This window comes from candidate division KSB1 bacterium, assembly GCA_034506335.1.
Taxonomy (GTDB): domain Bacteria; phylum Zhuqueibacterota; class Zhuqueibacteria; order JANLFK01; family Oleimicrobiaceae; genus Oleimicrobium.
The window spans coordinates 1-43,599 of sequence record JAPDPR010000028.1; the positions used below are offsets into that span (position 1 = coordinate 1).

The 43,599-nt window shown below is 59.1% G+C and carries 37 protein-coding genes; 4 read left to right on the forward strand and 33 right to left on the reverse strand.

The features are described 5' to 3' along the window. From ONB25_09260 to ONB25_09330, 15 genes are all read right to left on the reverse strand, one after another. Window positions 1-1,132 (reverse strand): M14 family zinc carboxypeptidase (locus ONB25_09260; GenBank protein MDZ7393064.1); only part of this gene is annotated, 1,132 nt, incomplete at its 3' end. Window positions 1,133-1,169: 37 nt separating this feature from the next. Further along, entirely contained in the window at window positions 1,170-4,190 is a 3,021-nt protein-coding gene (locus tag ONB25_09265) for a M20/M25/M40 family metallo-hydrolase (protein ID MDZ7393065.1), read from the reverse strand. Between the two features lie 181 nt (window positions 4,191-4,371). Further along, on the reverse strand, window positions 4,372-5,613 hold the full coding sequence (alr, locus tag ONB25_09270) for an alanine racemase (protein ID MDZ7393066.1): 1,242 nt from the start codon (window positions 5,611-5,613) through the stop codon (window positions 4,372-4,374). Between the two features lie 316 nt (window positions 5,614-5,929). Beyond that, entirely contained in the window at window positions 5,930-6,463 is a 534-nt protein-coding gene (locus tag ONB25_09275) for a Spy/CpxP family protein refolding chaperone (protein MDZ7393067.1), read from the reverse strand. A gap of 29 nt (window positions 6,464-6,492) precedes the next feature. Next, complete coding sequence (locus ONB25_09280; protein MDZ7393068.1) at window positions 6,493-7,041, reverse strand: periplasmic heavy metal sensor; 549 nt, start codon at window positions 7,039-7,041, stop codon at window positions 6,493-6,495. Between the two features lie 4 nt (window positions 7,042-7,045). After that, window positions 7,046-7,516, reverse strand: a complete 471-nt coding sequence (locus ONB25_09285; GenBank protein ID MDZ7393069.1) for a zf-HC2 domain-containing protein — start codon at window positions 7,514-7,516, stop codon at window positions 7,046-7,048. A 48-nt stretch (window positions 7,517-7,564) separates the two neighbouring features. Continuing rightward, window positions 7,565-8,140, reverse strand: coding sequence for a sigma-70 family RNA polymerase sigma factor (locus ONB25_09290; protein ID MDZ7393070.1), 576 nt, complete (start codon window positions 8,138-8,140; stop codon window positions 7,565-7,567). Between the two features lie 102 nt (window positions 8,141-8,242). Next, on the reverse strand, window positions 8,243-10,006 hold the full coding sequence (ptsP, locus tag ONB25_09295) for a phosphoenolpyruvate--protein phosphotransferase (protein MDZ7393071.1): 1,764 nt from the start codon (window positions 10,004-10,006) through the stop codon (window positions 8,243-8,245). Between the two features lie 39 nt (window positions 10,007-10,045). After that, window positions 10,046-11,248: a glycine C-acetyltransferase gene (gene kbl / locus ONB25_09300; GenBank protein MDZ7393072.1), complete on the reverse strand. Its 1,203-nt coding sequence runs from the start codon at window positions 11,246-11,248 to the stop codon at window positions 10,046-10,048. A gap of 53 nt (window positions 11,249-11,301) precedes the next feature. Beyond that, entirely contained in the window at window positions 11,302-12,546 is a 1,245-nt protein-coding gene (kbl, locus tag ONB25_09305; protein MDZ7393073.1) for a glycine C-acetyltransferase, read from the reverse strand. 223 nt (window positions 12,547-12,769) lie between these two features. Next, on the reverse strand, window positions 12,770-13,015 hold the full coding sequence (locus ONB25_09310; protein MDZ7393074.1) for an acyl carrier protein: 246 nt from the start codon (window positions 13,013-13,015) through the stop codon (window positions 12,770-12,772). A gap of 124 nt (window positions 13,016-13,139) precedes the next feature. Next, the gene (gene acpS / locus ONB25_09315) at window positions 13,140-13,520 is read right to left on the reverse strand and encodes a holo-ACP synthase (GenBank protein ID MDZ7393075.1); all 381 of its coding nucleotides are present in this window, start codon (window positions 13,518-13,520) and stop codon (window positions 13,140-13,142) included. A 27-nt stretch (window positions 13,521-13,547) separates the two neighbouring features. After that, window positions 13,548-14,588: an L-threonine 3-dehydrogenase gene (gene tdh, locus ONB25_09320; GenBank protein MDZ7393076.1), complete on the reverse strand. Its 1,041-nt coding sequence runs from the start codon at window positions 14,586-14,588 to the stop codon at window positions 13,548-13,550. Between the two features lie 51 nt (window positions 14,589-14,639). Continuing rightward, entirely contained in the window at window positions 14,640-18,182 is a 3,543-nt protein-coding gene (locus ONB25_09325; protein MDZ7393077.1) for a C25 family cysteine peptidase, read from the reverse strand. A gap of 37 nt (window positions 18,183-18,219) precedes the next feature. After that, a complete protein-coding gene (locus tag ONB25_09330; GenBank protein MDZ7393078.1) occupies window positions 18,220-20,637 on the reverse strand; it encodes a phospholipase D-like domain-containing protein in 2,418 nt (805 codons plus the stop codon). Window positions 20,638-21,284: 647 nt separating this feature from the next. On the opposite strand from ONB25_09330, the gene ONB25_09335 reads away from it, so the two are divergent. From ONB25_09335 to ONB25_09345, 3 genes are read left to right on the forward strand one after another with little or no spacing between them, the layout of a single operon-like run. Beyond that, window positions 21,285-22,301 (forward strand): phosphotransferase, encoded by a 1,017-nt coding sequence (locus ONB25_09335; protein ID MDZ7393079.1) that lies wholly within the window; start codon window positions 21,285-21,287, stop codon window positions 22,299-22,301. A gap of 1 nt (window position 22,302) precedes the next feature. After that, on the forward strand, window positions 22,303-22,710 hold the full coding sequence (locus ONB25_09340; GenBank protein MDZ7393080.1) for a hypothetical protein: 408 nt from the start codon (window positions 22,303-22,305) through the stop codon (window positions 22,708-22,710). Continuing rightward, window positions 22,707-23,432: a nucleotidyltransferase family protein gene (locus ONB25_09345; GenBank protein MDZ7393081.1), complete on the forward strand. Its 726-nt coding sequence runs from the start codon at window positions 22,707-22,709 to the stop codon at window positions 23,430-23,432. The genes ONB25_09340 and ONB25_09345 overlap by 4 nt, the downstream gene beginning before the upstream one ends. A gap of 93 nt (window positions 23,433-23,525) precedes the next feature. Here ONB25_09345 and ONB25_09350 read toward each other — a convergent pair whose 3' ends face one another. The 13 genes from ONB25_09350 to ONB25_09410 all read right to left on the reverse strand — a co-directional run bounded on the left by ONB25_09350 (window position 23,526) and on the right by ONB25_09410 (window position 36,234). Further along, a complete protein-coding gene (locus ONB25_09350; protein MDZ7393082.1) occupies window positions 23,526-23,726 on the reverse strand; it encodes a cold-shock protein in 201 nt (66 codons plus the stop codon). 129 nt (window positions 23,727-23,855) lie between these two features. Continuing rightward, complete coding sequence (locus tag ONB25_09355) at window positions 23,856-24,443, reverse strand: septal ring lytic transglycosylase RlpA family protein (protein MDZ7393083.1); 588 nt, start codon at window positions 24,441-24,443, stop codon at window positions 23,856-23,858. 369 nt (window positions 24,444-24,812) lie between these two features. Then, entirely contained in the window at window positions 24,813-25,367 is a 555-nt protein-coding gene (locus ONB25_09360; GenBank protein ID MDZ7393084.1) for a phosphatase PAP2 family protein, read from the reverse strand. Window positions 25,368-25,373: 6 nt separating this feature from the next. Next, on the reverse strand, window positions 25,374-26,663 hold the full coding sequence (thiC, locus tag ONB25_09365) for a phosphomethylpyrimidine synthase ThiC (protein MDZ7393085.1): 1,290 nt from the start codon (window positions 26,661-26,663) through the stop codon (window positions 25,374-25,376). A 37-nt stretch (window positions 26,664-26,700) separates the two neighbouring features. After that, window positions 26,701-28,293 carry a transglutaminase gene (locus ONB25_09370; GenBank protein ID MDZ7393086.1) on the reverse strand — a complete coding sequence of 531 codons (1,593 nt, stop codon included), beginning with the start codon at window positions 28,291-28,293 and terminating at the stop codon, window positions 26,701-26,703. After that, window positions 28,290-29,042, reverse strand: a complete 753-nt coding sequence (locus ONB25_09375) for an HAD family hydrolase (protein MDZ7393087.1) — start codon at window positions 29,040-29,042, stop codon at window positions 28,290-28,292. Before ONB25_09375 ends, ONB25_09370 begins: the two co-directional genes overlap by 4 nt. Before the next feature lie 380 nt (window positions 29,043-29,422). Next, window positions 29,423-29,623 carry a zinc ribbon domain-containing protein gene (locus ONB25_09380; GenBank protein MDZ7393088.1) on the reverse strand — a complete coding sequence of 67 codons (201 nt, stop codon included), beginning with the start codon at window positions 29,621-29,623 and terminating at the stop codon, window positions 29,423-29,425. 644 nt (window positions 29,624-30,267) lie between these two features. Further along, on the reverse strand, window positions 30,268-30,885 hold the full coding sequence (locus tag ONB25_09385; protein MDZ7393089.1) for an NUDIX domain-containing protein: 618 nt from the start codon (window positions 30,883-30,885) through the stop codon (window positions 30,268-30,270). Between the two features lie 25 nt (window positions 30,886-30,910). Beyond that, complete coding sequence (locus ONB25_09390) at window positions 30,911-31,606, reverse strand: hypothetical protein (GenBank protein ID MDZ7393090.1); 696 nt, start codon at window positions 31,604-31,606, stop codon at window positions 30,911-30,913. Window positions 31,607-31,662: 56 nt separating this feature from the next. After that, complete coding sequence (locus ONB25_09395; protein ID MDZ7393091.1) at window positions 31,663-33,150, reverse strand: MATE family efflux transporter; 1,488 nt, start codon at window positions 33,148-33,150, stop codon at window positions 31,663-31,665. Between the two features lie 40 nt (window positions 33,151-33,190). After that, complete coding sequence (locus ONB25_09400; GenBank protein MDZ7393092.1) at window positions 33,191-34,498, reverse strand: aminotransferase class V-fold PLP-dependent enzyme; 1,308 nt, start codon at window positions 34,496-34,498, stop codon at window positions 33,191-33,193. 36 nt (window positions 34,499-34,534) lie between these two features. Next, a complete protein-coding gene (locus ONB25_09405) occupies window positions 34,535-35,203 on the reverse strand; it encodes a hypothetical protein (protein MDZ7393093.1) in 669 nt (222 codons plus the stop codon). A gap of 59 nt (window positions 35,204-35,262) precedes the next feature. Next, on the reverse strand, window positions 35,263-36,234 hold the full coding sequence (locus ONB25_09410) for a carbohydrate kinase (protein ID MDZ7393094.1): 972 nt from the start codon (window positions 36,232-36,234) through the stop codon (window positions 35,263-35,265). Between the two features lie 653 nt (window positions 36,235-36,887). Between ONB25_09410 and ONB25_09415 the strand changes: the two genes are divergently transcribed. Beyond that, on the forward strand, window positions 36,888-38,579 hold the full coding sequence (locus tag ONB25_09415; GenBank protein ID MDZ7393095.1) for an amidohydrolase: 1,692 nt from the start codon (window positions 36,888-36,890) through the stop codon (window positions 38,577-38,579). Window positions 38,580-38,600: 21 nt separating this feature from the next. Here the strand turns inward: ONB25_09415 and ONB25_09420 are convergent, their stop codons facing one another. The 5 genes from ONB25_09420 to ONB25_09440 all read right to left on the reverse strand — a co-directional run bounded on the left by ONB25_09420 (window position 38,601) and on the right by ONB25_09440 (window position 43,333). Continuing rightward, window positions 38,601-39,497, reverse strand: coding sequence for a site-2 protease family protein (locus tag ONB25_09420; protein MDZ7393096.1), 897 nt, complete (start codon window positions 39,495-39,497; stop codon window positions 38,601-38,603). Between the two features lie 8 nt (window positions 39,498-39,505). After that, window positions 39,506-40,312 carry an SAM-dependent chlorinase/fluorinase gene (locus ONB25_09425; protein MDZ7393097.1) on the reverse strand — a complete coding sequence of 269 codons (807 nt, stop codon included), beginning with the start codon at window positions 40,310-40,312 and terminating at the stop codon, window positions 39,506-39,508. Window positions 40,313-40,317: 5 nt separating this feature from the next. After that, window positions 40,318-41,049, reverse strand: coding sequence for an MBL fold metallo-hydrolase (locus ONB25_09430; GenBank protein ID MDZ7393098.1), 732 nt, complete (start codon window positions 41,047-41,049; stop codon window positions 40,318-40,320). 21 nt (window positions 41,050-41,070) lie between these two features. Further along, window positions 41,071-41,694: a deoxynucleoside kinase gene (locus ONB25_09435; GenBank protein ID MDZ7393099.1), complete on the reverse strand. Its 624-nt coding sequence runs from the start codon at window positions 41,692-41,694 to the stop codon at window positions 41,071-41,073. Between the two features lie 118 nt (window positions 41,695-41,812). Next, on the reverse strand, window positions 41,813-43,333 hold the full coding sequence (locus ONB25_09440) for a hypothetical protein (GenBank protein ID MDZ7393100.1): 1,521 nt from the start codon (window positions 43,331-43,333) through the stop codon (window positions 41,813-41,815). Between the last annotated feature and the right edge of the window lie 266 nt (window positions 43,334-43,599).

Here is a 43,599-nt window from a genome sequence, read left to right on the forward strand (position 1 = left end):
GGTAGGCCGCCGGGGGAGGCACCGCACGCAGCACCTCCGGGGCATTGCGGTAGTCGGGTAGCACTATGGTCGTGTCGCGCAAAGTCCGCGTGCTTCGTATCGTCACCTGGAGCGAACACGACGAGGCCGACGTATAGTCAGCCTGGATGGGGACCTGGGCAGGCAGCTGGGCACGCCTCTCTGCTCTCGCGTGCCCAACCACGCGGACAATATCCGCATGGGCGCTGTCGCAGACCGCAAGAAACCGCTCGATGAATGCAAGTTGGTACTTAGCTCTTTCCCAAATCCGGTCCTCTGGCGAGAGCCCATTCGGCCCCTCCAGGATAAACGAGAGCGTACAATCGATGCCAAAGCCGTTGCGTCCATCATCGATATCGGTGGTGCTGTGCCGTACGGATTGACGCGGGTCATCCTGCGCCACGAGGTATCGATTCGCCTTCAACCCGCAGGCACGCGCGTTTTGGATGGTGGGCCACAGCAGTCTCTCCTGCGCAAAATCCAGAAGCAATGGGGGGATTGCGGGATTGCTGATGCAGTCAAACTGCTCCCCAAGGTCCTTGATGAGCCCGTGTGCAAGCCACGACCGGATGCTGTACTCATGCACGTCCAAAGTGACATGTGGTGCATACCGATTGAAAAGGGAGCGAAGGATCCGCGTCTCCGGTTCGGTCAGGATCGCGTGGTTGCGATTGAGGTCCACGTGCCGGCTGTTGCGACGAGTGTGCACCTCGTTCCCATCCGGGTTCACCATGGGCACTAGGATCAGATTGAGGTGGGCGTAGGCACGGGGAGAAGCGACCGTACACAACTCGTGCACCAGCATCAGCAATGCTTCCTTGCCAGAGGGCTCATCGCCGTGTTGCTGGGCAAAAACCATCACCGTGGCGCCTTCTGGACACCAGTTTTCCCTTGGAGGCATGTAGACCGCCGGCACCTCCCTCCCCTCCACGCTGCGCCCCACCACCTCCAGCTCAAGCCATGGACATGACTCGGCCAGGGCGGTGAGGAACGCCATCATCTCCGGGTGGGAGGTGCCCCTCGGCGGAGTCTGGGTCGCGAGCGGCAGGCGCGGCTGCGCATAGGCACCAACCCCTGCGAGAAGAACAAGCACCAACGCAATCCTGCGCACCATCAGTCAGCCTCACTTACCCCTATGCGCTCAACGTCCCTCATCTCACCAACGCGCACTTACGCGTGAGACATACATCCTCCGAGACCAGCTGATACAGATAGATGCCGCCGGCTACAGCGACACCCGTGTCGTCCTTGCCGTCCCAGCTCAACTGGTGGCTGCCCTGGTTCAACGGACCGCGAAACATAGTCCTCACCACCTGCCCCGCAGTGTTGAGCACGCGTACTTCAACTCGTGCACTCCTTGGGAGGGCGAATCGAATAAGGGTATGAGGATTGAAAGGATTCGGATAGTTCTGCTCGAGCACAAAAGCGCCCGGCACATTGCCCGAAGCAGGCTTCTGGTCAGTGCCGCTCACACCACCTTGCAACCAGTCCAAGACCCGCTGGAGGGCCAGCTGTCTCAGCTCCCCATCGGCGATCCCTTCCCACCCAAAGCCAAAGAAGACCGCACGGTAGGTTCCCCCATCGACGGCCACGGCGCCCGCGCCGCTGGAGCGAATAACCCCCGGCCCTTCGGGCGTCGCGCGATCGTAGTAGAGTATCGCCTGACCCGGGGATAGGGGATCAACCTCGTTGGGAAGCGACTGGCGATTATCTCCCTCCCGAGACAACCAGAACTGCATGCTTCCCAACACTGGATTGCTCCCCTGCGTGGTAAGACGGTGAAGCTGAGTGTTATGGTTCACGTAAGCAACGCGGAGCCAATCACGCAAAAATGCACTGTTCCGCAACGACAGCGTTAACATCGATCCATTGATAAAGAGGCTTCCTCCACCGCCTAAGTAAGATTCCAAGGCAGCAGTCCCGCTACTGTAAAGCGAATGCCCAAAGTAATGACCGGTATACCAGATTACTCGCCTGTATTGTTGAAGCGTGTCCAAAGGCACCGGCCCTTCGAGACCTGTGTCCCAATGACGGAAGCATAGTCCCAGCCGGTTCATGGTGGATCGATACAAATCGCTCACGGCAAAGTCCCCGTCGTCTTCCACCACCAGCACTCTCCCCTGCCCGATTGCCACATAGATCGGAAGGACGGTTCGGCAGAAACCTTTCCCCTCACGTAGCTCAAGTTGGAAGGGGACGATCGTCGAAGGGGCTTCTGGTAAGACGTGAACGACAAATTCGTCGCCCCGATTGCTTCCGGCCCGTCCCACTGCCACTGCCGGGTAGACAGCTGTGCTATCCGTCACTACCGCATATGGGGAGGTGCTGCGCAACACTGCCTCCACGTCCATTGCATGGCGCAAACCGTCGTTCTTCACCGTCACGGCAAGCGAAAAGTTTTCTCCTGGATCGATCTTGCCGTCACCGTTGCCTTCTTTTTCTTGCGCATTCTGCGCAAGATACGCGAACACAGGCATCGTCACAGTCAGCTTCACCAAGTCCGACCACACACTGCCCGCGTCATCGCGAATGTCCACCTGCAGTTGTATCTTGCGTCCCGAAGGCAGAAGTGGCGACAGGGCGATTACCGCACTCTCCTGGCTCGCGACCACCGCACCGGGCGGCACTTCTCCCACGTAAACGCTGTCCTTCACCACTTGCACCTGTGGGTCACCGGACCTCACGCGGCAGAACACCCCATGTCCTGAGCGATTGCCAAAATTCTTCACGTTCAGCCTGATTTCCAGGCGTTCGCCCGCATCCACAAAGCCGTTCCCATTGCCGTAGCTCTGGCCTGTGGCGTCGTCGTCGAGCGTGAAAGTGGACACCTTCACGTAGGGAACATCACCAAAGTTGTCCGCCGGCCCAGCCAGGGCCGCGATGGCCGCAATGCTGGCCTGGACTACCTCCCGCATGTAAAGGAAATCCATGTTAGTTGTCACATCGGTCACTTTGTGCCAATGGGGGCTGAAGTCTCCTTCCTGGACGTAGATAGCGCGCTGCCCCCAGACCTGGAAAGAGCGATGGTCGCTGCCTCCGCTGTTGCCCGGGATGGACGGGACGAGGGTTGTATAGGTCCGGCACATGTCCGCCACCAACTCAGCATAAGGCGCTGACGGTGCGTCGGTGAAAATCGTCACATCCCGAGGAGGAGCTGCCGGGTTGTAGTTACCGATCATGTCCCCATTGAGGTAAAAGCCCACCGGTCGCCTGGATAGGTAGAGCTTTCGTGCATAGGCTTCACTTCCCACCAGGCCGATCTCTTCGGCGTCCCATGCGGCAAAGGCTACCGTAGCTTCGAAGTTGTGCTCCGCCAGAACTCGCGCCGCCTCCAGGGCCATCACCGCGCCCGAGGCATTGTCGTCTGCACCTGGCGCCCACACAAACGGATTGGTGCCGGAGCCCAGCACAATAGAATCGTAATGACCGCCGATCATGATGACGCTATCCGGGTAGACTAATCCCCGCTTTGTGGCGATCACGTTGAGATGGGGCACGGTGGACCCGGAGACGAAAAAGGTGTCGAACTCCACCTCGGTGCAGCCCAATGCCACGTAGCGGTCAAAAATCCATTGGGCCGCTTTCCTGATTGAGTCCGAGTAGGTATATCTTGTGCGGAAATCCTGGAGTCGCTGCACCCAGCGATGTAATGTGTCCGCACTAACCTTTTCAATGATTCGGGCGATGGTAGTGTCATAGCCCGCCCGTGTTTCCAAATGCACTGGAGCAGGAGGAGGTGTTGGTTTCGCCAGGCGGCTGATCCACTGCAAGGAAAAGCCTGAGCGGGCCAGCTCCAGCGCCTCATCGGGTGTTGCCTGCACCAAAGTGCGTCCCTGCAACCTGCAGAGTGCCCTACCCTTGGGCACATCGACGAGCTGAGGGGCTCCTGGCGGTGCAGAAACTACATAGTAGTCCCCATGCCAACCGGCCTCGCTCACGACGTGATACGCGATGCCTGAGACGCGCAGGGCCTCTAATGCATAGGAATCCACTTTGCCGAACACTATCGCGTCATCATAGTAGTAGGGAACAAACCCGACGGCATCGCTTAAGCGGGGATAGTCAGCTGAGGATAGCACCACCAGCACCGGTTGCGCACTCTTTGGGCTACGGAAGCTAGGCCCTAAGACAAGACCCCCGGCCACGAGCGCAACGAGCAACTGCCTCTTCATGTCCGGCTCCTCCCTGCTCCTTCCTCAAGTCTTTGATCCCGGGATGGTGCACTATGCTGCAACGTCATCTCCGGGAAGTAGGTTTGCAGTAGCTTGGTTGATAAGCCGCCCTCCCCTTTTGCACCTCGTGTGTACCTTCAGTAAGTCTGTCAAGTCCAAATGGCGCACGAGGCCACCACCGTTACCTGCGACGGCTCTTAGGGGGTGCAGCCTGGGAGTGGTCGCCCGCCTCCACCACGGCCTCTTCGTTGAAATCGGTTGCCAGCGACTTGACGCTGACTGGCCGACCGTCTTTCACGTAGACACGAGGCAGTCTTGCACCATAACGGGACATCACTTCGTAGGAAACCGAGCCGATGGTATCGGCGATGTCATGCGGTGAAATTTCCGCCTCTCCGTCTCGCCCCATGAGAGTCACCACCTCGCCTGGTTCGGCACCTCCCAGTTCCTCCACCCGGACGAAGCACGCATCCATGCAAATACCCCCCACGATCGGAGCGCGTTGCCCCCTCAGCAGCGCCGTGCCCACATTGCGGAGGCCACGGTCGTACCCATCGGCATACCCGATCTGTAGCACGGCAATGCGCTCCGGTTTCTCGGCCATGTAGCGGCGTCCGTAGCCTACAGTGTCGCCGCGGCGAAGCTGATTGACTTGCATCACTCGTGCCCTCACGGCCATTGCCGGGAGCAAGTCAAGCGGGCGCTGCACGTCCGGCGAGGGGTAGTAACCGTAGAGCAGCAACCCGCAGCGCACCATGTCGAAGTGGGCTTGGGGCAAGTCCAGGATGGCCCCGCTGTTAGCCATGTGCCAGATGGGCACCTGCACTCCGAGCTCAGCAACCTGCTGTCGGACCATCTGAAACCGAGAAAGCTGGAGCTCTGAAAAGGACTTGTCCAGGGCATCGGACATCGCAAAATGAGAATAGACGCCTTCCACGTGCAGACCCGGCAACTGCGCCATGGCGGCGATCCATGTGGCCGCCTGGTCAAATCGCACCCCCCATCGGCTCATGCCGGTATCGACCTTGAAATGGACTACTGCCTTTTTCCCCAGGGATTGCGCCGCGCGCGACAGAGCCTGTGCCACCTCCGTGGTATTCACCGTCTGGGCAATGTCATGCGCCACGGCGATGGAGGCGTGCTCGGGCAGTATGCCCCCCAGATTCAGGATCGGAGCTCGTAGGCCTGCGCGACGCAACTGAACTGCTTCGTCCAACAGCACCACGCCTAACATGTCCGCACCGTTGGCCAACATCACCCGCGCCACCTGTACGGCTCCACACCCATAGCCGTCTGCTTTCACAACTGCAAGGAGCTTGCGAGGTGCGACATGGCGCTTTACGCCACTGGTGTTGTGGGCAATCGCGTTAAGGTCAACCTCAACCCATGCGGGACGCAACATCGCCAATCCGCCACCACCCATGAACCGTACTCCGCTTTTCGCCTACCCTCGTTTCTTCACAGGCATCGTCAAAAGCAGGGCCGACCAGGGCACGTCGGGCGCCAGCGTGCCCTATGCCCGTGCCCCCACAAGCCGCGCTGGACATTCGAAAAGTAGCTCACGACCACGATTGAAGCGCTACGAGGCCCCTGATCGCGGGGCCAAGAGGAGCTCGCTACGAGGACGAAATATAGCACTTTTCCGGTGGATTGCCAACCGTTTTCGTGGGTGCGCCAAAAACAACAGGGGAAGGCATTGTGGCCTTCCCCTGTAGGGGTTCCCGCATCGTGGGATGGATTCACTCTTCCGGTTCATTCATCGGACATTCGCCTGGAGGCATGCAATGGCCTTTCCAGCCCGAGCGCCTCATCGGCCGGAAGAAACCCCTGGGGTGCGCCGGCCTGTCGTCGAGCCATCGTGCCCCAAAGCCTGGGCGAGCATCGAAAGCCGCCTTCTGTTCGTCCGTCAGCAAGTTGCGCACCTGCATCCGATGGGCTACCGCCTTCTTCTCGATCTCCGCGCGCAGCTTGGCCAGCGCGTCGATCTTGGCGTTGATGGCCTTCTGATCTGGCTTGTCTGACGCCAGGAGCGACAGCAAAGCAAAGCGCTCAGAACGAAGCTGGTTGCGCATCGGTTGCACTTCCTTCAAGAAGCCTGTACGCAGTTCTTCGATCTTCTGCTTCTGCTCTTCTGTCAACTTGGGAATGTGGGCCCAGGCGCACTCTCTCTTTGCCTCAGGACCTTGCTTTCCCTGGGCCAAAATGGGCCGCCATGCCAACACCGTCACCACGGCGAGCACCGCGATTGCGGTGATTACCAGAGCTCGTCTCATACCTATGTACCTCCTTTTCGCTGGTCAATTCATCTGTGGTGGTGAAACGGAGCCACGCGCTCTTGACCTCTGGGAGCTCCCGGGGTTTCTCCCTCGAGGGGTGGAGGACCAGGCTCCATTGGCCCTCGCATCATAACCCTGTGTTCCATAGCACGCTGTTCGAACATGCGGATCAGAAAGTCAAGCCTTTCACGTCCAATACGCGGCTTGAGGCCCAAGAGATGGCGGACGGTGATTCTCTCCAACTCCGCTTGGTGACGCGCCAACTCATCGATGGTCGCCATAATCTTGACGGTATCCGGCACCTCCTGGCGCAGGAGTTCCACCAGCTTCAACCGGGTGGCCCTTAAGGCTGCCTTCTCCCTCTGTGCACGCGCGAAATAGTCCTGCACCATCTTGCCGACTACCTCATCCGTCTCCGGGTGGAAACGGACACGCGTCTCGCTACTCCAGCGCGGCGGTCGCCATGGCTTCTCCTTCGGTCTTGTGAGCCAGAAGACAGCCAACGTGACTATCGCTACCACGTTGACGGTGAGGGAAAAGACAAGGGCCAAGAACATCCACTTGTTGCGCATCATGCACCTACTTGCTATTGTTCGAAGCTGCCAGGGCTACATACACCTCGCTCAAGGAACCTGGCGGCAAGTCAGCAAAGTTGTCGAACTCGGCACTCACCTGCGTAATGGAGGCGTCCTGGTGGCTGCGCAAACTGCTCACCAGACTGCCCAACCGGCTCCCCATAAGCACCCCGGCCAGGATGCCCGCAGACACTGCGATGGGTACCAGGGGCCGCGCAAGGAAGAGCTCCGCTAACCGTCGCACGGCGCCACGCGGCCGTGACACGATTCGCGCCATAACACGCGCGGCAAAAAACGGTGGTGCCTGCACCGGTGGAAGGTCACCCAGAAGTGCCCACACCCGCTGCAGTCGCATAAGCTCGGCTGCGCATTCGCCACACGCCTCCAGGTGCTCGGCTACCTCGCGTGCAAGCCCCGCGTCTAATTGGCCGTCCATAAAGGCGGACAGCCGACATTGTACCTGTTTGCACGTCATGATTCGTTCTCCACGCCTTTCAACACTTCGCAGCCGATAAACTTGCGCTCAAGCTTTTTCCTCAAGCATATGGGAAAGTTGCCGGTACAGGCGTCGCTTGGCCCTGTGCAGAATGGACTCCACAGCCGACACGCTGGTCTCCATGACCTCGGCGATCTCTGCGTAAGAAAGATTGCCAAAGCGCGCGAGCACCGTTGCCACTTTCTGGCTTTCCGGCAGTGAGTCGATGGCCTTCCACAAGGCGCGCCCCCTCTCTTCGCGTTCCAGATCCCCATCAGGCCCTGGGGCAGGGTCGCGTTGGGCAGACCCAAAATACCCGTCAGGTTCAAGGGCGCTGCGCTCAAGGGAAAGCAACCGTCGGACCCTCCTTGCCCGCAACACGTTCAAGCAGTGATTGGTGGCGACACGATAGAGCCAGGTGGAAAACTTGGCGCGCGGGTCGAACCGGGGCAGGGCATCGAAAGCTTTGACGAATACCTCTTGCGCCGCATCTTCGGCGTCCTCCCTGTTGCCCAGCATGCGCACACAGGTAGCCATCACCTTGTCCTCATAGCGGCGGACCAGTTCACCGAAAGCCTCGGTGTCGCCCCTCTGGAACTTGTCTACCAGTGCCTCGTCATCCATGCTCTTGACGTCCGTGACCAGCTTGTTGCGCACACCTTTTAAACACGCGCCCAGCCGTAGAATTGCGCTACCCTGGAAGAAGGCAAGGTGGAGAAATGCATTTCAGTGGAGCAACACACCAGGAAGCTTCTTGGCACGTAGAGAACGCATAAGGAGCCGACGGATTTCGGCAGAGGTGGCTCGCGACAAAGCACAAGCTGCTAGGTCTTGCGCTTCGCCAAGTACCACCGAGCGCACGACGCGCTTGACTTCCGGTATGAAGTGCGGGCTCATACTCAGCTTGCGAAACCCGAGACCAACGAGGAGCTCTGTATAGAGAAGGTCACCAGCCATCTCGCCACAGATGCTAACCTCTTTTCCTGCGGCCGCCGCCGCCTCGGCAACGCGCTTCAGCAACTGCAGAACGGCTGGGTGTAGGGGATCGTAAAGGTTGGTCACCCGCTCATTGCTGCGGTCCACCGCCAGCGTGTACTGAATCAGGTCATTGGTGCCCACGCTAATAAAGTCTGCCTCGCGGAGGAGTGCCTCGACCATCAGGGCCGCTGAAGGAATTTCGATCATTATGCCCAGAGGCACAGTGGGGACGGGTATCAGGCCTCCAGCTTCGAGCTCATCCCTCGCCTGGCGTAAAAATGCCTTTACTCGGCGGACCTCTTCTACCGTGGAAATCATTGGCACCAAGATCGCGACGTGTCCGTAGCGTGCGGCGCGAAGGATGGCTCTCAGCTGCGCCCGAAACAGATCCGGGTGTTCCAAAGAAAACCGTACAGCGCGCAGACCAAGGTAGGGATTAGCTTCGCGGTGCAGCCCTGGAAGCGCGCGTGCAAATTTGTCGCCGCCCACGTCGATAGTACGGATCACCACCGGCGATGGCGCAACGCCCTCGACGAGCCGGCGATACACGGCGAATTGCTCTTCCTCGGGCGGAAACGAGTCACGGTCAATGAAAAGCATCTCTGTGCGGAAGAGGCCGACCCCTTCGGCGCCGCGTTGGAGTGCCCATTCCAGGTCGGCCAGCGTGCCCACATTCGCCATGAGGCTGATAGGAACCCCATCCCTGGTCAGGGAGGGCAGCTTAACAAGCTCTACCAGTTCTCGCGCGGTACCTTCGAGGAGAGCGCGACGTTCCTCGTAAGCCTTTTCGTCCTCGGGCGAGGGGTTTACGATGACCGATCCACGGGTGCCATCTACAATTATCCGATCCCCTAATGCGACCCGACGATGTACCTCCCTTACCCCGGAGACCAGTGGTACGCCCATGCTCCTGGCCAGAATGGCGGCGTGCGACGTTGCCCCTCCCCGCGCAGTGACAAAGGCTTTGATCTTGCCGCGGTCAAGACCCACCGTCTGCGACGGAGTCAACTCCTCCGCTACCACCACCACATCCTCATGCGCAGCAAGAAAAGCTTCCTGGCGGCGCCCCATGAGGTGTCTCAGCAGCCTACTCCCCACATCGCGCATGTCCACTGCCCGCTCCCGCAGGTAGGGGTCTTCCACGGCACTGAGAAGGCGCTCGGATTCCTCCATCACCTCTGCAAGAGCCTGTTCCAACCCTTTGCGCTCGACGAAAAGTTTGCGCTCTACCTCACTCTTTAGGTAGGGGTCATCGAGGAAAAGCAGGTGGGCCTCAAAGATCTCGGCTTCGCGCGCGCCGATCTCCTTCCTCACACCATCCCTGAGCTCGGTCAACTCGCGACGCGTCTGCGCGACAGCGTGCTCCAGACGCTCCAGTTCTTCGGCAGCCTCTCCGGGGCGAAGGCTTCGCTGGGGCACCGCCAGGTGCTCCCCGAACAGACACGCCTGGCCCATGGCAAGGCCAGGCGACAGCGGCACCCCTCTGAAACGCGTGGGACGTGTCAATCCCATACGACGTCCAAAAAGCGTCTGGATTCCTACTCCCCGCCTTTAGCCGATGACCCCGTGCTTGCGCCCAACCTTGGCAAAAGCGCTCAATGCTCGGTCGAGGTGTTCCTGTTCATGTGCTGCCGAAATCTGCACCCGGATGCGCGCCTGCCCCTTCGGCACCACGGGATAGCTAAAGCCGACCACGTAGATCCCCTCGTCCAACAAGTCGCGGGCCATCATCTGCGCCAGCTGAGCGTCGTTAGGGAAGCGACTGAGCATGATGGGCACAATGGGATGGTCTCCGGGCTTCACCTCGAAGCCGAGGCCGGCAATTTCACGGCGGAAGTAGGCGGTGTTACGCCACAGCTTGGCGCGCAGCTCATCCACCTCAGAAAGGAGCTCGAGCACCGCCAGCGAGGTACCCACTACCACTGGCGACAACGTGTTAGAAAAGAGGTAGGGACGCGAGTGCTGCCGCAACCACTCGATGATTTCCTTCCGCCCAGAAGTAAAGCCGCCCGATGCGCCCCCCAACGCCTTGCCCAGCGTGCTGGTGATCACATCCACCCGCCCTTGCACGCCATGGTACTCGGGCGTGCCTCGTCCATGCGGTCCCAGGAAGCCAGTGGCATGTGAATCGTCTACCATCACCACGGCGTTGTACCGTTCGGCCAAATCGCAAATGGCCGGCAGGTTAGCGATTGCCCCATCCATGCTAAAAACCCCGTCGGTGGCTATCATCTTGACGCGTGCATTCTTGGCGTTGACCAGCGCCTCCTCCAACGCCGCCATGTCATTGTGCTGGTAACGATAGCGCTCCGCTTTGCACAAGCGAATACCATCGATGATCGAGGCGTGGTTCAGAGCATCGGAAATCACCGCGTCCTCAGGGCCAAGCAGGGCCTCAAACAATCCCCCGTTCGCATCGAAACAGGAAGAGTAAAGAATGGTGTCTTCAGTTCCAAGAAAATCGCTGAGCCGCTCTTCCAGCTCGCGGTGAATGTCCTGGGTGCCGCAGATAAAGCGCACCGACGACATCCCGTAGCCGCGCTCGTTCAGCGCGCGATGCGCCGCCTCAATCACCTTGGGGTGACTGGACAAGCCCAAGTAGTTGTTAGCGCAAAAATTCAGCACTTCCTTCCCCGGCCGCACGCGGATTGACGGCCCCTGGGGAGTTTCTATCAACCGCTCCTCTTTGTAAAGCCCGGCCTGCCTTACTTCGGCTAAACGCTCGTGGAGCACAGAACGCAGTTGTTCGTACATTGCGTACCCTCCTCGCTCAGCCCTTGCGCGAGCTCGCTCTGGAAAGTCAAGCCTCACATGCCATACATGTCGATAATCTCTTTCTTGCCCTTGCCCAGAATGTCGTACTTCTTCCCCACCTTGACGAAGGCTTCGATCGCGCGGTCCAAATGCTCGCGTTCGTGGTCGGCGGAAATCTGCACGCGAATGCGCGCCTGACCCTGGGGCACCACCGGGAAAGAGAAGCCAACCACGTAGATCCCTTCGTCGTACAGATCCCGCGCCATGTCCTGCGCGAGTTTTGCATTGTACAACATGATGGGCACGATGGGATGTACACCGTCACGGATGTCAAAACCCACTTCCTTCATGCGCGTGCGGAAGTAGAGGGTGTTCCTTTCCAACTTGTCCCTTCGCTCCGTCGTCTGGGACAGGAGGTCCAGGACCTTAAGTCCCGCCGACACGATCACCGGCGGCACGGTGTTAGAAAAGAGGTACGGCCGGCCTCGCTGGCGGAGCATTTCCACCAGCTCCTTACGACCACTGGCACACCCGCCCGAGGCCCCTCCCAACGCCTTGCCCAGCGTGGTGGTGATGATGTCAATCCGCCCTACCACACCGCAGTGCTCGTGCGTCCCCCGCCCGTTCTTGCCCATGAAGCCCGTGGCGTGCGAGTCATCCACCATGACCATGGCGTCGTATTTGTCGGCAAGGTCGCAAATCTTGTCGAGTGGAGCGACGTCACCGTCCATGGAAAAAACGCCGTCGGTGACAATCAAGCGAAAACGACACGACTGGGACTCCTGCAGCTTCTCCTCAAGGTGCTCCATGTTCATGTGCTTGTACACGAACTGCTGGGCGCTGCACAGGCGGATTCCGTCGACGATGGAGGCGTGGACCAACTTGTCGGCAATGACTGCGTCCTCTCGGCCCAGGAGGGCCTCGAAAATCGCGGCGTTGGCGTCCAGACAGGACGCAAACAGGATGGTGTCTTCGGTGCCGAGGAACTGGGTGAGCTTCTCCTCAAGCTGGCGGTGGATGTCCTGGGTGCCGCAAATAAAGCGAACTGAGGACATGCCGTAGCCGCGCTCCTCCAGCCCTTCCCTCGCTGCTTCAAGTATGGCCGGGTGGCTCGATAGCCCCAAGTAGTTGTTGGCGCAGAGGTTGATAACCTCACGCCGCGGCGCGCCGCGCGGGTATTCTACCGCAATCTCGGCCGCCTGGGGCGAACAGATGTACCGCTCCTCCTTGTAAAGTCCAGCTTCGCGGATCTTCGCCAGCTCCTGCCGGTAATACTCCCTTGCCCTTCCGTATGCCACTTTCACCTCCTGCACCGAACGCTGGTGCGGTCACAATCACTTTACCCCTGGACACCGTTGCACCCTTCTTTCTCCAGCCTTACCCGATGGCCCTCGTATGGTGGCGTTGCCCCCCTTGCCGCGGAGAAATCCATCCAACAGTAGCTTGCGTTCCCGCCAACTATCCCTGGCCTTGCCGAGCCACATCCCACTGGGCAATGCCCATGGGCGGCCCACGCGGTACTCACCCCCGCAACTCCTTCACCAGCGCGGCAATGCTGTTCACCGTGTCGAAGGTCTCGGGCGAAACCTTGGCATCCGGTATCTGGACGCCGAACTTCTTCTCCAGAAAAGCCTTCAGCGACACCATCGAAAACGAGTCCACAATGCCCCCTGAAACCAGGGGCGTTGACTCGGTAATTTCTGTTTCATCGTCCTCCACGTATTCCTTCTTGATGTAGTCGATGACGACCTTCTTCACGTCTTCCATAGCAGTCCCTCTGGCTTCTACTTACCCTGACGACGCACCTTGCTCGCGGAATCCGACGCCGCGGAGCGCGTCGGCCCACATTCCCGGCAACACCATTGCTTTTTCTCTGAGCCAGTCAAGCGCCTCATTCCGACTCCAAGACTACCACCGCAGCAGCATACGTCCGGCAATGCGAGACCGACACATGAGCTCGGGCCACTCCTTTTTGCTCAGCCAGCTCTCTTGCCCTCCCGCCGAGAGCGAGAGCCGGTTTACCATGCGCGTCATTGCGCAAGACTACATCCTGCCACGACAGCCCGTCCTGCCATCCGGTGCCGAGCGCCTTGAACGTCGCCTCCTTCGCGGCGAACCTCACCGCATAGTGTTGGGCCCGGTAGCTCTTTTCTTCGCAGTAGGCGACTTCCTCCGGCGCATACACCCGTTTCAAGAAACGTTCCCCATGGCGCTGTATCTCTTCCGCCACGCGCTCAATCTCGATGATGTCAACACCCACGCCCAGGACCATCAAGGTACTCGCCTATTGAGCACCATTCTACGGCACAAGCACGACCTTGCCACAGTTCCCTGCGGCCATGAGCTTCATCCCCTTTTCGAAATCCGCCAAAGGAAACGTATGAGTGATGATGGTCTTCAGGTCGATCAACCCGCTTTTGATGAAGCCGGCACTCTTGTACCACGTCTGGAACATCGTCCTCCCGGTGACGCCGTAGATGCGCAGCGCCTTGAACACGACGTCGTCGTTAATGTCTAGGGTTACATGCCCGTTGTACAAGCCGAGGATGGAAACCCGCCCTCCAGGGGTGGTGACTTTGAGGGCCTGGCGCAGGGCATCGGGGCTTCCCGACATCTCCACCGCTACGTCTACCCCGTTTCCATCTGTCGCTTCAATGATCTCCCCCACTACGTCGGTGGTCCGAGGATTAAACGTCTTAGTCGCTCCGAGTGCTTTGGCGAGCCCCAATCGGTACTCATTGATGTCAGTCACATAAATGGCTGAGGCACCGGAGGCGCGGGCCACCGCAACGCCAAACAGCCCCACCGGCCCTGCACCCATGACCGCCACTGTTTTTCCAGCAACGTCCTCAGCCAGGATCGTGTCCACTGCGTTGCCCAAAGGTTCCTGCACCGAAGCATACTCGTAGGGCACCCCAGGGTCGTTCTTGACCACGTCCACCTCCGGCACGACAGCGTATTCGGCGAACACACCGTCGCGGTCCACACCGAAGATCTTCATGTTGCGGCAGATGGCCATACGCCCGGTGCGGCACTGATAGCAGTGACCGCAAGGGATGTGAGTTTCGGCGGAGACCTTGTCTCCCACTTTCACCCACTTGACCCGCTCGCCGACTTCCACTACCTCCCCTGCCAGCTCGTGCCCCATGATTTGCGGCGTCTTGATGCGCCCGGCGGCCCATTGGTTCCATTCGTAAATGTGCAGGTCGGTCCCACAAATAGAGGTGGCGCCCACCTTCACCAGAACCTCATCCGGGCCACACGTGGGGATGTCCACCTCTATGTATTCTGCACCAGGACCAGGTTTTGTCTTCACTACCGCTTTCATCTTCTCCGCCATGTGCCCTCCGATCTCCGACTGCCTACCGCGCCATGCAAGGCAACCTCTTGTTTAGCGCACCACCGTCAACTTGCGGACCGCCCGACTCATAGTCGTGGTCATGACGCAAAAGTAAAGGCCACTGGGAACCGCACGCCCCTGTTCGTCGTCACCTTGCCACCGCACCCTGTGCGCCCCTGCCTCCAGCTCGCCATTAAGGAGAGTTCGCACCTGCCGCCCCTCCAGGTCATAGATGCGCACCACCACCCTCTCCGGACGAGGCATTTTGCATACCACCTCTACCCATGGATTACCAGGGTTAGGATAGCCATTTGTTACCTCAAAGTCCTCGGAACAAACCGCACCCATCGGTTCCGCCACAAGCGTCGTGAGATTTCCTGGTGCCACAGCAATATCATCGATATACACGCCCTCGTGTTCCTCAGCCGGGTCGCTCTCAAAGAGCAAACGTACGGCACTCACAGCGCCAGGTCGGAGAAAAGAGATGTCATAGGAATATGGCAACCAGTCATTCCCCATGAGGGTGGAGTCCAGCGCCCCGCCCGTGCCGATAAAATCCAGTGTGACCCAGTCCTGGCCCCGGCGCACCTGCACATAGAGGCCATCACCCCGGTACCCTCCCTGCGAATACACCGCCACATCGTACCAGGCCCAGAAGCTCAGCTTTGCGTCCGGCGGCACCCGAAACTGTGGTGTGATGAGCGCTGTGTAGGTACTTGGGAGATAGAGGCCAGAGGCCTCCTCCCCACAGTACCAGGAACTGCACCCGGAATGCGCACGCCGGGTGGTGACATGCCACAAATCATGCGCACCTCCATGGACGTAGCCGGCAACCGGCTGTTCCATATCGTCGAAAAACCCTGTGGCGCCGACGATGAGAGTAGTGGAGGCGGAGAAAGCTTTGCCCCCCTGTTCAGCCAAAACCATGGTGAGTCTGGGAAAATACGGCTCCGGCACATCATGGTGGATGCCGACCGCGATCTCCACCGTACCGCTATCGCTGGACCCGATGGTCCCGACCTCAACGCGCGGGGTGAGGACCGCTATTCCCTCTTCCTCGGTCACTGTCTCCAGCACTACTGCAATTGCCGGTCTGGAACCTTGGTTTGCAAGGGTCACCGCAAGGTCCACCGTCTCCCCTGGCTCCAAGAGCCCGTCGCCGTCTCCTGTGCGTTCATCCGAAGCAGTCACCCGCGCCACGCAAAGGTAAGGGGCGGCTACCGGCACACTGAACATACTCCGCCACGACTGCCCCCAACGATCGGTGGCCGTGAGCGAGAAAGCCACAACATCGCCGTACCCGGCCTGGGCGGCGACCTTCAAAACGAAAGATTCGTCGGGTGACACCGGAGTGGCCGAGCAATCCGGCCCGATATTCCCATAGACCGCAGTGCTATCGAGAATGGTGGCAAGGGCGCTTTCGCATCTAAGTACTGCTCGTACCTGCTCAGCGGTGGTGGCCCCGTGATTGCGCAACGTAATCTGAAGCGCTACTTCCGATGCAGGCTCAAGGGCATCCGGCGTTCTCCCCGGATCAAGCGGGCGCCATGCCGCGAAAACGACATGAGGCGTCAAAGACTGCAGCGGCACCTTCACTATGCGCGGCAGGTAGTTGTGGGCAGTAACGGTCACAACGAGCGAGTCGGCACCAGAGGCGGGCGCGACGGAGAGAGCACATATCCCTGATGCATCTGTAGTGCCCCGTTCGTACACCTCCTGCCCACAGATGACGCACACCGAGGCACGACTCACCGGTACCCCGCCATCAAGCACGCGCACCGTGAAGAGTTGTTCGCCCGGAGCGACAGAAGGCGGACATTCGACGGCGAGCTCCCGCGGCTCATCGGTCCAAATGGGCATCTCGGGGTCCCCGAGCAAGGTAATCTCATACTGACACCAGCGGTACACGTTTTCCTGACGGGAAAAGGGCACGTAGTAGGCTTTTGCCATAGCCAAGGTTTGACCTACGTGGACCACGTTTTCCTGCATTAGAAACCGATAGAATTGCTGGTCAAACCGGTCTGAATAACCATACTTTGGATTGCCCGGCGACCCCCACCCGTACCGCGAATTGCCGATAAAGACGACGCCCCCGCCGCGCGGGTTGCGGACAAAGTGCTCCGCAATGCAGTCCTCTTCAAAGTTGGCCGGATAACAGCCGATGGAGTAGAGCACCGAATAGCGTGGACCGTTCGCAAGCCTATCCATGTCGGCCAATTGGAGGTAACCGTTGCCCACACCCATCACGGTGGTGAATGCATGCCCGTCGTGGTTGACCAAGTTCATTCCTTGATTCAGGGCAGCAACCACTGACTGAACGCTCTCGTTGCCGCGCGAACGGTAAAGCTTGGTTATGGAAAACCGCGCCGGCACGTAAAGCTCGTCGATCAAGTCTTTGCCAAGGCCAGAGTCTGTGTAGGGATTTTCCCACAAAACGTCCGCAGCAAAGAGGGCACGTGTCAGATAGTCGCGCGGCGGCGCTTGCTCGTACGTGAGCACCTTGCGCACGAAGGTTTCCACCTGGGCCACGTTGTTAACAGGGGCTCGCCCCACGAACACGTCGGGATACAGGTCCACGCTGTCAGCAACTTCACCATAGATCCGCGAGCCGTTCTCATCCCAGGTGCGATCAAGGTCAGAAAAGTAGAGGTCACACGGGATGGCGTTGGCCTTTTCGCCTTGTAGACAATCCATGGCGTAGGCGGTGCGGTAAGGGACGGCATCGACGTCTCCGCCGAGGAGCACCCAGCGGAGGTTCCACGCCTGCCGGGCCGCTTTCAAGAATTCACGCACCCTCACGGCATTGTCTTTTGCGGGATAGGTCCGGTAGATTTCCTCAGTGGTGACGATGACCGCCCCCAGTCCCTTTTGCCGTTTCCACTCTGCCAGCGGCTGAAAGGCCTCTTTGAAGGCCGCCGGAGTGATGATCACGTACTCATGGCATTCAGCGGGTGCACTTCCTCCTTTGTTCAACCCTTCGGCGGCGAAGAGGCGCAGCTCGCTTTTGTTCTCCACCAAAGCCTCGACCATAGACAGAAGTCCCGCGTCTACGCTGCCACGCGGAAACGCGCGGTCGTACCGCACGCGCAGGAGCACCTCTTCGCGAAGGAGCACCTCGCCCCGTGCAGGTGCGAAAGCTATGGGATAAACGGCCAGCTCTGCAATAGTCAGCCCGGCACATTGACCCTGCCCGAGGAGCTCGACCACAGCCCTAGGGTATGGCTCCTCCCGCTCATACACCTCTGCCTTGGGAGGTACAAACCCGACGGTGCGCGACAGGGAATATGGCTCGGGTGGCTGAGCGGGTATCACTTTCACCCCAAAGGCAATGGGATGCGCTGCCGATCCATCCGTTTCGATACCCGTGACCCGCGCGCCTGGTGGTAAGGCCAAGCGCACAATTCTCACCGGAACCTGCGGCTCGCCCACCACCTCCGTCAGTTCGCACCCATCCATGGTCACGCGCGTAAAGCCCACCGCTGGCTCCAGATGCATGTCCGCGAGAGAAAACCGCACCACCCATGGGAATTCCTCTGGGTAAACAGCACCCGCCACCACGCACAAGGTCGCGACCACAAGTAACCTCCTCCTCACCGCGCTCCTCCATGGGCTACGATCGCACACTCGCAACTCACCGCAAAAGGCTCACCTTTTGCACCACGCGGGCGCCCTCAGCTTCCAGCACGCAAAAGTAGACCCCCGGGCCCACCCTGCGCCCTGCACCGTCGACGCCGTCCCAATGGAAGGAGTGCTCTCCAGCCGGAAGAGGCCCTCGATGAAGCACGGCGATCTCTCTTCCCCGCACATCGTAGACAGCGACATGAGTTTCGCCCGAACGTCCGGCTGCACTTACCTGCCTAGGAATGCTCACCGTCACATGTGTACTCTGACTGAAAGGATTGGGGTAGAAGGAAGACAGCGCGTATCCTTGCTCGCGCGGCACGCGCTCTGAGGTAAGAGTTGGTTCTACCTGGGTGCGTAGATCGTCGCGGCCACCAGCCGCGCGGTAACGCTGCGCAAACTCTTGAAGGAATTGGTTGGCAATATCCGCATCATGGATGATGAGGGTATTCTCGTCGTTTATGGTCTCGGCACTAGTGGTCCAGTTGTGCGAACCGGTGACCACGAGGGGGTCGCTCTCCACCGCGTAAACGTCCACTATGGCGTACTTGTGATGCAAAAGACCCGCCTCCAGGTCGATCCACACGTCGGCCTTCGGAGACCAAGGCGAGGAGCCCGTTCCTGCCATGTTCCCGAATTGGGAAGAGGCATCGCGGGCCTCGGCGCTGTCGAACACCCCCTTCAGCTTGAAGCCAGGCACGTAGTACCACTTGTCCCTCATCGCCGAGGCCACGTCATACCGCGTAAAGGAGTAGATGCAGAAGTAGATCGAGGTCTGCGCGGTGTTCAACGCACGAATGATCTTGCCGGTCGTCCGGTCGGAGGGGCTCATGTACTGTTCTACGAGCCTGCCACCGATGGCGAAGCGGTGAGGTGTATTCTCTTCCTTGCGGGCGCCAAAACGTGCTGTGGCTGGGTCCGGAGTCTCGTTTTCGCTGCCCCACATCTCATTGAACTCCACAGTATAGCATGCGGCCAGGGCTTGATCTTGAATGACTAGCACGTTCTCTGCATTGTTGCTCACACCGGCGTAACTGGCATTGTATGATCCGGTCCACACCCAATCGTCCGCCGCGCTTGTAGTATTCCGGTAATCGAACACGGCGAACTTGTTGTGCATGTAACCTGTGCCATCGTTGCTGCCAAAGGTGTCATCGATGACCGGAATGCCCGCTGCCACCAGGTCGGCTATCTGGTTGCTCAGATTGTCCCGTTCGGTGATCACCCTCACACTCACCCCCCGAGCCTTGGCGGCCACCAGAGCCTGCGAGACAAGAGTATGGGTGAGATTGTAGAAACAGAAATCGATGGAGTAACGTGCCGCGTTGATTCGGTCTGCGAGCCTTTGCGCCACATCCACCTCGCCGTGCGCGACCGTCCCTGTGGCGTAAGCCGGGTTGATGCTCTTCGTGAAGTAGACTACGATCTCCCCCGAGCACTCTGGTGGCGACGCTGTGCTGAAAAGCAGGTCCTCACCCTGCGTGGTGCCCACCGCATTCGTGGATAGGATGCGGCTGTGGTAGAAGGTCGCTGGTGAGAGGCCGCTAAGCCTAACCGCATGGTGCAGCACCAGCGTACTATCACCCACGCTGCCCAGCTCGTATCCGGTGGTCCTGCCAAACCTCACCAGGCTCGTGGCCGGTGTGTCTGTGTCCCACACGATTGTGACTGCATCTGGGTCGATGTCCGCCTCCATGGGCCCCCACACAATTTGCGGCCCGCTACGGCTGATGATGTCCTCACGGTAGCGAGGAGAAACCTCGTACCCGGAGGTAAAAGGAGAGGTTTGGTCGTACTGTTTCAGTATTCCCACGACGTCAAAGACCCCACTGGGATGCGGTATGCCGGTGTCCTTATCAATGAAGAGGTCACACGTGCCAGTGGCATCGCGCAACAGCCCTCCATACGTGCCGGTTTGGGTGTAGGTCACGCTGTTGACACGAATCAGTCGCCCCTCGTAAGGTTCGCTCCCATCTGGCAAAAAGGAATTAGCAACTTGCGCGCAGGTGAGCACCAGCGGCTCTGGCACAGGATAACCGGAGCCATGTAGGGTTATCCGCAGTGGATTGCTGGGGTATCCGTACACCTCCACCAACCCGTAGTAGGACTTTATCACCCCGGTCACGGTGATGCTGTCGCCGAGGTTGATGCGCGTGGGGTCGCTGTGACCAAATACGCACACCCCCCCTGTGGGGTCCTGCACAAAAATCTCAAGATTGCTCCCGTAAGTACCCGTCCCCACGGTAGCAATTCCCGTCACGGTAACCTGGGTGCCCTCCGTGTACGGAGCCTTGGGCATTCCAAGCTGGTCATTGCGGTGGAGCTCAATGATGGGAACGACCTGGCCGAACAGCCGTGCACACGGTGCTAGCACAAACACGGCACACAAGCCCACAATCCATCGCGCCTGCCCTTTCGTGCGCCCCACAGAGTGCTCCTCCTTTCTCACCAACCCCCCGCCGACCCGTCCATAGACCGGCAATGAAGCTGGCGCATGGTTCGCCCGTGCCACTGCCAAGCTGAACCGAGGCACCTCTCTGAACAGTCATCAGCCACGCAGCGCCCCAGCAGGCGCCGCTCCTGTTGGGCTACCCTTGGTGAGTTGTAGGGACATGCTGATATGACGGTTCTCAGCTCAGGATAGGACCCACAAGAACGGAACCTCATCTTACCGAACATCTTGCCGTCCAATACATGTGCGCTGGCAACGAAGGGAATGCGAAGAATTTCAGCGAAGGCTCTTGGTCCACCCACCACACGCATCCTTGAGCAGCATCAGCAACGCGAGGGCCTCTCACGTTTTCGGTGCAAATATACGGATATCTCGGCTCTTTGTCAAGCACATTGTCGGGAGGCCTCTCCGTGCCAAGTTCAGCGCAAGTCAAAGTGGTTGGGCCCCGTAAAGCAGTGCCGGCCTATTCGCGCCTTCCGTAACCGACAGGGCGCTCACCAGAGCCAAAGAAGTCTCCCGTAGAAAACTTCCCTGCACCTGCCGAAAAAGCACTTTGATTCTTGGGGAGAAATGCATAGATTTCGCACGGTTTTGCTTTGCAATGAATGAAACCCGCGGTGCATATGGAGCAGCTTGCCCGACTTTTTCAAAAAACCTATGGACATGAGCCATCCTCCATTGTCCAATTGAAAGGGGACGGCTCTGATCGGCACATCTTTCGCCTCGCGGACGAGGAACGAACAGTGATCGGCATCTGGAGCGAGGACCACGCACTCAACGTAGCCTTCCTGGAGTTCAGCCGCCATTTTGCGCGACATGGGCTCCGCGTGCCCGCAATCTATGCGGAGGATCTCTCGCGGGGAGTCTACCTGGAAGAAGACCTCGGGGACTGGACTCTGTTCGACTGGATGGTCGCCCTGCGCGAAAAAGAGGGATTCTCGCCGCGCATTGTGGACATGTACCGCAAGGTGCTTGAGGACCTCCCCTTGTTTCAGATCGTCGCAGGCGCCAGCATCGATTATGATCTCTGCCACCAACACCGTGAGTTCGGCGAAGAATCGATGGCGTGGGACCTCCACTATTTCCGCCATCGGTTCCTTGAGGTCTTTTACAAAGGCCCATTGGACTTTACCAAGCTGGAGGAGGACTTTCGTCGACTGCGTGTGTTTCTTCTCGAGGAGCCCCGCAAGTATTTCATGTACAGAGATTTTCAATCGCGCAACATTATGGTTGTGGAGGGGAAACCCTACTACATAGACTACCAGTCCGGGAGGCGAGGAGCGCTCCAATACGACGTGGCTTCGCTTCTCTATGATGCCAAAGCCAATGTTCCTGAGACCACGCGGATGGAGCTATTGGCTCACTACCTGGATAAGGTTCAGCAATACGAAAAGGTGGACCCTCAGCGCTTCGTCCACTACTTCTACGGGTTTGTGCTCATTAGAATGATGCAGGCCTTCGGCGCGTACGGCTATCTCAGTGTGGTCAAGGGGAAGAAGCATTTCTTTAAGAGCGTGCCCTTTGCCATTCGAAACTTGGAGATCCTCCTGGAGAAGGATTTGCCCATTTTGGCGCAGCTTCCCGAGTTGCGGAAAGTCTGCGAAGGACTCGTCAGCGACCCGGAGCTACGGGGCATGTGAGATGGCAGGCGGATTGACAGTGACTATCGTCAGCTTCAGTTACTTCCGCAACGGCATACCCGCGGATCCGCACGGCCATGGCGGCGGGTTTGTGTTTGATTGTCGTCTGCTGCCCAATCCTGGCCGGGATCCCGCATTCGCCAGCTTGAACGGGCTGGATCGCGAGGTGAAGGCCTACTTAGAGGCCTGCAAAGATGTGCATTCCTTCCTTGCGCACGTCTTCGCGATTGTGGACATGGCTGTTGCCAGCTACACGGCCCGCGAATTCGAGCACCTAATGGTGGCGTTTGGTTGTACCGGTGGGCAACACCGCTCGGTGTACTGCGCCGAGTCCTTAGCTGAGCACTTGCGACAGCGGGGCGTGCAGGTGGCCGTCCAGCACCTGGCACTTGGGCAGGGGCAAACATGAAGGCCATGATCCTCGCCGCTGGTTTGGGCACACGCCTCCGCCCTCTCACCGACCAGCGCCCTAAAGCACTGGTTGAACTTTGTGGTACCCCTCTGATTCAGATCGTCATACGCAAGCTTGTTCAGGCAGGCGTGGACCAAATCGTCATCAACGTGCACCATTTTGCCGAAAAGGTGGTGGAATACGTAGAAGGACACAGTGGCTTTGGGGTTCACGTCGAGTTCTCGCGGGAGCCGCTGATCCTCGGCACCGGGGGTGGGCTGCAAAAAGTGGCTCGTTTTTTTGCCGGCCCGGAACCCTTTTTCCTTCACAATGTGGACATCGTGGCTGACATAGACCTCGTGGCCCTTCTGAATTACCACCGTACCCGCGGTGCCTTGGCAACACTGGCAGTCCAGGTGCGTCCCACCTCCAGGCCTCTGGCCATAGACAACAAAGGTTTGCTCTGCGGCAGGATGGGACACGCCCTTAATCGAGTTCCAGACGGAGGAGTGCGGTCGATGGGATATAGCGGCATCCAAGTAATCTCGCCCGGAATGCTGCCCCTCTTGTCTGAAACTCCGCCTTTTTCCCTGATCGACGCGGAGATACGCCTGTGCGCCGACCACGAGATTGTGGCATATGATATTGGGAATGCTCACTGGTGGGACGTGGGAAGCAGAGAGGCGCTAGCAGATGCAGAGCGTGCATTTCGCTCTGGTAGTGTGATCGCCTGGTGGTGACTTGCCGAAGGAAGGCGGCAGAGCAATCATCGTACTCCCTAAACAGCAGACGGTCCCAGCGTGGCTGAGACCGTCTGCCAAGAGCAAAGCCAGCTACACGACCCGCACGTTGGCGGCTTGCGGTCCTTTGGGTCCCTCCTCGATCTCGAAAGTGACCTCTTGATCCTTCTCGAGCGCCCGGAACCCCTCGCCCACGATCGCTTTGTAGTGCACGAAGACGTCCCCTCCGCCCTCACGGGTTATGAAACCGTAGCCTTTGGTTTTGCTGAACCACTTCACCTTGCCCTTTTCCATACGGTGCTCGCTCCTATGGAATGTCCGCCTCAGCAAGTTCCTGAAGAGCAAAAGCGTGTTCTCCTCTAAAGTTTGGTCCTTATTGCCACCGGAGCCCAATGGCGGTGTGGAGCAACGCCCCAGGCAACTTCAGTTCTTGTTCAACACCCAATCGACCAGACGCTCAAAGCCTTGGACTGCTCGTCCTAACCATTCTGCCTTCCCGCTCGGTGCCTCGACCAGGGGCTCATCCGGCATTACGTTTGGGTCGCGCATGTCTCCTATCACCTCCAAGGTCACGGGAACGACGCCGTCATTGAGCATGCCCAATCTGTAGGCGGCGCCGTAGGAGACATCGATGACTCGATTGGCCTTAAAAGGGCCCCTATCCGCAATAACCACCCGCACCGAACGCCCGTTCTTGGTGTTGGTCACCTTGACAACCGTGCCAAACGGAAGTCGCAAATGTGCGGCGGTCATTTCGTAGGGGTCGTAGCGCCCCCCATTGGCCATCTGCTCCCCTTGCTGCTCCTTGCCCATGTAGGAGCAGTAACCAGTCAACACCCTGTGCCTTCGTGGGCCTCCATCAAAGAGGCCCCCCCGGTACGGACGTCCCTCCGATCGATACCCTGTGCGCGGCGCAGGCGTACACGCCCACACGACGAGGGTCAGGATGCACCCCACACCTACAATGAGGCGACGTCTGCTCTTGGCCACCCTCTCTTGCACTCTCATCATGGGATCCACCCCACACGTCTTCCACCACGGGCTTTCGCCCTCACCACCAGTTGATCCCAGTTCGTTGCGTGTCTCCCCTGCGCAACCGGAGACATCCCCCTTCCCCTTTGTTGTCCATCAATCGTCGGCGTGCCCTACCTTGAGTTCCTCAGCAACTCGCACACCTAGCCACAATCGGCCCTCGTTTCCTCCATGCTTTGCTGAAATATAGCGAATTCCAAACAAAATGTCAAGCTAAAATATCAACATATTGAAAAGCTCTGAATTGCGACGACGATATGTTGAGGAGAAGGATAAAACGCGAACCTCCACTCATCGGAGGGGCCCCCGGCTCCCGGCGACAAGCGTCTGCACATGTGCCGCCTCTCGTTAGCCGAGCTTTGTGTAGCGAAGGATTAGAGACCTAGAGACCGCCTCGACGGTGCATGCGCACAGGATGCCAAGCACCGCTCCCGCGAGGACATCCGAGGGGTAGTGCACGCCCACATAGACGCGCGAATACGAAACGAAGGAGGCCAGAAGAAAAAACAGCGGCCACAGGGGGCGATAAAAGCGCCACAACAACCACGCGGCTCCAAAGAGATTTGCTGCATGAGAGGAGGGAAAAGAAAATGCGCCTGAACAACCCACCAGCAAGCGCACGTTGGGGAGCACGTGGCAGGGCCTAGTCCTTTCCACAAGAGGCTTGAGCAGGTGACTGCTCGTCTGGTCAGTCATAGTCACCGTCACTACCAGCAAAAGAGTGGCGAGACGTCCTTTCCTCCCACCAAAGAGGCACAGCGCCAGAAGAGCCAGCGCGATAATCAGCCTCCAGTTGTCAATGTCCGTAAGGAAAGGCATGAGGACATCGAATTGCGGGTTGGCGAGTGTTTGGTTGATGAGAGAAAACAGTGCGGCATCGAGTCGGAAGGTCCAGGCCTGCATCGTCGGTCAGTCCTTGTGGCCTAGGGTCTCCGTGACCAATTTCAGTGCGCAGTATTCGCCGCACATGGTGCATACGTCGTTTTGCTCAGGGGGTGCCTCTTCGCGGGCCCGGCGAGCAATCACCGGGTCGATCGCCAGGGCAATCTGGCGTTCCCAGTCCAAGGCCTTCCGCGCGCGTGCCATGGCCAAGTCCCACTCCTCTGCACCTGGAATCCCCTTGGCCAGGTCGGCCACGTGTGCGGCTATGCGCGTGACAATGACCCCATCCCGTACGTCTTGCACGGTGGGCAGGCGCAAGTGCTCTCCAGCAGTCACATAGCAAAGAAAGTCGGCCCCCGCTGCAGCAGCAATGGCGCCGCCGATGGCGGACACTATATGGTCGTACCCCGGGGCCACATCAGTGACAAGGGGTCCCAGTACGTAGAATGGCGCACCATGGCAGAGCTTTTTCTCCAAGAGCACATTTGCCTCAACCTCGCGCAGTGGCAGGTGACCAGGTCCCTCAATCATCACCTGCACTCCTTCATCCCAGGCAGTCTTGGCCAATTCCCCCAAGGTAATGAGCTCCTGCACCTGGGCGCGATCTGTGGCATCGGCCAACGAGCCAGGCCTGAAGCCGTCCCCCAGACTTAGGGTGATGTCGTAGCGTTTGGCAATTTCAAGCAGACGATCAAACTGTTCGTACAACGGGTTCTCACGCTCGTTCGCCACCATCCAGGTGATATGGAAGCTGCCGCCGCGACTCACGACATCGGTCACCCTTCCTTCTTTGCGCAGCCGTTCCAATGCGCTCAAAGTCACGCCGCAGTGGACGGTGAAAAAATCTACACCCTGCTCTGCCTGCCTTTGCAGCACTGCAAACAGGTCGTCGACGGTCATGTGAACGATACCCCCTTTGCGCGCGGCGCACTCGATAGCCGCCTGATAGATGGGAACCGTTCCAATGGGCACAGGAGCCGCATCCATCACCGCTTGGCGAATACGGTCCAGGTCGCCAGCGCTGCTCAGATCCATGATGGTATCTGCCCCCGCAGCCACGGCCACCTTTGCCTTTTCCACCTCCAAACCTATATCCGCGATATCAGAGGAAGTGCCGATGTTGGCGTTCACCTTGGTACGTAACCCTTTACCCACGCCACACACCTTTTCAATAGAGTGGAGCCGGTTCTTGAGGATAACCACTTCTCCTGCAGCAACGCGCGACGCCAAGAGCTCTGGCTCAATTCTCTCCTGCGCTGCCACCGCGCGCACTTCCGGGGTGATGTTCCCCTTTCTCGCTTCACAAATCTGCGTCATAGGCACACTGTCCTTATGGTCAAAAAGCCCCTTTTGTTTATTTCACCGGGCTCCAATCGGCAAAATTCTCCACGACCACTTTGCACTTTGGCTCTGCGGTCCACCCCTCTGCCGAGTTGTACGTCCAGCCGAGAAACTCAGAGTCGCCCCCGCCCTCGGTGGTAATCAGGAAGCGATTGGCCAGATGCCCGAAATAGAGGGCTTGCGCGCGCGGCGAGTCCTGGTCACCACCACTGGGGTCCACTGGTACCCACCCGTACCTCGGCAGGTAGACCTCCACCCAACGATGGAACACGTCGTCCATGCTGGCGTCATCGCCCCGGACTACGACAGAACCCACATACCGTGCAGGTAACCCTGCGGCGCGACACAGGGCAATGTAGACGAAACTGTACTCAGAGCATGAGCCGTTTCCACGCCGCAGCACCTCCGGTGCTACGTTCCACCCGCCGGCAAGTTCATAGGACATCTTTCCCATCAGCCAGTGGTAGATCTTGCGGGCAATCCAGTACGGGTTCTTCTCATCCCCGACCGCCTCCCGTGCGGAGCTCTGAATCAAGGGGTCTTGGAGGCAGTACTTCGTTCCGTCCGCCAAATACTTTGCCTTGATCTCGGCCGGAACTTCCTCCAGGCTCCCCACTCTTTCCGGGCGGATGTAGTAGAAGACCTCGTAAACGCGCGCTTTGAGTGTCATGGTCAAGGTCTTGGTGGAGGCAGGAGGCACGTTGTCGTAGTGAAAGTGGGCACAGCGCTGCTGCCAGCGGTCCGCGACAAACCCTGTCGGCTTGGGCGCAAACTCCGCTGCGCCGTCGATGGTTTGCGAGTCCCGGTCGTGAGGCAGTGCTACGTACACATCTGCCGTCTTCAGCCTGCCAGGGCCATAATTGCGCACTTGGTGCGTGTACTCAATCTGTGCATGCCGTTCGTTTGTTCGGGCGATGTACTGCTCGCCATCAACTGCAATTCGAAACACCCGGTCCGATTCAAAGTCCGCGCACCACAGGTGCGCCCCGTCCCAAGCCAGGCCAGTCGGGAAGTGCCCCGGGCTCTTGACCACCCAGAGCACGTAGCCATTGTCCGGCGCAATCATGTAGAGCTCATCTTGCGACCGATCTGCAAGCCACAGATAGGTGCCATCGAACGCCAGCCCCTGGGACTCCCCCGATGGAGCGGTAAATGAGACGATAGCGGTGCCATCTTCCGTGCTAATCTTGCTCACCTTGTCTTCCCTGTTATCGCTCAGCCACAGGTGTTTACCGTCCCAGGCGATTCCGGCTGGGGATGGACCGGGGGCGTCTAGGGCAGCGAGGATCGCTCCATCACGCGGATCAACCTTGTAGAGTTTCTTCTCACCGAGGTCTACGTTCCACAGGTAAGTACCATCAAAGGCCAACCCCATCGGCCAGAAGCCCGGTGACGGAATAGATCCGATCTGCTTGCCCTCCGCAGTGAGTTTGTAAATAGTGTCCGTCTTCCGATCGGCGAGCCACAAGTATTTGCCGTCCCAAGTAAGCCCTGTGGGACATGGCCCTGGCGTTGGGAAAGAGTTTAGCACCTGTCCCACTTCTGCCGCTACCGTCTGGCCACCAACAGCCAAGCCTGTCAGGACCAGAAAGAGCCATTTTCTCATCTCGCTTGGTCTCCCTGCTTTTCGGTTTCCTTGATCAGAACTTCCACCGCCTCGGCAAAACTCGAGGCCACCCAGTCCGCGTGGGCAGCTTCCGTCAATGGCGTTTGCTTTACGGCCTTGAGCATGATGGTGCGCAGCCCTGCGTCGTGGGCGCCCTTGATGTCGATATCCGGTCGGTCGCCCACAAACACGGCTTCGCTTGCTTTGGCACCCACGCCAGAGAGGGCCAGCTGGAAAATTTCCCGCCGTGGCTTGCGATATCCCACTTCTGCCGATACGATACAGGCACGAAACCAGTGTAGAATCCCGTGCATCTCCAAAATTCTGCGCACCGCCAGTGCCGACGTGGCGTTTGACACTACGCCCAGCTGGAACCCACGGTGCGCAAGAGTCCGCAACCCCTCTTCAACGCCAGGCAAAAGTCGGCTGCGCTCTTCTTCTGGGTGGAAGTAGGCCTCCACGCAGCGACTTATCAGTTCTCGGCTTACTCCCCTAGCCCCCAGCTCTTTGAGAGCCGTGGCAATGCTTTCAGCCGCGGTCACTTCCTTGCCTGATTCCCGCGCCCGGACAAAGTTCTGCTCGCGGATGCGGAGTAATACCTCCTGCAGGCGGTCTTCCTCAAGCGTCACGCCGTGGCCGTGTAGAATCAGCAACAACCGCTCGACCCCCTCGCGCTCCAACTCGCGCCAGTCCTCATGCTCGTAGACCAGTGTGTCCCCCACGTCAAACAGAACAGCCTTGATGGGCATACGTCCCTCCCCAGAGTTGGACTGCCTGGTGCTGCGCCAGATATGGCTTTGCTGTGCTCCCTGGCAGGGCTGTGGATGATAACCCTGTGCTTCCCGCTGGCCTCAGCCTGGGCCGGAGCACACTGCAGGGGTTGGCCAGCAGTCTCGATGAGCGCGCTGGAGTTGAAAGTAAGCAACTTGGGGGTAAAAATCAAGGCCTTTCCTGAGAAGTTTCCGCGGCGTTCCCTCGCCCCTAAAGGGCCATGGGGGAGCGCAGCGAGCTTGTAGGACGGCCCCTCATGCGAGAAGAGCATACCTGCGGTGCACTACCGCTTAAGGGGATGTATGTTGGACGGATGCGTGGTACGCCCCAGGTAGCACACGGCTACCAATCACCCCCCTCACGAAAACCCGCCGCGTGGAGCACAACTGCTGGCGCCAGAACTCGCACTCTGCGCACTCGGTGCGAATGAGGAAAGCATGCGCGTCGGCCTCTCCGCTCCGCAGCGAGGGCACCTCAAGTGCTCCCCAGTTTCTCCGACCTTCTGTAAGACGTCAAAAACATGACCGCAACTGCTGCACTTGTATTCGTAGATCGGCACCACTACCTCCCTCTATCAACTGACTCGTCCTGGCCAGGCAGTATCTTCTGCGTTTCCTCTGTGTTTCTGGAACGTTCCGCCGGAACGCCACAAACACTGCTCATTCACGTGGGCACGCCCAAACGTGGCAGCACAAAGCGCATCAACACCACATACGCCAGGCCGATTAGGATCAACCACACGATGTCCATTTTCTTTCGCACTCCTCCGCTCGCCTCGCCCTCTCGCTTACTGCGTCTCCGTCATCTCCCCCCGTCGGTGGGCGCCAAGTCCCTTCATAAACACCGATGCTTTGATGCAAGGGCGCGAGAAATGTTTCAACAAGCCCCAAACTTAGTCTGGCCCAAGGCCATGAACTTGCGCTGGCTGGCCACTGCACACCCGACCGCATAGAATCACCACTGGGCGGCCGCGAGGGGGACCTCTCTTACCGCGAGAAACGTAACAGTTTCCCGCGGCAGAGCTGAGCGCGGCTGCCCTCTCAAAAGCCACTCGCCCGTCAGCACGGGGACAACCTTCACCCTCCCTGGCATTACCCCAGCTCCTCAGGGGCAAGCCCACTGCTCAAAGCGGTAGAACAGGCATCTAGGGCCCAGTAGGTCACCCTCCACGGTGAGAAAGGAATGGTCTGCCTACCAGGGCACTTACGGGGCCAGGAGGTTCCGTAAGGCAGGCATCGCGATTTGAGACCAGGTTTCCACCTCGCACTCCGGCGAAGCCAAGATTTCCTCTAAGCGGGCAAGGTCAACGAAACCACCCCATGCCATTTCTGACCCTCGCGGGACCACGTTGCCCGCGGAAGTAGCGATCTTGTACAAGATACCGAAATGGACCTGGCCCACTGGATTGCTGTCGTCATTGATATAGCCGAGCACATCAACTTCCGGTTCGTCCGGTAACTCCACTTCCTCGCACAGTTCGCGCAGCATGCTCGCGCGCACCGGATCGTCCACGCCATCATGTTTTTCGATGTGTCCACCGACGCCCCAGGACCATTTCCCCTGCAGCCTCTGCTCCTGGTAGTCCTGGCTTCGCGTGGACCGCCGGTAGGCAAACACCTTCCTCTTCTCAGGATTGACAATAAGGCAGTAGGCGATGGGCTGCTTGAGAGAGGGGTCCTTCTCGGCAAGCCCACGGCGCACATACGTCATGTGGCGACGCACCACTGCTTCAAAGTCATGCTTGTCAGCCGGCAAAAAGCCTTGAAACTCAAATTCCCGAAAGAGTTCTTCGCGGGGCACCACTACGATAAGCCGGTTCATGTTGGTCTCGTGTCTGGGATGGTTTCTATTCGCAGATAATATCCACAAAGCGGCGGAGAGTGCGTCCCGCATCGCCCACCGGCGGAGTGAAACGCCAGTTCGCCGAGTCCTCCCCGTCATGGTTCACGATTACGTCGGTATAGTCGCGCGCCATCTCCAGCTCCTCGTATGCCTTGAGGGCGCGCGCACGCAGGTCATCCAGCTCGGCAAGCGTGATTACTTTACCCTGTTGAAGAGAGCGACCCACCAACTTCTGCAGCATCACTGCCGCCACAGCCTCCTGCTCATTACCGAACGCTCGCCTAAGCGCTTGCAATTCCTCCGGGCATAGGGGAGACAACAACACAGTGCGCACCTCGAACTCACGCGCATGCTCCAGTACTACCGGGTGCGACAGGAGCAGACGCCCCAACGTCGGATAGATTTCTGTCACCACCAGGGAGGCCGTAGCCAAGATCTCACGCACTTCCTCCATGTCGACCGCTTGCCACACAACCCTCCCCTTTCCCACCAGGAAGCGCTCTGGAGGTAAGGCCCTAATCTCCTGTTCCGAACGAAAATGAAAATCTACCCCGTCTCTTTCCCCAGGCCTTGGCGCACGGCTAAGGTAAAGGAGGGGACTGCGCACCGCAATGTGCGGGTAGTTGACATGAAGCGCCTTGAGCAATGGCGTCTTCCCCACCCCCGATGGACCGGAAACTACAATCAGCTTCTTCCTCATGGCTCATTGAGAATAGGCACACTCTCTGCGTACGAGAATTCTGGGTTAGGCATTTCTCAATTCTTGGCTACACGGTCATTTTGCCCGAATACTGGTCCAAGCACCCCCTCAGGTGCGTGACAGCACTCAGGTACCCGTACCGAATCTGCATGGGCCACTTCGATTACTCGCATCGACTTCCACTTGCCGCCCATGAAGCGAAACAGAAACGCCAAACCCACGAGCATGATGTATATCGTCGCCGCCGTCCACATGGTGTGCAGTCCCTTGGCAAGAAACTTGACAGCAACATAGCTTGGGATGACCATGACCAGCCAAGAGAGCGCCACATTCACCAGCATGACATAACGAGTATCGCCCGCCCCTTTGATGGCGGAGCCGAACACGATGTTGAGGGCATCGAAGAGCGAGTAAGCCGCCACAAAGCGCAAGAGCACCACCGTCGTATCCAGCACCGGCTGCATACTCGCGGCGTTCGCACGGGCAACAAATGGCCACAAAAACACGCGCGGAAACAGCAGGTAGCCGGCAGCAAATAGCGACATATAAAGCGCGCTCACATGGAATCCGGACCATGCGCTCCGCTCTGCCAGCTCCACCTTCTCGGCGCCGAGCCACTGCCCCACCAGGATGGATACAGCGATACCGATGCCGTAAAGGGGCAAGAAGGCAAGCGAGTTGATGTTGAAAGCGATGTTTGTGGCTGCCAGTTCAGATGTGCCGAGTCTACCCGTCAGGATTACGAACACCGTGAAACCGAGAATGTCCAGCAGGAAGTGCAGTCCGCTGGGTAGTCCATAGCGCAACAAACGCGAGCACAGCTCCGGGTCAAACCGCCACCCCTTGAGGGTGTGAAACAGCTCATCGTATCCAGGCCGCAAGAAAAGCACTGCGTACACGGCGACGGCGACGATGCCGGACAGAACGGTGGCCACGGCCGCGCCGGTGATTCCCAGCCGCGGGAATCCCAGCTTACCGAAGATGAGACAGTAATCCAGGCCCACGTTTGCCAAGGTAGCTACGGCGTTCACCCACATGACCACCCAAGTCTGGCCTCTTCCGCTAAAGAAACTTGAAAGGGCCGATCCCAGCACCGGAGCGAACATCCCCAGCGAGAGGACACCGAAGTAGTCGATCTCCAAACGCACCACTTCCGGTGGGTGCCCGAGCAGTGTGAAAAGTGGACGCGCCACATAGAAGGCTCCTACCCCGACGACCACTGCCACCAGGCTCAGGTAGGCACCTTGCCAGACAGAGGCACCAATTCGATGGTACTGCTTCGCGCCATAGTATTGGGCGACAAACGTGTTGACGTAGCTTGCGGTGCCCACGAAAATGCTGGCAATCGTCCAGGACACCAGCCCTGCTGGCGAGGCCGCCGCCACCGCCTCGGGGGAGTACCAGGAAAGGAACATGCGGTCCACAAACTGCTGGATACTCCAGAACCCGGTGCTGATGATGAGCGGCACTCCCACGCGCAGCAGCTCTTCATAGCCGCCCGGGGCTCTCCACCTCCGGCTTATCCCTCCTACTTTCCTGGTCACTCCGATTTCGTTCCTCTCTCCCACAGGCGGCAATCTGGACCTAACCAGCGATCAGCTTTCGTACGGTGGCGCAGAAGCGTTGCACTTCCTCGACGCTGGTGTAGACGTGCGCGGACACGCGAATAGCGTCAAGGCGGTGCTCGCCGACCGAGCGCACGCGAAAACCTTCCTTAGTAAGGGCATCAAGGAGGGTGGCGCTCTTCATGTGGCGTGGGCGGAAGGTGACGATTGAGGCAGACGATTCTGGCTCAGCCGGGGTGAGAACTTCTACTTCAGGCATGTCCCCCAATTCTCGCTTCAGGATTCCCGCCAAGAAACGGCCGCGCGCTGCCACCCGGGGCATACCAATGGTTGAGAGAAAATCGAAGGCTGCACCCAATGCCAGGATCAGAGGGGTATTGCGGGTTCCGTATTCGGTGAGCTCGGCCTCACGCCGATATTCCAACGTCAGCGTGTCAAGATCGTACTTTGCATCTGAATAGGCTCCCACATACGTGGGCTTCCAGACGTCAAACATATCCTTGCGAATGTACAGCAAGCCGGTACCCTTTGGGCCCAAAAGCCACTTGTGTCCCGAAGAGGCGTAGAAATCGCACTCGCATGCGTGGAGGTCGACCGGGATCATTCCGGGGGGGTGCGCGCCATCCACCACCAGCCAGATACCTCGTTGGTGACATAACGCCGCGATCTCCCTCACTGGGAAGAGCAGACCGGTCGTGCAAGTGATGTGGCTAATGGACACTACCCTGGTCTTGCGCGTAAGGCTTCGCTCGATCACCCGAAGGTTTTCTTCCCGGCTCATAGCCGGCTCAAAGAGGCGGACCACCACCCCCTTCGCCTTAGCGACAGCCAGCCAGGGGATTGCCCCACCGGGGTGCTCGTGGGTGCTCATTAGGACCTCGTCCCCCCTCCGCAGAGGCAGTCCCCACGCCACGATGTTCATTCCCTCAGTCGTGTTGCGGGTGAACGCAACCTCGCTGGGCTCGCACCCCAAGAATGCCGCTGCCTTCGCACGCACGGCCGCGATCTCTTCGTGGCCAGTCTCGCAGATTCGCTCCAAGCGCAGGCTCGCGTCGCGATAAGCCTCCAGCACCACGCGGGGCGAAGGGCCGAGACCACCGTTGTTGAAGTAAGTACGCTCGGTGGTAAGCGGGAACGCCTGTCTCACCACCGCCCAATAGTCCTCGTCTCCAGGACCCCCGGCTCCAGGAAAAGTAGAGGCATCCGGGGCATTGCGCCAGGAGCCCGCAACTCTGCGTAGGGGAAGAGCAAAGGAGGCCGCTGCGCCCCCTGCAAGTATCTTGCGCAAGAAGGAACGTCGCGTCTCAGCATGGGTAAGCACCACCATCACTTCAGCCTCCGCTACTTTGATGCCGGCGTTGACCTAGAGCCAGCGGAAACTCTCCACAATCCGTTCGATATCTGACCGCACCGCGGGATAGGCAACTTCGCTCGTCTTTGCGAGGAAAAAACAGGCAAGGGAGTCGCGAACCGAGACGCTCACCACCCAGACGGGCATGCTTTCCCTCGCCTTTTCCGGCAACACCACCATGAAGTAGGCGCCCGCATTTGTCCCTTTTCCGGTGACAGTCACCTCCTTGAGCAATCGTACCCGGCCATGGCCTCGCTCATACTCCGCTATCAACTCCCCAAGAGCCCGAACCGCGCAATCATAAGCATCACGGGGGATTGTCTGCCAGAGAACTCCCACAGTAACAGCGGCAAGCGTGTCTCCGGCGGTGGACTTGTGAGCGACCACCAGCGGCACTACGTTGTTGAGCACAGTACGCGCCGGATTCTCTGGTGGCAGACTATCTGGTCTGCGCAGGAGCTGCATCTGCCACCCTTCCGGTGGTACCTTGAAACTCAGTCCGTCAATAGTGTCGTAAAAGTACTGCCCGCGCACCTCCACCACTGATCCAGAGGGAACAGAGGGTTCCTGGCTACGCAGGGCCGCCTGCTTCTCAAAGGTTCGCAAGTAATGGACCAGGAGAATAACTACACCAAGACTCAGTATGAGCAACCCGGCCGGCACAAGACTGCTGCGTCTCATGGGCACCTCACCAGTGTGTTCCAGCCGATTCGCGTGTTTCGCTCCTTTCTGCTCGGTTTCTAAGCGAATTGCAAATAGAGTGGGGACCATGCCCGACTGGGTATGGAGGTACTGAACCGGCGCAATTCGGTCAGGTTCCATCCCGGAGTGGCACCTCTTCGCGTGGCGACCAGGGCGCCCAGGGCATTGGCGAACCGCGCGATCTCCCGCAGGTGTGCACCTTCCAGAAGCTTCACCACCAGGCCTGCGGCAAACGCGTCTCCTGCCCCGGTGGTGTCCTCAACCTCGACCACCAACCCTGGCTCATAGACCACCTCGGTCCTATTCGCCAGCACGCATCCTTCATGCCCCAGGGTGAGGGCCACCACCTGGAGGTCGAACTCTTCTGCCAGGAAGCGGAGAAAAAGCGCTGGTTGGCTGTCGTCAAAGCCAAAAGCCTCGCTCAGTAGATGACGTTCTTCATCATTGAGCTTGAGCACGTCGGCCAAAGGCATGGAGTCGAGCACCAAGCGGCGGGTCATCTCATCCCAACCCCGGATGTTCACATCATACACGCGCAACGCCTTTGTGCACTGACTGAGGAACTCCCGAATCGCATTCCTGCTCTGCTCGTTGCGCTGCGCCAGGGTGCCAAAGAGGACGGCGTCAACAAGACCGTACAGCGTTTGCCATTGAGGAGCCGGTTCGAGATAGTCAAACGCCACATCATCTGAACAGTGAAACCTCGGGACCCCCTGACGGTCCAGGCTCACCTTTACCGTACCGGTAGGGTGATTCACATCCCGCTGGATCCACCTCGTCTCCAGACCAGCCATGGAGAGCCGGTCCAGCAATTCGTCCCCAGAGCTATCGCGCCCCACGCGGCTGATAATGTAGGCGTCGTGTCCCAGGTGGTGCACATGGTAAGCAAAATTAGCAGGTGCTCCCCCCGGAAACTTCTCGTCCCCGTAGAGATCCCATAACACCTCGCCTATGCCGACAATGAGCTTCCTCGCCGGTGCACCCCGTCGCTGAGTTTGCTTCTTACCCACGGTTACCCCCGTATGCTGTCATTCGCTCCTTCCTCTTCCTTGCTACCGATGCTATTCCCGTGTGGCTTCCCCCAGGCCTGACGCATGCAAAAGTAATAAATTTGTCCCCCATTTGCAAGCATTTTGCCACCTGCCAACAGGATGGTCAAAATTCATCATTCCATGTTGGTGGCTGAGAGTCGAATGGCCTTGCGCGCATCGGAGACGAAAGGCTCCCATGTGACCGTGCCTGCCCTGCGCAAAGCCCTTCTCGCTACGCTATGCGCCTCTCGGTACGCGAGGAAACCCGCCCGCCTGGGCAGCCTCTACTGCCTGGAGAACAAAGGGCATCGTCGCTTGTGGCACTAGCCAGGCCCGCTCACCTCCCCTGCTACGGGCGTACGTACTCGGGGACCCGCGCTGTTCTCGTTGGTGCGCCTCTCGACCTGCGCGCCGCCGTGGCCGACACGCCTGCACTTCCAACTCCCCGATGATTGCTCTGCCTCGAGAAGCAGCGACCAGCCCAGAGTTTCTTTCCGACCGCGCGGAAACTCCACTAAAGGCACAATGTTTGAGCTCAGAGGCTCCTGCGCGTTTTCTCCTTGACTATGTCGCCCCCATTTCGTAAAATGAGCAGTGCATCGTGTGGACTTGCGCGGAGGAGGTACGTATCCATGAGCTGTCACGCACATATGCGAAGGGCCTCCACAGCTTTCGTCGTTCCTATTCTGGGAGTGCTGCTTGCCGCGGGTTGCCAAGGGCCAAAACAAAAACGTGCTGCGATTACCGTGGTCGTCAAAAACGCCCGGGTGTGGACCGGGTGCACGGCCGTACCGTGGGCGGAGGCCCTGGCGGTAGCCGGGGATCGCATCGCGGCGGTGGGAACCACAGAGCGCGTCTTAGCTCTGGCATGTCCCTCCAGTGAGATCATTGACGCACAGGGGAACTTGGTCGTTCCGGGTTTTATAGACTGCCATGTACACTTTCTTGAAGGCGGGTTCCACCTTTCTTCAGTACAGCTCCGAGACGCAGCTACTCCCGCCGAGTTTATCCACCGCATCAAGGCATACGCAGAGGAGGTAGGACCGGGGGTTTGGATCACGGGCGGTGACTGGGACCATGCGCTGTGGGGAGGGCGGCTCCCCACGCACGAATGGATCGACTCGGTCTCCTCGCGCAATCCGGTGTGGGTAAGTCGCTTGGATGGCCACATGGCCCTGGCCAACCGACTGGCAATGCAGATAGCCGGCATACATGCCGCTACTCCAGATGTCGAGGGTGGCACCATCGTACGGGACGCCGAGGGGAACCCCACAGGCATCTTCAAGGACAATGCCATGGGCCTCATCGACCGGATGGTGCCGAGTCCGGACCTGAGGCAAAAGGAGCGCGCCCTCGTGGCGGCAATGGAATACGTGGCAAGTCAAGGTGTGACAACGGTGCACCAGATGGGGACCTGGGAGGACCTGGAGGTCTTCGAGCACGCCCATGCAACCGGAAGCCTGCTCACCCGCATCTACGCGGCCGTCCCTTTGGCAAGCGCGAGTCAGCTGGCTGCACGCGTGCGCCAGGGCGGTCGTGGCGACGAGTGGCTGCGCATCGGCATGCTCAAAGGCTTTGTGGATGGTTCGCTGGGCTCGCACACCGCCGCCTTCTTCGAACCCTATAGCGACGCCCCAACGGACTCCGGGCTGTTGGTGAACACGCCGGAGGACCTCTACCGCTGGATCAGCCAGGCTGACTCTGCCGGCCTGCAGGTGGCGGTCCACGCCATTGGTGACCGGGCAAATGCTCTGTTGCTGGATATCTATGCGCGAGTGGTGGCGGAGCGTGGGCCACGTGATCGCCGCTTCCGCATCGAGCACGCCCAACATCTGCGACCGTGTGACATCCCCCGCTTCTCACAACTGGGCGTCATTGCCAGCATGCAACCCTACCACGCCATTGATGATGGCAGATGGGCCGAGGGAGTCATCGGGCCACAGCGCTGCAAGACCACATACGCCTTCCGCTCCCTGCATGATCAGGGCGCACGGGTAGTTTTCGGCAGCGACTGGTACGTGGCACCCCCCTCGCCACTGCTGGGCATTTACGCAGCGGTCACCCGGCGCACCATCGACGGGAAGAACCCGGACGGATGGATCCCGGAACAGAAGATCACCGTCGAGGAGGCGCTCCGTGCCTACACGGTGCAAGCGGCCTACGCTTCGTTCGAGGAAGGACTCAAGGGGAGTATCGAGCCGGGCAAGCTCGCCGATTTTGTCATACTGGACCGCGACATCACGCGCATCCCGCCGGAAGAGATCTTCCAAGCGCGGGTGTTGATGACGGTGGTGGGCGGAAAGGTGGTTTTCAGGGCGCAATAAGGGACCAGCCCCAAGGTCCCATCAAATCCTGAAAGGTACCGGCGTGAAGGAAACCATGAAGATCACCAGCATCGCGTAGCCTACGGCCCTGCGCCGCGCGTCAAGCGGGAGAAACGGGTCTAGGGGTACCGGATGGCGAAAGCCGAAGACAATGAGCAACACCAGGAGGAGGGCCCAGCCCGGATACCATTTTACCGTTACGATGCCAAACGCAATCAGCAAAAAGATATAGGCACGCTGTGCCCTTTGCCCAAAGAGCGCGTAGAGCACGTGTCCGCCGTCGAGTTGTCCGATCGGAAGGAGATTGAGCGAGGTCACGAACAGTCCTGCCCAGCCGGCAAACGCCATCGGGCCCAGCATGATGTCCATATCCGGGCTCAATCCGGGTACCGCGAGTCTGGCAACCAGCTTGAACAGCAGCGACTCGCCCAGGTACAGCACCGAGGGCCCCACCTCTCCCTTTGGGACCAACTGAGAGTTTTGCAGACCAAAAAACATGACGGGAAGCGCAATAGCGAGCCCGGCAAGTGGGCCGGCCACGGCGACGTCCAACAGCGCCCTCCGGTCGGGCATGCGCGCATCCATGCGAATCACTGCCCCCAAGGTACCGAACGGATTGAGCATGGGAAAGGGGAATGGGATAAAATACGGCAGGGTGGCGTTCACGCGGTGCCGGCGACACATGAGGTAGTGACCCATCTCATGCGCAAGCAAAATGCTCATGATGGATAAGCAGTACACTGCTCCTCCCACAAGGAGCGTGGACAGAACGGTTGCCGCAAACAGCACGATGTTTAGCGTCGGGCGTCGACGCGGGGTCAAGCGCCCAAGAAGACGCGCCCGCCAACTCGGCCGAGACGCCGGAAAGGGACGTTGCGAATACTCTGGGAAGCTGTCAACCCATTCTGGGTAGCTCATCACCTTGCTCACCACTGAAGATAGACTTTCTGGCCCTTCACCAGTCCAAGGCGCGCGCGCAGGTTGTCCCGACGCAACGCCAGCTCCAAATAGCCGGCGCTCCCCCACAACGCCATGGGCATCCCCTCCGTCCCCTCGTCATAGCAGGACACGAGTCCTTGTATCCTAAAGCTGCCCACTGCAATAGTCAGATCGGCATGCGGGGGTACCAGGTGCCTGGGGAGGTTAGTGACGGCGTTGCCGAAACGGTCAAAATAGACAATCTCCCCCCGGGCGCAGGTACCTTCCACGCTGGGTTGGGGGACTTTTGTACGGACCAGCTCTGGTATCGCGGGGCCCAGCTCGCGAAGTGCAAGTCCGCGTGACAAGTGCCCCGCAACTGGGGCAAAGACGTCACGTCCATGAAAGGTGGCGCTTACCTCCGGCAAAAACAGGTCTTGGCGTTCTATGAGCACCGCCTCCCACCGGCTTTCCCGCGCCAGCACCCAGCTCAGCACCCCATTGTCCGGGGCCACGAACAGATGAGCCCCAGCCTGCACGGCAATGGCACGCCGCCTGCTGCCCACACCAGGGTCCACCACGACCAGGTGAACTGTACCGTGTGGGAAGTAGGGATAGGCCATCTGCAGGACAAACGCGGCCGCCTCCACATCGTGAGCGGGAATCTCGTGCGTGAGGTCGACCAGCCTCGCCTCAGGATTGATGCCAAGGATGACGCCTTTCATCACCCCCACGAAGGCGTCCACGGTGCCAAAATCGGTGAGCAGGGTGACAATGCCGCTGGGTTCCTTGGCATCTCCGTTGCCAATGGCCATGTGCGCTACTTCTCGATAGTCAAAGCCACCATACGCTCGCCCACGCGTTGGCGCAAGAGTTCCACGTCCTTCGGCCCGCCCACGATATCCCCATAGTGCATCGGCACAACTACCCGCGGCCGCATGGCCTCCACCGCCTTTGCCGCTTCCTCGGCGCCCATAGTGTAGGTACCCCCAATGGGCAACAGGGCCACATCGGGGTGAATGCCTCTCATCTCGGGGATAAAGTCGGTGTCCCCGGCATGATAGACCACCTCTCCCCTCTGCAGCCGGACCACATACCCCACCCACCGGTTTTCCCTCTTGTGAAACTCCTTGCCCACATTGTAGGCAGGCACAGCGACGATCTGGATGCCCCCTATAGAAACAGTGTCCCCTGGTGAAATGGGTATCAGGCTTTCACGCTTTTGTCGCAGTGCGTCCAGGTCACGCGTTTTTTGCGCTTGGGCGATCACATCTGGCGGCGCAATCAAACGCGTATTACCCTTCACCAGGCGTGCTATCGTGCCGGGCGCATAGTGATCGAAGTGGCTGTGCGTAACCAAAACTATGTCTGCCAAAGGAGCATTTGCTGGCACTTTCCAGGGGTCAATGTAGATCTGTGAGTCGCCGTCCTGGAGACGAAAGGACGCATGGCCGTACCAGTGAACAAACGCGGCAACGTCCGGCGCGGGCCGTGGCTGCTGTGCTTGAAAGACCGCGCACACCCAAAGCACAAGGTAGACTCCCTTGATCATGGCTCACACCCTCCTGGGCTGTTATTCAGGGCAAAAAGCCCTGATCTGATCAAAGAGGTCCTTTCTGCGGGCAAGGTCATGCTCAAACTCAAATTCGTCGGCTTCCACCGTCAGAACATTCATCTCCTTGCTCGCGTTCTTGATCCAGCGCTCATAAGCCAGGTTGAGCTCGTGGAGATATTCCGGAGTAATACCCTTCTCGAAATCCCGTCCGCGGCGACGAATGCGCGAGATAAGGGTCCAGGTGGAGGCACGCAGGTAGACAATCAGGTCCGGCTTGCGGAGATAGCTGGTCATGCAGTAGAAGAGCTCACGGTAGTTGTCATAGTCGCGCTGCTCCATGTGCCCTTGCTTGTAGAGGATGTAGGCAAAAATCTCCGCGTCTTCGTAGATGGACCGGTCCTGCACGCAGGAGACCGGGCTCTCGCTGATCAGTTTCTGGTCCATGAATCGTTTGGACAAGAAGTAGACCTGGAGGTTGAAACTCCAGCGGCTCATGTCAGCATAAAAGTCGCTGAGGTAAGGGTTGTCAATCACGCGCTCGAAGAATGGCTGCCATCCGAAGTGCTCAGCGATCAGTCTGGTAAGCGTGGTCTTTCCCACGCCAATGTTGCCTGCCACCGCCACGAAATGTTTCTTCGGCATCCGGATTTCCCTGCGCAAAACGCCGTCACCTGCTTCCTGGCACAAAGATAACCCAATTCCGGGTAAATGTCAAGCGGTAATCTGTGCGGAGGGACGCTCGGTAGGAAGAACGCAAGGTCTAATGCGGGGCTGTCCAAAGATAGATGTCAAAGTTCTCACCAGCGAAAAGCTTTTCAAGTGTGCCTGCCTCGGACGGAACGTGCGGCACGTGGTCCTGCACGCGGAAACCCGGAAGAGGTACCTTGCCTGCTATCCGGCGGAGAGCCGGCTTCCTGCCTACTGCTACGAGCAAAGAATCCTGGCCGGTGGCGAGAAGGTCAGCCGCTCCAGGGGTTGGCACGTCGTAGTAGTGGGTGGCTACCCTCTCATAGTCCCATCCATTCACAGTGGCCACAATTGGAAGTGCGGTCCCCCAGTCGCCCATTACCTTTATGTGTTGCCCAAAGCGAGCACGAAGCAGCAGGCCTACTTCCTCCGTGGCCTTTGCGAAGTGCTGGCTGGGCAGGAACCAGGCCGCCTCCGTGATTGTCACGGTGACCACGAGCACACCCAGCGTCTGCCACCACTTTCTGCCTGGACAAACAAGAGCCAGCCCGATGGGCATAGAAACAGCCCAGAAGACAGGCAACAAGAAGCACCCTTTGTCCACCAAGAAATCAGCGCTGACCAGAGGCAACAGCAGGTGAAGCACGACTACCACAAGGAGCACGAGGAAAGAAGCCTTGTTTTGACCGCTCCACGCGCGGAAGCCCTTGAGTAAGAGAAAAAGCATAACGTGTAGATTGAGGGCTACAATACCAGTCAGGGAGAGGAGCTTATAAGGAACCGACTTTGCCACAGCCTCCTGCGCAAGGCCACGGAGAAAACCCAGGGGGTTGTTACCTACGGCCCAGTGGGTACCAACATACCCCGCCAGTGCCACTGCCCCCGCGACAATCGCATCCCTCAGCGCCTTCTTGTCCCAGCCTCTCAGCAGCACCAGGGGGAAACAAAGGGCGGCCAAAGGCGAAACTAACGTGGCCAACAAAAACGCTATTCCAGCCAAGAGCGGGCGAGAGTAAAGAAAGAACACGACAACTAACATGACGCACGCAAGTTGCGGGACGTACACCTCCCCAATAAGGCTGTGGTACCACAAACTCGGAATAAGTCCTGCGACGCACGCCGCTGCTATGGCCTCTCTTCGGCACAGGCTCAGCCGTACCCAAATGAGATACGTGAGCCCGACTACCAAACCGCCACAGAACGCGGAGAAGAACCCCGCAGGAGCCGCCGTGTGTCTGAGCCACCCCGGGGCACACTTGTATGTTAGCCAAAGAGCGCAGGTATGAGCTAGGTGGTAGTTAGGTAGCGGTTCTGCCCCCTGCAACGTGCGGGCGTCCAGGTATGCATGTCTGAGGATGGGGCTCGCGGCATTCGACCGCAACACAAACGCGACCACGTCGGCGCTGGACGTGGAGAGCGGCACTTGCACAGTGTAGAACAGGGCAAAGCCAACGGTCAAGAAAAGGAAAACAGAACGATCACGCACTCCGGGGTCCTGTTCATCGGATAAGCGCCAGGCGCCGAGAACGACTTTCTTCACCCCGACGCAGCACAACAAGGTATACCCCACTGGGCGCCGCACTTCCGGCTTCATCCCGACCGTCCCAGGGGGCGATGTAGGAGCCGGGTGGCAAAACCTTATTCAGAACAGTTCGCACCAAACGTCCGCGTATGTCATATACGGTAAGTAGTGTCTGCTGCGCACCGAGCGTATCAGAGTCTTTGGCAGGGAGGGCAAACGGCACATAAAGAATCCCAGATGTTGGATTGGGAAAGCAAGCATCTAAGGTGAAGTCCTTGGGCGGGGTGTGTTCCACAGCGACAGTGGACGAATAGCTGGCTTCACCATCCGCACCCAGG

Bases quoted from the DNA above. Each gene is read 5' to 3' on its own strand.
- ONB25_09405 (MDZ7393093.1), bottom strand. From the start codon at position 35,203: ATGAGACGCAGCAGTCTTGTGCCGGCCGGGTTGCTCATACTGAGTCTT.
- ONB25_09265 (MDZ7393065.1), bottom strand. From the start codon at position 4,190: ATGAAGAGGCAGTTGCTCGTTGCGCTCGTGGCCGGGGGTCTTGTCTTA.
- ONB25_09290 (MDZ7393070.1), bottom strand. From the start codon at position 8,140: ATGGATGACGAGGCACTGGTAGACAAGTTCCAGAGGGGCGACACCGAG.
- ONB25_09285 (MDZ7393069.1), bottom strand. From the start codon at position 7,516: ATGACGTGCAAACAGGTACAATGTCGGCTGTCCGCCTTTATGGACGGC.
- ONB25_09435 (MDZ7393099.1), bottom strand. From the start codon at position 41,694: ATGCCGAAGAAACATTTCGTGGCGGTGGCAGGCAACATTGGCGTGGGA.
- tdh (MDZ7393076.1), bottom strand. From the start codon at position 14,588: ATGGCGGAGAAGATGAAAGCGGTAGTGAAGACAAAACCTGGTCCTGGT.
- ONB25_09430 (MDZ7393098.1), bottom strand. From the start codon at position 41,049: ATGATCAAGGGAGTCTACCTTGTGCTTTGGGTGTGCGCGGTCTTTCAA.
- ONB25_09375 (MDZ7393087.1), bottom strand. From the start codon at position 29,042: ATGCCCATCAAGGCTGTTCTGTTTGACGTGGGGGACACACTGGTCTAC.
- ONB25_09420 (MDZ7393096.1), bottom strand. From the start codon at position 39,497: ATGAGCTACCCAGAATGGGTTGACAGCTTCCCAGAGTATTCGCAACGT.
- ptsP (MDZ7393071.1), bottom strand. From the start codon at position 10,006: ATGGGATTGACACGTCCCACGCGTTTCAGAGGGGTGCCGCTGTCGCCT.
- ONB25_09440 (MDZ7393100.1), bottom strand. From the start codon at position 43,333: ATGAAGCCGGAAGTGCGGCGCCCAGTGGGGTATACCTTGTTGTGCTGC.
- alr (MDZ7393066.1), bottom strand. From the start codon at position 5,613: ATGGGTGGTGGCGGATTGGCGATGTTGCGTCCCGCATGGGTTGAGGTT.
- ONB25_09400 (MDZ7393092.1), bottom strand. From the start codon at position 34,498: ATGGTGGTGCTTACCCATGCTGAGACGCGACGTTCCTTCTTGCGCAAG.
- ONB25_09280 (MDZ7393068.1), bottom strand. From the start codon at position 7,041: ATGATGCGCAACAAGTGGATGTTCTTGGCCCTTGTCTTTTCCCTCACC.
- thiC (MDZ7393085.1), bottom strand. From the start codon at position 26,663: ATGACGCAGATTTGTGAAGCGAGAAAGGGGAACATCACCCCGGAAGTG.
- ONB25_09425 (MDZ7393097.1), bottom strand. From the start codon at position 40,312: ATGGCCATTGGCAACGGAGATGCCAAGGAACCCAGCGGCATTGTCACC.
- ONB25_09310 (MDZ7393074.1), bottom strand. From the start codon at position 13,015: ATGGAAGACGTGAAGAAGGTCGTCATCGACTACATCAAGAAGGAATAC.
- ONB25_09415 (MDZ7393095.1), top strand. From the start codon at position 36,888: ATGAGCTGTCACGCACATATGCGAAGGGCCTCCACAGCTTTCGTCGTT.
- ONB25_09385 (MDZ7393089.1), bottom strand. From the start codon at position 30,885: ATGAACCGGCTTATCGTAGTGGTGCCCCGCGAAGAACTCTTTCGGGAA.
- ONB25_09335 (MDZ7393079.1), top strand. From the start codon at position 21,285: ATGGAGCAGCTTGCCCGACTTTTTCAAAAAACCTATGGACATGAGCCA.
- ONB25_09350 (MDZ7393082.1), bottom strand. From the start codon at position 23,726: ATGGAAAAGGGCAAGGTGAAGTGGTTCAGCAAAACCAAAGGCTACGGT.
- ONB25_09390 (MDZ7393090.1), bottom strand. From the start codon at position 31,606: ATGAGGAAGAAGCTGATTGTAGTTTCCGGTCCATCGGGGGTGGGGAAG.
- ONB25_09360 (MDZ7393084.1), bottom strand. From the start codon at position 25,367: ATGCAGGCCTGGACCTTCCGACTCGATGCCGCACTGTTTTCTCTCATC.
- kbl (MDZ7393072.1), bottom strand. From the start codon at position 11,248: ATGTACGAACAACTGCGTTCTGTGCTCCACGAGCGTTTAGCCGAAGTA.
- ONB25_09275 (MDZ7393067.1), bottom strand. From the start codon at position 6,463: ATGAGACGAGCTCTGGTAATCACCGCAATCGCGGTGCTCGCCGTGGTG.
- ONB25_09345 (MDZ7393081.1), top strand. From the start codon at position 22,707: ATGAAGGCCATGATCCTCGCCGCTGGTTTGGGCACACGCCTCCGCCCT.
- acpS (MDZ7393075.1), bottom strand. From the start codon at position 13,520: ATGGTCCTGGGCGTGGGTGTTGACATCATCGAGATTGAGCGCGTGGCG.
- ONB25_09355 (MDZ7393083.1), bottom strand. From the start codon at position 24,443: ATGATGAGAGTGCAAGAGAGGGTGGCCAAGAGCAGACGTCGCCTCATT.
- ONB25_09340 (MDZ7393080.1), top strand. From the start codon at position 22,303: ATGGCAGGCGGATTGACAGTGACTATCGTCAGCTTCAGTTACTTCCGC.
- ONB25_09370 (MDZ7393086.1), bottom strand. From the start codon at position 28,293: ATGAGAAAATGGCTCTTTCTGGTCCTGACAGGCTTGGCTGTTGGTGGC.